49 protein-coding genes and 1 tRNA gene (2 of these 50 only partly in view) are annotated in these 57671 nt (G+C 67.2%); 32 read left to right on the top strand and 18 right to left on the bottom strand.

Annotation, left to right across the window (positions count from 1 at the left end):
• Together YM304_RS13490 and YM304_RS13485 are read left to right on the top strand one after the other, a co-directional pair.
• Window positions 1-822, top strand: the 3' end of a protein-coding gene (locus YM304_RS13490) for an ATP-dependent helicase (protein ID WP_083908371.1). Its footprint begins 2061 nt before the window's first position; the window shows 822 of its 2883 coding nt (coding positions 2062-2883); the start codon falls outside the window, past its left edge; its stop codon occupies window positions 820-822.
• 2 nt (window positions 823-824) lie between these two features.
• Window positions 825-1715, top strand: a complete 891-nt coding sequence (locus YM304_RS13485) for a hypothetical protein (RefSeq protein WP_015442252.1) — start codon at window positions 825-827, stop codon at window positions 1713-1715.
• Window positions 1716-1775: 60 nt separating this feature from the next.
• Here the strand turns inward: YM304_RS13485 and YM304_RS13480 are convergent, their stop codons facing one another.
• Window positions 1776-2795, bottom strand: coding sequence for a 2-oxoacid:ferredoxin oxidoreductase subunit beta (locus tag YM304_RS13480; RefSeq protein WP_015442251.1), 1020 nt, complete (start codon window positions 2793-2795; stop codon window positions 1776-1778).
• Window positions 2792-4729, bottom strand: coding sequence for a 2-oxoacid:acceptor oxidoreductase subunit alpha (locus tag YM304_RS13475; protein WP_015442250.1), 1938 nt, complete (start codon window positions 4727-4729; stop codon window positions 2792-2794). The genes YM304_RS13480 and YM304_RS13475 overlap by 4 nt, the downstream gene beginning before the upstream one ends.
• Before the next feature lie 220 nt (window positions 4730-4949).
• Between YM304_RS13475 and YM304_RS13470 the strand changes: the two genes are divergently transcribed.
• From YM304_RS13470 to YM304_RS13465, 3 genes are all read left to right on the top strand, one after another.
• Window positions 4950-6497 carry an ATP-dependent DNA ligase gene (locus YM304_RS13470; RefSeq protein ID WP_015442249.1) on the top strand — a complete coding sequence of 516 codons (1548 nt, stop codon included), beginning with the start codon at window positions 4950-4952 and terminating at the stop codon, window positions 6495-6497.
• 77 nt (window positions 6498-6574) lie between these two features.
• Window positions 6575-6706: a hypothetical protein gene (locus YM304_RS25680; protein ID WP_269448326.1), complete on the top strand. Its 132-nt coding sequence runs from the start codon at window positions 6575-6577 to the stop codon at window positions 6704-6706.
• A 9-nt stretch (window positions 6707-6715) separates the two neighbouring features.
• Window positions 6716-7315, top strand: coding sequence for a thymidine kinase (locus tag YM304_RS13465; protein WP_015442248.1), 600 nt, complete (start codon window positions 6716-6718; stop codon window positions 7313-7315).
• Window positions 7316-7355: 40 nt separating this feature from the next.
• Here YM304_RS13465 and YM304_RS13460 read toward each other — a convergent pair whose 3' ends face one another.
• The gene (locus YM304_RS13460; RefSeq protein ID WP_015442247.1) at window positions 7356-7862 is read right to left on the bottom strand and encodes a hypothetical protein; all 507 of its coding nucleotides are present in this window, start codon (window positions 7860-7862) and stop codon (window positions 7356-7358) included.
• Window positions 7849-9111, bottom strand: coding sequence for a cytochrome P450 (locus YM304_RS13455; RefSeq protein WP_015442246.1), 1263 nt, complete (start codon window positions 9109-9111; stop codon window positions 7849-7851). Before YM304_RS13455 ends, YM304_RS13460 begins: the two co-directional genes overlap by 14 nt.
• Before the next feature lie 29 nt (window positions 9112-9140).
• Here YM304_RS13455 and YM304_RS13450 point away from each other — a divergent pair, with 29 nt between their 5' ends.
• Together YM304_RS13450 and YM304_RS13445 are read left to right on the top strand one after the other, a co-directional pair.
• Window positions 9141-9866 (top strand): PIG-L deacetylase family protein, encoded by a 726-nt coding sequence (locus YM304_RS13450; protein ID WP_015442245.1) that lies wholly within the window; start codon window positions 9141-9143, stop codon window positions 9864-9866.
• A gap of 97 nt (window positions 9867-9963) precedes the next feature.
• Window positions 9964-10659 (top strand): GGDEF domain-containing protein, encoded by a 696-nt coding sequence (locus YM304_RS13445; RefSeq protein ID WP_015442244.1) that lies wholly within the window; start codon window positions 9964-9966, stop codon window positions 10657-10659.
• A gap of 53 nt (window positions 10660-10712) precedes the next feature.
• On the opposite strand, the gene YM304_RS13440 is transcribed toward YM304_RS13445, so the two are convergent.
• The 6 genes from YM304_RS13440 to YM304_RS13415 all read right to left on the bottom strand — a co-directional run bounded on the left by YM304_RS13440 (window position 10713) and on the right by YM304_RS13415 (window position 17935).
• Entirely contained in the window at window positions 10713-11663 is a 951-nt protein-coding gene (locus YM304_RS13440) for an alanine racemase (protein ID WP_231897591.1), read from the bottom strand.
• A 103-nt stretch (window positions 11664-11766) separates the two neighbouring features.
• On the bottom strand, window positions 11767-13965 hold the full coding sequence (locus YM304_RS13435) for a GAF domain-containing SpoIIE family protein phosphatase (protein ID WP_015442242.1): 2199 nt from the start codon (window positions 13963-13965) through the stop codon (window positions 11767-11769).
• A 96-nt stretch (window positions 13966-14061) separates the two neighbouring features.
• Window positions 14062-14514, bottom strand: a complete 453-nt coding sequence (locus YM304_RS13430; protein ID WP_015442241.1) for a hypothetical protein — start codon at window positions 14512-14514, stop codon at window positions 14062-14064.
• Entirely contained in the window at window positions 14514-15359 is an 846-nt protein-coding gene (locus YM304_RS13425; RefSeq protein ID WP_015442240.1) for a serine hydrolase domain-containing protein, read from the bottom strand. The genes YM304_RS13430 and YM304_RS13425 overlap by 1 nt, the downstream gene beginning before the upstream one ends.
• A gap of 27 nt (window positions 15360-15386) precedes the next feature.
• Window positions 15387-16742 carry a class II 3-deoxy-7-phosphoheptulonate synthase gene (locus tag YM304_RS13420; protein WP_015442239.1) on the bottom strand — a complete coding sequence of 452 codons (1356 nt, stop codon included), beginning with the start codon at window positions 16740-16742 and terminating at the stop codon, window positions 15387-15389.
• A 365-nt stretch (window positions 16743-17107) separates the two neighbouring features.
• Window positions 17108-17935, bottom strand: coding sequence for a sigma-70 family RNA polymerase sigma factor (locus YM304_RS13415; protein ID WP_015442238.1), 828 nt, complete (start codon window positions 17933-17935; stop codon window positions 17108-17110).
• A 376-nt stretch (window positions 17936-18311) separates the two neighbouring features.
• On the opposite strand from YM304_RS13415, the gene nadD reads away from it, so the two are divergent.
• The 4 genes from nadD (at window position 18312) to YM304_RS13395 (ending at window position 20864) form a co-directional block, all read left to right on the top strand.
• Window positions 18312-18911, top strand: a complete 600-nt coding sequence (nadD, locus tag YM304_RS13410) for a nicotinate-nucleotide adenylyltransferase (protein ID WP_015442237.1) — start codon at window positions 18312-18314, stop codon at window positions 18909-18911.
• Entirely contained in the window at window positions 18901-20316 is a 1416-nt protein-coding gene (locus tag YM304_RS13405) for a hypothetical protein (RefSeq protein WP_015442236.1), read from the top strand. Before nadD ends, YM304_RS13405 begins: the two co-directional genes overlap by 11 nt.
• Window positions 20309-20695: a ribosome silencing factor gene (rsfS, locus tag YM304_RS13400; RefSeq protein ID WP_154723452.1), complete on the top strand. Its 387-nt coding sequence runs from the start codon at window positions 20309-20311 to the stop codon at window positions 20693-20695. The genes YM304_RS13405 and rsfS overlap by 8 nt, the downstream gene beginning before the upstream one ends.
• Window positions 20696-20791: 96 nt before the next feature.
• A tRNA-Ala gene (locus tag YM304_RS13395) sits at window positions 20792-20864 on the top strand.
• 113 nt (window positions 20865-20977) lie between these two features.
• Here YM304_RS13395 and YM304_RS13390 read toward each other — a convergent pair.
• Both YM304_RS13390 and YM304_RS13385 read right to left on the bottom strand, forming a co-directional pair.
• Window positions 20978-22219 (bottom strand): L,D-transpeptidase family protein, encoded by a 1242-nt coding sequence (locus YM304_RS13390; RefSeq protein WP_015442234.1) that lies wholly within the window; start codon window positions 22217-22219, stop codon window positions 20978-20980.
• Between the two features lie 162 nt (window positions 22220-22381).
• On the bottom strand, window positions 22382-23245 hold the full coding sequence (locus YM304_RS13385; RefSeq protein WP_015442233.1) for an LLM class F420-dependent oxidoreductase: 864 nt from the start codon (window positions 23243-23245) through the stop codon (window positions 22382-22384).
• Between the two features lie 18 nt (window positions 23246-23263).
• Here YM304_RS13385 and YM304_RS13380 point away from each other — a divergent pair, with 18 nt between their 5' ends.
• Window positions 23264-24814, top strand: a complete 1551-nt coding sequence (locus YM304_RS13380; RefSeq protein ID WP_083908369.1) for a class I adenylate-forming enzyme family protein — start codon at window positions 23264-23266, stop codon at window positions 24812-24814.
• Window positions 24815-24847: 33 nt separating this feature from the next.
• Here the strand turns inward: YM304_RS13380 and YM304_RS25300 are convergent, their stop codons facing one another.
• Window positions 24848-26932 (bottom strand): type 1 glutamine amidotransferase family protein, encoded by a 2085-nt coding sequence (locus tag YM304_RS25300; RefSeq protein WP_015442231.1) that lies wholly within the window; start codon window positions 26930-26932, stop codon window positions 24848-24850.
• Window positions 26933-27385: 453 nt separating this feature from the next.
• Between YM304_RS25300 and YM304_RS13370 the strand changes: the two genes are divergently transcribed.
• The 7 genes from YM304_RS13370 to YM304_RS13340 all read left to right on the top strand — a co-directional run bounded on the left by YM304_RS13370 (window position 27386) and on the right by YM304_RS13340 (window position 35641).
• Entirely contained in the window at window positions 27386-28993 is a 1608-nt protein-coding gene (locus YM304_RS13370) for an ABC transporter substrate-binding protein (protein ID WP_041298303.1), read from the top strand.
• An 80-nt stretch (window positions 28994-29073) separates the two neighbouring features.
• Window positions 29074-30024 carry an ABC transporter permease gene (locus YM304_RS13365; RefSeq protein ID WP_015442229.1) on the top strand — a complete coding sequence of 317 codons (951 nt, stop codon included), beginning with the start codon at window positions 29074-29076 and terminating at the stop codon, window positions 30022-30024.
• Entirely contained in the window at window positions 30021-30941 is a 921-nt protein-coding gene (locus YM304_RS13360) for an ABC transporter permease (protein WP_015442228.1), read from the top strand. The genes YM304_RS13365 and YM304_RS13360 overlap by 4 nt, the downstream gene beginning before the upstream one ends.
• Window positions 30938-31999 (top strand): ABC transporter ATP-binding protein, encoded by a 1062-nt coding sequence (locus YM304_RS13355; RefSeq protein ID WP_015442227.1) that lies wholly within the window; start codon window positions 30938-30940, stop codon window positions 31997-31999. The genes YM304_RS13360 and YM304_RS13355 overlap by 4 nt, the downstream gene beginning before the upstream one ends.
• Window positions 31996-33102: an ABC transporter ATP-binding protein gene (locus YM304_RS13350; RefSeq protein WP_015442226.1), complete on the top strand. Its 1107-nt coding sequence runs from the start codon at window positions 31996-31998 to the stop codon at window positions 33100-33102. Before YM304_RS13355 ends, YM304_RS13350 begins: the two co-directional genes overlap by 4 nt.
• 126 nt (window positions 33103-33228) lie before the next feature.
• Window positions 33229-34461, top strand: coding sequence for an acyl-CoA dehydrogenase family protein (locus YM304_RS13345; RefSeq protein WP_015442225.1), 1233 nt, complete (start codon window positions 33229-33231; stop codon window positions 34459-34461).
• A 43-nt stretch (window positions 34462-34504) separates the two neighbouring features.
• Window positions 34505-35641 carry an acyl-CoA dehydrogenase family protein gene (locus YM304_RS13340; protein ID WP_015442224.1) on the top strand — a complete coding sequence of 379 codons (1137 nt, stop codon included), beginning with the start codon at window positions 34505-34507 and terminating at the stop codon, window positions 35639-35641.
• Window positions 35642-35688: 47 nt separating this feature from the next.
• Here YM304_RS13340 and YM304_RS13335 read toward each other — a convergent pair whose 3' ends face one another.
• Window positions 35689-36513 carry an enoyl-CoA hydratase/isomerase family protein gene (locus tag YM304_RS13335; RefSeq protein WP_015442223.1) on the bottom strand — a complete coding sequence of 275 codons (825 nt, stop codon included), beginning with the start codon at window positions 36511-36513 and terminating at the stop codon, window positions 35689-35691.
• A 117-nt stretch (window positions 36514-36630) separates the two neighbouring features.
• On the opposite strand from YM304_RS13335, the gene YM304_RS13330 reads away from it, so the two are divergent.
• From YM304_RS13330 to YM304_RS13320, 3 genes are all read left to right on the top strand, one after another.
• Window positions 36631-37668 carry a YHYH protein gene (locus YM304_RS13330; RefSeq protein WP_015442222.1) on the top strand — a complete coding sequence of 346 codons (1038 nt, stop codon included), beginning with the start codon at window positions 36631-36633 and terminating at the stop codon, window positions 37666-37668.
• A 33-nt stretch (window positions 37669-37701) separates the two neighbouring features.
• Window positions 37702-38376, top strand: a complete 675-nt coding sequence (locus tag YM304_RS13325) for a DUF305 domain-containing protein (protein WP_015442221.1) — start codon at window positions 37702-37704, stop codon at window positions 38374-38376.
• A gap of 103 nt (window positions 38377-38479) precedes the next feature.
• Window positions 38480-39043: an eCIS core domain-containing protein gene (locus tag YM304_RS13320; RefSeq protein ID WP_015442220.1), complete on the top strand. Its 564-nt coding sequence runs from the start codon at window positions 38480-38482 to the stop codon at window positions 39041-39043.
• A gap of 9 nt (window positions 39044-39052) precedes the next feature.
• On the opposite strand, the gene leuS is transcribed toward YM304_RS13320, so the two are convergent.
• Window positions 39053-41929 (bottom strand): leucine--tRNA ligase, encoded by a 2877-nt coding sequence (leuS, locus tag YM304_RS13315; RefSeq protein ID WP_015442219.1) that lies wholly within the window; start codon window positions 41927-41929, stop codon window positions 39053-39055.
• Between the two features lie 120 nt (window positions 41930-42049).
• Between leuS and YM304_RS13310 the strand changes: the two genes are divergently transcribed.
• Entirely contained in the window at window positions 42050-43246 is a 1197-nt protein-coding gene (locus YM304_RS13310; protein ID WP_015442218.1) for a serine hydrolase domain-containing protein, read from the top strand.
• A gap of 21 nt (window positions 43247-43267) precedes the next feature.
• Here YM304_RS13310 and YM304_RS13305 read toward each other — a convergent pair whose 3' ends face one another.
• Complete coding sequence (locus YM304_RS13305; protein ID WP_015442217.1) at window positions 43268-44536, bottom strand: cytochrome P450; 1269 nt, start codon at window positions 44534-44536, stop codon at window positions 43268-43270.
• A 105-nt stretch (window positions 44537-44641) separates the two neighbouring features.
• Here YM304_RS13305 and YM304_RS13300 point away from each other — a divergent pair, with 105 nt between their 5' ends.
• Window positions 44642-44962, top strand: a complete 321-nt coding sequence (locus YM304_RS13300; RefSeq protein ID WP_041298301.1) for a hypothetical protein — start codon at window positions 44642-44644, stop codon at window positions 44960-44962.
• Window positions 44963-45013: 51 nt separating this feature from the next.
• Here the strand turns inward: YM304_RS13300 and pdxR are convergent, their stop codons facing one another.
• Entirely contained in the window at window positions 45014-46396 is a 1383-nt protein-coding gene (pdxR, locus tag YM304_RS13295) for a MocR-like pyridoxine biosynthesis transcription factor PdxR (protein ID WP_015442215.1), read from the bottom strand.
• Between the two features lie 93 nt (window positions 46397-46489).
• On the opposite strand from pdxR, the gene YM304_RS25060 reads away from it, so the two are divergent.
• The 3 genes from YM304_RS25060 to YM304_RS13280 are packed head-to-tail and all read left to right on the top strand — an operon-like array spanning window position 46490 to window position 49581.
• A complete protein-coding gene (locus tag YM304_RS25060) occupies window positions 46490-46942 on the top strand; it encodes a hypothetical protein (RefSeq protein ID WP_015442214.1) in 453 nt (150 codons plus the stop codon).
• Window positions 46939-47832, top strand: coding sequence for an NAD-dependent epimerase/dehydratase family protein (locus YM304_RS24780; RefSeq protein WP_015442213.1), 894 nt, complete (start codon window positions 46939-46941; stop codon window positions 47830-47832). Before YM304_RS25060 ends, YM304_RS24780 begins: the two co-directional genes overlap by 4 nt.
• 54 nt (window positions 47833-47886) lie before the next feature.
• Window positions 47887-49581, top strand: coding sequence for an AMP-binding protein (locus YM304_RS13280; protein ID WP_015442212.1), 1695 nt, complete (start codon window positions 47887-47889; stop codon window positions 49579-49581).
• 69 nt (window positions 49582-49650) lie between these two features.
• Here YM304_RS13280 and YM304_RS13275 read toward each other — a convergent pair whose 3' ends face one another.
• On the bottom strand, window positions 49651-50634 hold the full coding sequence (locus tag YM304_RS13275; RefSeq protein ID WP_015442211.1) for an LLM class F420-dependent oxidoreductase: 984 nt from the start codon (window positions 50632-50634) through the stop codon (window positions 49651-49653).
• A 152-nt stretch (window positions 50635-50786) separates the two neighbouring features.
• Here YM304_RS13275 and YM304_RS13270 point away from each other — a divergent pair, with 152 nt between their 5' ends.
• From YM304_RS13270 to YM304_RS13250, 5 genes are all read left to right on the top strand, one after another.
• A complete protein-coding gene (locus tag YM304_RS13270; RefSeq protein ID WP_015442210.1) occupies window positions 50787-51422 on the top strand; it encodes a TetR/AcrR family transcriptional regulator in 636 nt (211 codons plus the stop codon).
• 442 nt (window positions 51423-51864) lie between these two features.
• Window positions 51865-53640 carry an ABC transporter substrate-binding protein gene (locus tag YM304_RS13265; protein WP_015442209.1) on the top strand — a complete coding sequence of 592 codons (1776 nt, stop codon included), beginning with the start codon at window positions 51865-51867 and terminating at the stop codon, window positions 53638-53640.
• A 116-nt stretch (window positions 53641-53756) separates the two neighbouring features.
• Window positions 53757-54722 carry an ABC transporter permease gene (locus tag YM304_RS13260; protein WP_015442208.1) on the top strand — a complete coding sequence of 322 codons (966 nt, stop codon included), beginning with the start codon at window positions 53757-53759 and terminating at the stop codon, window positions 54720-54722.
• On the top strand, window positions 54719-55672 hold the full coding sequence (locus YM304_RS13255; RefSeq protein ID WP_015442207.1) for an ABC transporter permease: 954 nt from the start codon (window positions 54719-54721) through the stop codon (window positions 55670-55672). Before YM304_RS13260 ends, YM304_RS13255 begins: the two co-directional genes overlap by 4 nt.
• Window positions 55669-57671 carry the 5' portion of an ABC transporter ATP-binding protein gene (locus YM304_RS13250; protein ID WP_015442206.1) on the top strand. 76 nt of this gene lie beyond the right edge of the window, so 2003 of the gene's 2079 nt are visible here — the first part of the coding sequence; the start codon lies at window positions 55669-55671; the stop codon falls past the right edge of the window. The genes YM304_RS13255 and YM304_RS13250 overlap by 4 nt, the downstream gene beginning before the upstream one ends.

Below are 57671 nucleotides of genomic sequence, written 5' to 3'. Positions count from 1 at the left end.
CTGAACAACGAACGCGACGCCGACCGCCTGATGGAGTTCGCGGCCGACATCCAGAAGATGCAGCAGGAAGCGAAACGAGGTGTGCCGACCTCCGACCTCGTCTTCACCCTCATCGACGAGATCGGGCTCGCCGGCTCGGTCGCCGGTCTCGACGCCAGTCGGCGCGGCATGAACCGCTCGGCGCAGGGCGACGACCTCACGGCCATCCAGCACCTCGCGGCGTTGCACGACGACACCGCGACGTTCGAACAGTGGCTTCGTGGCCGCCTCGCGGCAAAGCGCTCGACCGACGGTGTCGTGCTGTCGACCGTCCACCGGGTCAAGGGGCAGGAGTGGCCGCACGTCGTCGTCCATCACGTCGACGCGGAGCAGTATCCGCATCGCCTCGCCGACGACGTGGAGGAGGAGCGCCGCCTGTTCCACGTGGCGATCACCCGAGCGAGCCGCCACGCCACCATCGTCACCGGACCGAAGCCGAGCCCGTTCGTCGAAGAACTCACCACCGAACCGTCACCCGACCGGGTCATCTCGTCGCACCGACCGGAGCCGGCGCCCAAGTCTGCACCGTCGAAGAGCAAGGCGAATCCCGTCGACGATCTCGACCCGGTGGCTGCGGCTCGGTTCGAGCAGCTTCGTGCACTCCGCACCACGCTCGCGGCCGGCAAGCCGGCGTACGTGGTGTTCGACAACAAGACCTTGGCCGCGATCGCTCGTTCGGCACCCAGGTCGAAGCAAGAGCTCGCCCGCATCTCGGGCGTCGGCCCGGCCAAGCTCGACAAGTACGGCGACGACTTCGTCGCCCTGCTCGAGACGCTCGACTGACCGTGAACGACCGGCCGATGTTCGACCGGGTCGTGGTCGTCGACTGGAGTGCCAGCTCGACACCCACGTCCGGTCGTGACTCGGTCTGGATCGCGTCGTTCGATGCTGCGGAGGCTGACGGCGTCATCGCCAACCCGGCGACGCGGCATGCAGCGATACAGATGATCGAGCAACTGGCGTCCGACGGTCGGGTGCTGCTCGCGGTCGACTTCTCACTCGGGTACCCGCGGGGGTCCGCCGGCCTGCTGGGGCTCGACGGGCATCCGTGGAGTGCGATGTGGGAGATGCTCAGCGAGATGGTGATCGACGAGGTCGACAACACCAACAACCGATTCGAGGTGGCGGCGGCACTCAACGCTCGCCTCATCGAGTGCCCCGGCCCGTTCTGGGGGCGTCCAGCGACCCGCCCCGTCGACCGCCTCACCACCACCAAGGTGTCACCGACGCCGCTCCCCGAATGGCGGCGCGTCGAGCAGTCGCTGCGCGACCGAGGGCTCCGACCGTTCTCGTCGTGGCAGTTGCTCGGCGCCGGTGCGGTCGGCAGTCAGTCGATCCTCGGGATCGCCGCCCTCGCACGGTTACGTCGACGACTCGTGGAGTCGAGCGGCGTCGACGTCGAGGTGTGGCCGTTCACGTCCGGACTCGAGGCACCGCGCCTCGATGGCGGTGGCTGTGCGATCGCCGAGGTCTGGCCGTCGATGCTCGACATCCCGGTCGACGATCGGGTGCGAGACGAAGCGCAGGTTGCCACCGTCGGAGCGCACCTTTGGCGCGCGAACGTCGATGGCACACTGGCCCCGATCTTCACGCCCGACGTTCCCGTCGAGCACCGCAACCAGGTGCTCGACGAAGAAGGCTGGGTGCTCGACGTGTCGGCGATTGCTCCGGGCTGATCGGCCCGGCGCCACGGCCGAGTCGTCGGACCGGTGCGGGGGCCTCTCGCTCGGCGCTGCTCAGACGACCCAGGTGCCGTTGCTGCGCAGCAGGTCGTTCAGATCGCCCGGACCCTTCTGCTCACTCGCTGCCATGACCTGCTCGGCCACTCCGGTGGCGTACTCGGGGCGGTCGACGTTGCGGAACACGCCGAACGGCGTGGGTGAGTGGTCGTCGCTGTTGAGGCGTGCGAGGGCGAACGCGAGCGACGGGTGCGAGTTCGACTCGTCGTGCACGAGGATGCGGTCGAGGCCGACGTCGGCAACGTCGACCAACTTGAGGAAACCGTCGGACCCCTGCATCACGCCGCGTTGCCGTTCGGCGCCGAACAGGATCGGTTCGCCGTGGACCAGGTCGATCATCATCTCGTCACGGCTGGCCTTCTTGGTGACCCCGTCGAACTGTCCGTCGTTGAACACGTTGCAGTTCTGGTAGATCTCGACGAACGAGGCGCCCTTGTGCTCGTGCGCGGCGCGGAACGTCTCTTGCATGTGCTTGCGGTCGAGGTCGTGGGTGCGTGCCACGAACGAGGCCTCGGCCCCGAGCGCGACCGACAGCGGGTTGAACGGCGCGTCGATCGACCCCATCGGCGTCGACTTGGTGACCTTGCCGACCTCGGACGTGGGGGAGTACTGCCCCTTGGTGAGGCCGTAGATCCGGTTGTTGAACATCAAGATGTTGAGGTTGACGTTGCGACGGAGCGCGTGGATCAGGTGGTTGCCACCGATCGAGAGTCCGTCACCATCGCCGGTGATGACCCACACGTCGAGATCGGGACGAGCGGTGGCCACACCGGTGGCGATCGCCGGGGCTCGGCCGTGGATCGAGTGCATGCCGTAGGTGTTCATGTAGTACGGGAACCGGCTGGAGCAGCCGATGCCCGAGATGAACACCGTGTTCTCGGGCGACACGCCGAGGTCGGGCATGAGCTGCTGGACGGCGAGCAAAATGCCGTAGTCGCCGCAACCGGGGCACCAACGCACCTCTTGGTCGCTGGTCCAGTCCTTCTTCGTGGTGACGGCGACCTGTGCGGTGCTCATGATGCGGCTCCGTTCTGCTCGGCTTCGATACTGGAGATGGCGTCGTCGATGGCGTCTTCGATCTCGCTCGACTTGAACGGCAGACCCTGGACCTTCGACAGCGGCGTGACGTCGACGAGGTATTTGCCCCGCAGGTGATGGGCGAGCTGCCCGCGGTTGAGTTCGGGCAGGATGACCCGCTTGTAGCTGCGGAGCAGCCCTTCGAGATCGGGCGGCAGTGGGTTGAGGTGCATGATGTGCGCCTTGGCCACCTTGACGCCGGCGCGTCGCCGGCGTTGCACGGCTGCGTCGATCGCCGCCCAGGTGGAGCCCCAGCCGAGGACGAGCACGTCGGCGTCGGCGTCACCCTCGACGACCGTCGGCGGGATGTCTTGGGCGACCATGTCGACCTTGGCCTCGCGCAATTCGGTCATCCGCTCGTGGTTCTCGGGCGTGTAGTCGATGTTGCCCGTGCCGTCCTTCTTCTCGAGTCCGCCGACACGGTGCATGAGCCCCGGCGTGCCCGGGATGGCCCACGGTCGAGCGAGGTTCTCGTCTCGCAGGTACGGCCAGAACTCGGGGTTGCCCTCGAGGTCTTCGTGGTTCATCTCGGTGGCGAACGGCACCGAGATGTCGGGCAGCGTCGCGACGTCGGGCAGCTTCCACGGCTCGGAGCCATTGGCGAGGTAGCCGTCGGACAGGAGGATGACCGGCGTGCGGTACTTGAGAGCGATGCGTGCGGCTTCGATCGCAGCGTGGAAGCACTGCGCCGGGCTGTACGACGCGATGACGGGGAGCGGCGACTCGCCGTGGCGTCCATTGAGCGCCATGTTGAGATCGGACGCTTCGGTCTTGGTGGGCAGACCGGTCGACGGGCCGCCGCGTTGGATGTCGATGATCAGCATCGGGAGTTCGATCGCCACGCCGAGCGAGATGGTCTCGCTCTTCAGCGCGACGCCGGGACCACTCGTGGTGGTGATGCCGAGGTGCCCGGCGAACGCTGCGCCCAGCGCGACGCCCACCGCAGCGATCTCGTCTTCGGCCTGCACCGTTCGGATGCCGAAGTGCTTGTGCTTCGACAGCTCGTGGAGGATGTCGGACGCCGGCGTGATCGGGTACGAGCCGAGGGTGATTGGCAGCTTCGCCAACTGACCGGCGGCGACGAGGCCCCACGACAGGGCCGTGTTGCCGGTGATGCTGGTGTACTCGCCCGGCGGAAGGGTGGCCGGCCGGACCTCGTACCGGTGGCCGACGGCCTCGGTGGTCTCGCCGAAGTTGAAGCCGGCGTGGAACGCCGCCTTGTTGGCGGCGACGACCTGCTCGTTCTTCGCGAACTTCTGCTCGATCCATTCTTCGGTCGGCTGCGTCGGACGGGTGTACATCCACGACACGAGACCGAGGGCGAAGAAGTTCTTCGAGCGCTCGGCGTCGCGCGGCTTGACGCCGAGTGGCTCGCACACCTCTTTGGTGAGGCTGGTCATCGGAACCCTGAGCAGGCGGTACCCGTTGAGCGATCCGTCTTCGAGCGGGTTGACCGGTTCGCCGTTCGGTCCGGGGTCGGTCGTGTACCCGGCCTTGTCGAGGTCGCGCTCGCCGAAGGAGTCTTCGTTGACGATCAGCGTGCCGCCCGGTTGCAGACGGTGGAGGTCGGCCTTGAGCGCCGCCGGGTTCATCGCCACGAGTACGTTGGGTTCGTCGCCCGGCGTGGTGATCTCGTGGTCGGCGATGTTGACCTGGAACGCCGAGACGCCGTTGACGGTGCCGGCCGGTGCCCGGATCTCGGCTGGGAAGTCGGGAAACGTCGACAGGTCGTTGCCGAACGACGCGCTGACCGAGGTGAACCGGTCGCCGGTCAGTTGCATCCCGTCGCCCGAGTCGCCGGCGAACCGTACGACGAGGTGATCGAGCACCCGATCGTCGCCCGCGGTATCCGACCGTTCGATCATGTCGGTCATGTGTGATTCCCCCAAGGAATGTTTGGTGTTCCCGGTGCGGTTCCCCAACCGCATCGGACGCTCCAGCACCGTTGCCGGAGCTCGTACTCCAGACCGTAGCCAATGCGCCAGGGTCGGTGACGCCTCAGGGCCAACCTTTCGACCGCGACCCGCTCGGCACTGGGCGTGGACCGCCGAGCCGGGTCAGGTGCGGCGCTGCGACCGGTGGAAGACTGTGGCCGTGCTGTTCGACGAACTGGCCGCGGCCTCGCAGGCCGTCGCTGCCACCACGAAGCGGAACGACAAGGTCATGGCGCTGGCCGACGCGCTCCGACGGTGCGCGCCCGACGAGATCGTGCCGGCGGTCGCGTTTCTCACCGGCACGACGCCGCTCGGCCGCATCGGCGTCGGCTGGTCGACGCTCGCCGATGTATCGGCGACACCGGCGGCCGACGCGTCGTGGACGGTCGGGGACGTCGATCGCCGGCTCCGAGCGATCGAGTCGCTGCACGGTGATGGCGTCGGTGCCGCGCGTCGCGATGCGCTGGCCGAACTCCTCGACGCTGCGACCGAGCGAGAGCAGCGGCTGCTCCGCGGCATTCTGAGTGGCGAGCTTCGCCAGGGGGCGCTCGCCGGGGTGATGACCACGGCGGTGGCCAAGGCCGCCGACGTGCCGGTCGCCGCCGTCCGCCGTGCGTCGATGATGGCCGGAGATCTCGGCGCGGCGGCGCACGCCGCGTTGGTCGGTGGGATCGAGGCTCTCGACGCCGTGTCGTTGCAGCCGCTGCGTCCGGTGCAGCCGATGCTCGCGAGCGCCGGGAGCAGCGTGGCCGATGCGTTCTCCGGGGCCGACGCCGTCCAGGTCGATTGGAAGCTCGACGGGATCCGACTGCAGGCGCACCGACGTGGAAACGACGTCGGGTTGTTCACGCGCAACCTCAACGAGGTGACCGATCGCCTGCCCGGCGTGGTCGAGGTGGTGCGGTCGCTGCCGGGCGGCGACCTGGTGCTCGACGGCGAGGCGATGGGCCTGTTGGACGACGGTTCGCCCCGACGCTTCCAGGACACGATGGGTGACTTCGGAGCCGATCGCCCCGACGACGCTCGGCCGGGGGAGGGACGCGGCGACGCGATCGGTGCGTTCTTCTTCGACATCTTGCACGTCGACGGATCTCCCGTCCACGACGAGGCGCTGTCGACCCGTCGCGAGTTGCTCGCTGCCACGGTCCCCGACACGGCGCGCCTGCCGTCGATCATCACCGCTGAAGTCGCCGAGGCCGAGGCGTTCCTCGGCCGCGCGATCGCTGCTGGCCACGAGGGCGTGATGGTGAAAGACCTCGATCAACCGTACGAAGCCGGTCGACGCGGGAAGGGCTGGCGCAAGGTCAAGCCCGTCCACACGCTCGACCTCGTGGTGCTGGCCGTCGAGTGGGGGCACGGCCGGCGCCGAGGGATGCTCTCGAACATCCATCTCGGTGCCCGTGCCAGCGGCGAGTCGGCCAACGAGTTCGTCATGGTCGGCAAGACGTTCAAGGGCATGACCGACGAGATGCTGCGTTGGCAGACCGCCCGATTCAGCGATCTGAAGATCGGTGAAGGCACCGGTCGGGAACGTCACGTCGTGTACGTCGAGCCGGTGCAGGTCGTCGAGATCGCGGTCGACGGGGTGCAGGTGTCGACGACGTATCCGGGCGGTGTCGCTCTGCGATTCGCGCGCGTCAAGCAGTATCGCCACGACAAGTCGGCCGACACCGCCGACACCATCGATGCCGTCCGAGCCCTGCTCTGAACCAGCGGTCCGACTCCGATCGCCTCATCGGGTGGCGTCCGCGCGAAGCGGCGGCGCGCGTCGTAGATTCGCGACCGATGTCCCGTTTTGCCACGACCGTGCTGATCGCTTCGCTGCTGATGGCCTCGTGCTCGTCAGGCGGGAGCGACGACGACGAACGAATCACACGCATCGACGGCCCCGCCGTGATCGACGACGACGGGGAGTAGCGGCAGTTCATGGCACACCTGCGATTCAGCTTCGGCACGATGGGATCGGGCAAGAGCACCGTGGCCCTCCAGATCCACCACAACCTCGCCAACCGGCAGCTGTACGGTCTGCTCCTCACCACGCTCGACCGTGAAGGCCACCAGGTCACCAGCCGGCTCGGCGTCGCCGCACCGGCGATCGAGGTCACGCCCGACCTCGATCTCTTCGCCCTGGCGCGTGACAACTGGCCGATCCATTACATGATCTGCGACGAGGTGCAGTTCTACACACCGGCGCAGTGCGAGGAGCTGTCGCAGGTGGTCGACGACCTCGAAGTCGACGTGTACGCGTTCGGTCTGCTCACCGACTTCCGCGGCAAGCTCTTCGACGGCACGAAGCGCATGCTCGAACTCGCCGACGAACACAGCGCGCTGCAGGTCGAAGCACGGTGCTGGTGTGGAGCGCGAGCGACGCACAACGCTCGCGTGGTGAACGGTGCGGTCGTGTACGAGGGCGACACCGTGGTGGTGGGCGACACCGCCGACTCGGCGCAACCGCTCTTCGGCGACTCGGTTCGGTACGAACTGCTCTGCCGCAACCACTTCCGTCGCGGCGAACTCGGCACCTGATCCTCGTCGCTCGTCGCGCTCGACTCCTGAGGCGGCGCGGTCAGCCGCCCGGCGCTCGACGAGCGGCCACCCGGCAGAACTGCGACGTCGCGATCGCGAACATCAGCCCGGCGATTCGAATGGCGGCGTCGCCGGCCCGCGTCGGGCTCCCGTTGTCGGTCATGAGCGTCACCACTGCCGACGCGGCGGCGATGGCGCCCATCAGATTGATCGACCACGTGGTGAGTCGCAACAGGATCGCCAAGTCGAGCTCTTGAGCCTGCCCGGCGATCCACGTCGCTGCCGACGCGCACGCGGCAGCGGGCACGATGATCAAGATGTTGGGTGGCAACACGACGAAGCTGAGGACTTCGAGGCGCTGATCCCACAGGCCGGCGAAGCGTTGCGGGCTGACGCGGAACACACGCTCGACCTGGCGGAAGAAGAACAGCAGCCAGCCGACGTAGAAGACCATGCCCGCCGACGTGAGCGCCCGCGTCAGGTCGGCGAGGTCGCGTCCGGCGCCGGCTGGAGGGCCGGCGTCGCTGGGGTGCTCAATCCCATTCACACTGCATCCGCTTGATCCCGTTGATGAAGTTCGATTGCAGGTACTCGGGTTCACCGCTGATGCGCAGCGACGGCAGCTCGCGTCGGATTTCGTCGAACATCACCGTCATCTCGCGACGAGCCAGGTTGGCCCCGAGACAGAAGTGCGGCCCACCCGCGCCGAATCCGACCTGGGCCGGCTGAAGCGGGCGTGTCACATCGAATCGGTCGGGGTCGTCGAAGACGCGCTCGTCACGGTTGCCCGAGTTGTAGAACATCACGACCTTCTCGCCGGCCTTGATCGGGGTGCCGGCGATCTCGGTGTCGGCGGTGGCGGTGCGCCGGAAGTGGATGACCGGCGTCGCGTACCGCACGATCTCCTCCATGGCCGTCTTCGAATGCGCCTCGTAGTCGCCGAAGAGAAGTTCGCGCTGGTCGGGGTTGTCGGTGAGCGCCTTCAGGCCGTGGCTGATGGCGTTGCGCGTGGTCTCGTTGCCGGCGACCACGAGCAGGATGAAGAAGGAGCCGAACTCCTGCGCGGTGAGCTGCTCACCGTCGACCTCGGCCGCCATCATCACCGACGTGATGTCGTCTTGCGGGTTGGCCCGACGGTCTTCGCCGAGCGCCTGCGCGTAGGTGAACATCTCGAGAGAGTGGGTCATCAGGTCGTCGTACGAGGTGACGAACTCGGGGTCGCCGACGCCGAGGATCGTGTTGGTCCACCCGAAGATCTTCGAGTAGTCGTCGGCCGGAATGCCCATCATGTCGCAGATGATCTCCAGCGGCAGTGCGGCCGCGATGTGCTCGACGAAGTCACAGGTCTTGTCGGGGAACTCCGTCTGGATCCGCTCGATGATGACCTTGGCTTTGGCGACGACGAGTTCTTCGACCCGGTTCACCTCCTTGGGGGTGAATCCCTTCGACACGATCGAGCGGAGGCGGAAGTGCTTCGGGTCGTCCATGTTGATCATGGAGCCGAAGAACTCGTTCATCTCCTGCGGGAGATCGCCGATGTTGGAGCCCTGCCCCGAGCAGAACAGCGAGGCGTTGCGACTCACCGCCCAGATGTCTTCGTGCCGGGTGAGGGCGTAGTAGCCGGCGCCCGGTGGAAACGGCGAGTCCTCGATGACGCGTTCGTCGAAGTGCACGAGGCCCGGCGTGTCACGCAACGTCGCGAACGTGGCCTCGCGCACGTCGCGCGGTCCGGCCCAGAACTCGAGGTCGGACAGGTCGATCGAATCGAGCGGGACGGAAGCGGAGCTGGTCGTCATGTCGACGACTGTAGATACCTTGACCACTCATGTTGCAGACAAACGAGATCGAGCGAGCCCTCGTCGTCATGGCGCACCCCGACGACGTCGACTTCGGAGCGGCCGGAACCGTGGCCAATCTGACCGATGCCGGCGTCGACGTCACGTACTGCCTCGTGACCGACGGACAGGCAGGCGGCTTCGATCGATCGATTCCCCGTACCGAGATGGCGACGATCCGGCGAGCCGAACAGACCGAGGCCGCAGCCGAGGTCGGGGTCACCGATCTTCGATTCCTCGGCCACATGGACGGCACGGTCGTCGCCGACATGCAGTTGCGCCACGACATCAGTGTCGTGATCCGCCAGGTGCGTCCGCAGGTGGTGATCACGCAGAACCCGGTGCGCGATCTCTCCTCGACCTACGGATCGCACCCCGACCACCTCGCCACCGGCGAAGCGACCATGTGCGCGGTGTACCCCGACGCACGCAATCCGTTCGCGTTTCCGGAGTCGGCGTGTGCGGAGCTCGACGACTGGGCGGTGTCGGAGGTGTGGATTCCGTTCCGCAACTCCGACGACGGCAGTTGTGCAGTGGTCGACATCACAGCGAACCTCGAACGCAAGATCCGGGCGCTCATGTGCCACCGGAGCCAGCATCCCGACCCGGCCGCCACCGAGGAGCGGATGCGGATGTGGTGGCGGTCGTTGGCGGCCGACCGCGGGCTTCCCGCCGGGTCGAGCGCCGAGTCGTTCCAGGTGGTCGACACGCGATGATGCGCCTGGCGATCGAACCGACCGGCGTTCAGCCGACCTCTGGCACGAAACGTGAAGAATGTCTCAAGTGCCCCGGCGTTCGTGACGATGAATTGTCATGAGCTTCAGCTTTCGCCGATCGAAAAAGCAGGAAGACGTCATCGTCGACCGGGTGACCGGGGCGTTCAATCGCCGCCAGTTGGATGAAGACATCGCCGCCGGCATCGACACGAGTGGTCAGTCGACCGCGACGTTGATGATCGACGTCGACGAGTTCGACACCTACAACGGGAAGCGTGGCAACGCGAAGGGCGATCAGGTCCTCGAGCGCGTGGCGTGGGTCATCATGGCCACCGTCCGCACCACCGACGTGGTGTACCGGCACGAAGCATCGACGTTCTGCGTGTTGCTGCCGTCGACGTCCGACACCGACGCCGTTGCCGTCGCCGATCGCATCCAGATGAACGTGGCCAAGATGCCGCTGCTGAGCGAATGTGGCGTGACGATCAAGGTCGGCGTCGCATCCGGAGCCGCAGGTGACGTGAAAGACGCCGTCGACCGTGCCGTACGGGCGCTCGACGAGGCGGTCCGCACCGGACAGCCGCGGATTCTCAACGCCGAGGCTGCCCAGAGCACCCCCGACTCGTTGACCCCACCGCCCGCCATGCCCGATCCGGCGATGCGTCCTCCCGGGCCGATCGTCGAGTCCGCACCGGCGGCGCTCGCACCGCCCCCGCCCGAGGCACCGTTCGCGCCGCCCGTGGCCGCACCGCTCGACGCGATCAGCCCGCCGCCGCCTCCGTCGCTTCCCTGAATTCAAGGACGCGCCGGTCGTCGTTCTGACGGCGACGCGTCAGCGCGACGCGCTCACCAGTGACGTAGGTCGACCGCCCAGCGGTCGACGACGTCGTCGCCGTCGACCAGCCACATGGCCTCGTGCTTCGCGACCGTCGGATCGACGTGCGCCGGGAGCAACCTGATCCGATCGCCGACCGACCAGTCCGACAGCGTGTGCGGCTGGAGCGTGACGTGCTCGTCGGACATGATGAACACGTCGCCGTGCTCCCAGGTCGGATTGCCGTGATCCATCCCGTGCGACTTGAGCCCGGCATCGGCCACGATCCATCCCTTCGGACTCACCGAGATGACGGTGGCCAAGATGTTGAGTGAGATCTCGAACGGAAGCTGCTGCTTGGCGTAGTCGGTGTCGAGCAGCATGTAGCTGCCGGCCTGGATCTCGGTGCACCACGTGTTGGTGATGCACGTGCCCGTGCCGCCTCCCGACACGATGTCGCCACCCACTGCCTCAGCCGCCTGGAGCAGCGTCGCCATCGAGGCCTCCACCAGGGCCGCCTGCTTGGCGGTGTCGGTCACCATCATGAGGTGGCCCTCGTATCCCATCACGCCGCGCACCTCGAGCCCGCTCGCTCGCGCCTTGTCGGCGAGCCGACCGGCGTCGGCGACGTCGCAGCCGCAGCGGGGGAGGCCGACGTCGACATCGACGAGGATCGATCGAACGCCGCCGGCGATCGCCGCATCGAGGGTGATGTCGGAGTCGACCGCCACGGTGATCTGGGCATCGTCGCTGAGCGCTCCGAGGCGGGCAACGTCGAGCGACTCGTTGGCGAGCAGGAGGTCGTCGGTGAGGCCGGCGGCGACGAGTCCTTCGACCTCGCGCGGCGTGGCACAACAGAACCCGGTGTGGCCGTCGGCGTGCAGTCGCGCCGCGATGGACGTCGACTTGAACGCCTTGGCATGCGGCCGGAGACGAGGACCGGGCAGCATCGCGTCCATCGTCGCGAGGTTCGAATCGAACACGGATCGCTCGACGACCAGTGACGGGGTCGGCAAGTCGGCGAGTCGTGAAGGCGACGAGTCGGGCATCCTCACAGCCAAGCCGATCGGACCCCTCCTCCGCGAATCAGATCGTCACGGACTTGTGGCGCTCGATGACGAGCAGGCACCGGTCGTCGGTGTTGACCTCGCCGGCCAGTTCGGCGATGAGCGCGTCGGCGAACTCGTCCTTCGACAGTGCGTGGTGTTGCCGCACCGCCTGAAGCAGACGTTGGTATCCGGTGTCGAGGTTCTCGCCGCGGCGCTCGATGAGACCGTCGGTGAAGAAGAGCAGGCGTGCGCCCGGTGGGATCATGAGGTCGCACTCGACGCGCGGGCCACCGACGCCCAGGCCGATCACCCACGAGCCGCGATCCTCGATGATGCGCGCTTCGCCGTCGGGCAGTACCAGCACGGGCGGCACGTGGCCGGCTCGGCAGAACTCGAGTCGACCGGTGTGCTCGTCGAGTTCACCGTAGAGCAGCGTCGCGAACTGAGTTCCGCTGGCGTGGGCACAGAACTCGTCGAGCCGTTCGACGAGGTTCGTCGGCCCGGTGCTCACCTCGGCGAGGGCGCGGCACGCGCTTCGCAGTTGTCCGGCTGCCCCTGCGGCTTTGAGCCCGTGCCCGACGATGTCGCCGAGCGCGATCGCGAGACTTCCGCGCCGCAACGGGAAGGCGTCGAACCAGTCGCCTCCGACTTCGAGCCCGGCGTCGGCAGCGATGTAGCGGGCGATGATCTGATAATCGTCGCGGTGCGGCAGTTGCTCCGGAAGGAGGGAGCGCTGCAGCTCGTGGGTGATCTTTCGCTCTCGATCGAACAGCGAGGCGCGGTGGATCGCCCGGGCGAGCATGACGCTCACGAGTTGGGCTCGATTGCGTTCGTAGGGGCCGCAGTCGCGCTCGTCGAGATATGCCGCGGTGAGGAAACCGATCGTTTGCCCTTCGCTGACGATTGGTTGCGCCAGTACGGCCACCGCCCCGAGGAGTTCGCGTGTCGACAGCAGCGCGGGGTAGACCGTCCAGTCGTCACCAGGTGTCAGGAAGATCTGCGACATGGTGCGACCGGATGCCTTGACCTGGGCAGTGCGCCGCAGATCGACGGCTTCGAAGTGCGGTTCGGCTTGTGCCAAGCCGCTCGAAGTCACGCGTCGCAGCGTGTTGCCTTCGACGATGCCGAGGTGCACGGTGAACGCTCCGAGCAGATGGCGCACGGCGTCGGCGACGACACCGATCACGTTCTCGACCGATGGTGACGCCGAGAGTTGCGCTTCGATCGCTGCGAGTTGGCGGCCGGTCTCCTGGACGCGGAGTCGGCCAAGCGCCAGGCCGGCGATCCGGCCGACCTCCTCGAGGTCGGAGCGGTGCATCTCTCGGACGTCGAGTGGGAGCCGCCAGTGGCAGACGATCGCTCCAAGTGCCTTGCCTCCGGACACGATGGGCACGAACGCCCACGCGTGGTAGAGGCGATCGCCGAGCAGCCGACCGAAGCTCGGGTGGTCTTCGAGGAAGTCGGGGCGCGAGCCGTAGAACGTCGCCTTCGCCGTCGTGAGACACAGGCCCGCCGGACCTCGGTCGGCGACGTCGATCGCCGCGAGGTGTGCGGCGTCGCGGTCCGACAGCCCGTCGGAGGCGATCAACCGCACACGACTGTCGTGCAGTTCGACGATGGCGATGGCGTCGGGGCCGGCGATGCGGGACACCGCACGAGCCACGGTCGGACCGAACTCCTCGAGGCGCTCGATCGAAGCGAGGTCGGCGCCGAACTCGGCGAGCGCCGCCGTCGAGTTCTCGCGCTCCTCGATCAACGCGGTGGCGATCCGGAGTCGGGCATCGGCCTCGGCGATGCGAGTCGCCGAGCGCAGCAGGGTGAGCTCGGCCGTCGTCCAGGTGTGCTGCTCGGCGTTCGCGAGGTAGGCAGCAGCGATGGCGCTGCCATCGGGTGCGCGCAGCGGCACGATCAGCACGGAGCGTGCGATCTGTCGCGTCGGGTCGAACGCCTGCCGGGGCTCGGGGATCAGTTCGAGGTCGATGACTTTGTTCTCGTCGATCGCCTCTCGCAGGAGCGATTCGTGTACTGCCGGAAGGTCGTTGGAGCTGGTGGTGCGCGGACGGTGTGCGTGTGCAGCGGGCGCGTAGAAGCCGATCAGTTCGGTCAAGACATCGCCGACGAGTCGGTGGGCCTCGGTGACGATCTCCGCGATCGTCTCGGCGACGAGGTGCGGAGGGATCTCCCAGGGATTGATGCCGAGCAGGGGATCTCGCTCAGTGTGAACCTTCAATGACACTGCGTGAGACGATATCCGAGCTTGCGGCGAATGTGTCTCACTCTGCGCCGAAATGGTCCGTGAACTGGCACAACATGTGCCGCGCGTCTCGGCGTCTCAGCGTGTCGGCCGGTCGGCGCGAACGATCACGGCGTCGCTTCGCTCGGTGCATGCCGACGCCTTGAGCACGTAGTTCTCGTCGCACGCGTCGAGTTCGGCGAGTACGTAGGCATCGTTCGCGTGGCGGACGCCGGTGCCGATCATGCGCAGCGCCCCGATTTGCAGCCCAGCGTCTTCGGCTTCGGCCAGCCAGAGATTGACGAGGCCTTGGCGCAGCGACGGGTCTTCGAGCAGGTCGCGGCCGTCGAGTACGAGTGACACGGTGCCGATGTGCACCGGAGCGAGGGTCGCGACGTCGACCACGGCGCCGGCGAGTTCGCCGTCGAGCATCACCACGACGGGCCCGCCGTCGACCGCTTCGCCGCCGACGAAGCCGTAGCGGACGAACGGGAAACCATCGTCGTCGATGGTCTCGTACCGAATCCGGTCGCCGGGCCTGAACGTGGTCATCAGCGTGTTCCGGCGAACTCGTCGATCACTGCGTCGGACAGTCGGGGCCATTCGACGAGCGCGGCGTCGGCCCACTGATCGAACGGGAGATCGGTCAGCGCCACGAGCGACAGCCCGTCGAGCCGGGGGTCGGTCCAGGCCATGGTGCCCGCACCCCCGAAGTGGCCGTAGGTCGCGTCGGAGTTGCGCGTACCGGTCCAGTGAGGAGACTTGTCTCCCCGAATCTCGAACCCCAGGCCCCACGGGCAGTTGTCGAAACGCCCCACGCCGGGAACGATACCTGCGAGTCCCGGGAACTGCGGGCTCGTCGCTTCTGCGGCGCTGGCGGCGGTGACGAGCCGTGGAGTGGCGACTTCGGCGAGAAAGCGGCCGAGGTCGTCGACCGTCGACCAGATCGAGTCGGCGGGGGAGCCGCGGAGCTCGGTCGAGTCCATGTCGAGTTGGTCGAGCACGCCGGCCTTGAGGTACTCGGCGAACGGCATGCCAGCGGCGGCGGCGAGGTGCTCGGCTGCCACTTCGATGGCATGGTTGCCGTACATGCGGCGGCGTTCGGGTGCCGAGATCGAGTCGCCGGCGTTGAACCCGTAGCCGCTGGCGTGGGAGAGGAGGTGTCGGAGCGTCCGGTGGTGTCCGTCGTCGGGGCCGATGACGTCGTCGAGGCTGATGATGCCTTCCTCGGTCGCGATCAGGCAGGTCCAGGCGACGAGGGTCTTGCCGATCGACGCGAGCCGAAACTGGTGGTCGGTCGGGCCGATCGAGTCGAGGACCTCACCGTGTCGCGTGACCGCGGCGGCCACGGTCGGCACCGGCCAGTGCGAGGTGAGGTCGAGCGCTCGTGCGACCATCGTGCGACCTGTCGGAGCCTTCGTGGCCTAGGTGAAGTCGCGAATCAGCTCGGCGACCCGGAACGCCAGGTCGACGCTCTGTCGCCCGTTGAGGCGGGGGTCGCAGATCGTCTGGTAGCGATCGTCGAGTTGCGTGTCGTCGAGTTCTTCGGAGCCGCCGAGGCACTCGGTGACATCGTCGCCGGTGAGTTCGACGTGGATGCCGCCGGGCCAGGTGCCCTCGGCGCGGTGAGCGCGGACGAAGCCGCCGATCTCGCGGAGCACGTCGTCGAAGTGGCGGGTCTTGCGGCCGGACGGCGCCGTGAACGTGTTGCCGTGCATCGGGTCGCACGCCCACACGACGGGGTGACCGGAGTCGGTGACGGCACGGAGCAGCGGACGGAGGCCGTCTTCGATCTTGTCGGCGCCCATCCGGGTGATGAGGGTGAGGCGGCCGGGGATGCGTGACGGGTTGAGTGTCTCGCACAGTTCGATCAGGTACTCGGCGGTGGTCGTGGGGCCGACCTTGCAGCCGATCGGGTTGCCGACACCGCGCAGGAACTCGACGTGTGCGCCGTCGAGTTCACGGGTGCGTTCACCGATCCACAGCATGTGCGCCGAGCAGTCGTACCACTCGCCGGTGAGCGAGTCCTTGCGGGTGAGCGCTTCTTCGTAGCCGAGGATGAGCGCTTCGTGCGACGTGAACACGTCGACTTCGGAAAGGCTGGCGTTCTGCTCGGTCTCGATACCGCAGGCACGCATGAACGACAGCGCCCGTTCGATCTCGGAGGCGAGCTGCTCGTAGCGCTGACCCTGCGGGCTAGCGGCGACGAACTCCTGGGTCCAGGCGTGCACGCGGGAGAGGTCGGCGAAACCGCCCTTGGTGAACGCACGGAGCAGGTTGAGCGTGGACGCCGACTGGTTGTAGGCCTGGACGAGTCGCTCCGGGTCGGGCATGCGAGCGGCTTCGGTGGTGGTCGGGTCGTTGACGATGTGGCCGCGGAACGACGGGATCTCGAGGTCGCCGACCTTCTCGAAGTCGGACGAGCGGGGCTTGGCGAACTGCCCGGCCATGCGACCGACCTTCACGGTGGGGACGCCGACCGAGTAGGTGAGGATGATCGCCATCTGCAGGATGACGCGCAGCTTCTCGCGGATGTTGTCGGCCGAGAACTCTTCGAAGCTCTCGGCGCAGTCGCCCGCTTGGAGGAGGAAGGCGTTGCCGGCGGCGACCTGACCGAGATGGGTCTGCAGCGACCGGCACTCTTCGGCGAAGATCAGCGGCGGCATCTCGGCGATGGTCTTCAGCGACCCTTCGAGCGCTCCGGTGTCGGGCCAGTGGGGTTGTTGTCCGGCGCGACGCTCCTGCCAGGAGCTCGGCGACCAGGGTTCACGCGACGACATGCGAGCAAGGCTATCCGTCGTGATGGCCGACGGCAGGTGTGGGTTCTTCTCCCGACCACGTCGTCGTGTCGGGTCACCATCACTCGGGTCACCATCACTCGGGTCACCATCACTCGGGTCACCATCACTCGGGCTCCGCCAGGGACATCTGGCTGCACTCAGGTGAACGCACGGGAGATCGGGCACCGTCATGGATCGTTCCGATGGGCGTTCCATGCAACGTCGCTTCGCTCGTTGCGTCGCTCCTCAGCTCGCTCCGCTCGACCTGCCCGCCAGTCCCAGTCAAAAACGAAAGGAGCCCCCGAACCAACGTCCGAGGGCACCCATCAATTCTCTCTGTTCGGGGAACGCAGTCAGACGGAAGCTCAGACCGCCAGAATGCGTTCGGCGTCGTCGCGGAGGCCCGCAACGGCGCGGCTCACGAGGCGGCGGGCGGCTTCTGCCGTCACACCGAGCTGTTCGCCGACTTCACGGAAGCTCTTGCGCTCACCGTCGACGAGGCCGAAGCGGGCTTCGACGGCGAAGCGGGCACGAGCGTCGAGCGTGTCGAGGAGTTCGTCGAGCAGATCGCTCTCGACGAGTGCCATGACGGCGTCTTCGGGCGTGGTGTCGCCGTTGGCCATGAGGTCGCCGAGCGTGGCGTCGCCGTCGTCGCCGACGGTCTTGTCGAGGCTGACCGGCGTGGTGAGACGGTGCAGCTCGGCGTTCTGCTGGTCGAGGGTCTCGCCGTCGCCGCTGGCCTGACGCAGTGCCGCACGGAGGCTGGCCGAACGGTCGCCCGGGATGCGGATGAGGCTGGCCTTCTGGTCGAGCGCACGGCCGATGGCCTGGCGGATCCAGAACGTGGCGTAGGTGGAGAACTTGAAGCCACGGCGCCAGTCGAACTTGTCGACGGCGTGCTCGAGGCCGAGGTTGCCTTCCTGGATGAGGTCGAGGAGGTCCATGCCCTGGGGGAGCGGGTAGCGACGGGCGATGGAGACGACGAGTCGGAGGTTGGAGCGGATGAACCGATCCTTGGCCTTGGCGGCATCCCGCACGGCGCGCTTGAGAGCGACGCCCTTCTTGCCGGCCTCGAGGGCTTCGCGGGCGTCCCGTCCTGCTTCGATGACACGTGAGAGCTCGCGCTCGTCTTCGGCGGTGAGGAGGGGGACCTTGCCGATGTCGTTCAGGTAGAGACCGATGGAGTCATTCATGATGCTTCTAACAACCGTTCGTTGTGTTTCGTGATTCCGCGTGTCGTTGTGTCGTGGGGCACAACGAACGAGCTCGGGTGGATCGTGGACCGTTCTGGCGACGAGCCGTACACGGTGATCGGAGCGACGAGCGCTGATGTTGAGTCATGATTCCCTCATGGAACATGGCTCAAACGGAATCGGGGGGTTTTATTTGGGGGACAACTCACAGTAACAGGTGTGTCAACCCCCGTTCGGACCGGTAAGGGGGATTCTTCGAAAATCGACCGTACAGTGGCAGATCGTGTCGGATTCCGGGGTCGATCAGGCTCGCTCGAAGCCACAGCCCGGCATTTCTGGCCGTGACGCGAGCTCCGAGCCGAGCGAGATTCGGCGGGTGGGACTGTTCGGCGGAACCTTCGATCCTCCGCACGTCGGGCACCTCGTCACCGCGGTCAACGTGGCGTACGAGCTCGATCTCGACGTCGTCGTGATGATGGTCGCCAACATCCCGTGGCAGAAGCAGGGCACCCGTGACATCACCGGGGCCGAAGACCGTCTCGCGCTCGTGAGTGCTGCGGTCGCCGCAGTCGATCGGTTGCAGCCGGGTCGGCACGAGATCGATCTCGGGGGCAACAGTTACACCGCCGACACGCTTCGCTCGTTGGCCGCCGACTTTCCCGGGGCGGAGTTGTTCACCATCGTCGGCGACGACGCTGCGGCGGGGCTTCCGTCGTGGGAGCGGCACGAAGAAGTGGTGGCGCAGTCGCGCCTCGTCGTGGTCGACCGGCCGGGCGAACCCGTGGAGTTGCCGGGCGGTGTCGACTGGATTCGTGTGGAGGTTCCCCGTCTCGAGGTGTCGAGCACCGATCTGCGGGCTCGGTTCACCGATGGTCGGCCGCTCGACTACCTCGTGACCAACCCGGTCCTCGAAGAAATCCGGCGACGCGGTCTGTACGGCGTTCCGATCGGCCAGGCTGGTACCGATGACCGCTGACCCTCGCCGCCGCCGTCGCCAGACGCGCGTCGGTGCACTGGCCGCCGTCGTGCTCGTGCTGGTGGGTGCGGTCGCTGCGGTCGTCGGCGTCTCGACGCTGCGTACCTCCGAGGCGGGTTCGGCGCCGACGTCCGACACTCGCGTCGAGGTGGCCTTCCCGTCGACACCGACGATCGCGATCGGCGTGGTCGACGACGAGAACCGACTGGCCTCACTGGTGGTCGGTGTCGTGTCGCCCGCCGGTGCAGGAGGAAGCCTCGTCAGCGTGCCGGTCAACGTCGACACCACGATCGGTTTCGGCGACGAGCGGTCGACGTTGGGGAGCCGCCCGTACGTTCCCGGTGATGCCGAGAGTCTCGAGGCGCTCACGTTCGGTCTCGAGTCGACCCTGTCGATCACCGTCCAGCACGCGCTCGTGCTCGGGCCTGATGACGTGCTCGCGGTCGTCGAGCGCGTGGCGCCGTTCGAGGTCGACCTCCCCGACGACGTGATCGACGCCGATTCCGATCCCGACGAGGTAGCCGAGGCAGGCGTGGCGACGCTCGACGCGGCCACGATCGCCGCGGCCATGACGGCCATCGACATCGACGGCACGACCTACTCCCACCACGACCTCGACGTGGCGCTGTGGGCGGCGTTTGCCCGAGCTGCGTCGTCGTCGCCGCTCGATGTCGATGTCCCGCTCGACGGCGACGAGCGTCCCATCGACCCGACGGGTGTCGACGAGGCGTTCGAGCGTCTGCTGGCCGGCTCGGTGGCTCATCGCGATCTCGCCATCGACATCGACGCTGCCGCCGATGCCGTCAACCCCGACGAGGCCGACTTCGTCATCGTCGACCGCAGCGACGCGCTGCTGGTGTTCGGTGAGATCGCTCCCGGGCTGGTGTCGAAGCCCAACGAGAGCTTGTCGTTCCAGATCATCGCCCCGTTCAGCGACGAGCAGATCGCGGCGGCGGGCGATGGCGTGACCACGGTGGAGTTGATGCACGACCTCATCGGGGAGTTGCTGTTCGCCCAGGGCAACGTCGTGTCGGTGCAGACGTCACCGTCGGTCGACGGGGCAGGCGAGGTCACCCGTCTCGAGGTGTCGGACGAGGACTTCGTCGAAGCGGTCGCTGAAGTCGCTCCGCTCCTGTTCGGGGAGGTCGACGTGGTCGTGGCCTCTCGCCTGATCGAGGGTGTCGACGTGGTCGCGGTGCTCGGCACCGGATTCCTCGATCGGCGAGCCGAGATCGCAGCCGAGGCGGCCACCTCATCGACGACCGACCCGGCAACCGACAGCGAGACGGACGACGGTGAATCAGTCGACGGTGGATCAGCCGACAGCGAGACAGCCGACGGCGACGCAACTGCGGTGAACGACGAGAGTGACGCAACCTCCGATACCGTCGCGGCCGATGAATGACGCGCTTGGTGATCCGGTGACCGCCCCCGACGACGACGGGCGTGCACTGGCGATCCTCGCCGCACGCAAGGCCGACGATCGGCAGGCGTCCGACATCGTCGTGCTCGACGTGGGCGACGTGCTCTCGATCACCGGGTATTTCGTCATCGCCAGCGCCCCGAACGGGCGGCTGGTGCGCAACGTCGCCGACGAGATCGAGCTCACGATCAAAGAACAGCTCGGCCGTCCGCCGGTGCGAGTCGAGGGCCTGCGTGAGTCGCAGTGGACGCTCATCGACTACGGCGACGTGGTCGTACACGTGTTCCGTGACGACATGCGGGAGTTCTACGAGATCGAGCGGTTGTACGGCGACGTCCCCCGCGTCTCGTGGAACGCGTGATTCTTCGTCGTCAGTCGGGTTTTTCGTTGTCAACTTCCGAACGGCGACGGTAACGTTCAGCGCTCGTTCGCACAGCGTGTGAACGAACCCAGAAATGGGGCTATAGCTCAGTTGGTAGAGCGCTTCCATGGCATGGAAGAGGTCAGGAGTTCAATTCTCCTTAGCTCCACAAAGAAACCCCAGGTCGTACGACCTGGGGTTCTTTCGTTTTCGGGGACCCCGAGTTCTCCCGAGCGACGTCGACGAACTCGGTCGCCCTCGCGCAAGGCGCGGGCCGTCGGGTCACCTTTCGCCGGGTTCGGCGACCGAGGTGGTCGTGGTGGTCTTCGCGGTGGTGGTCGTCGTGGCCGGCACGGTGGTTGTGGACGCCGGCGCCGCCGTGGTGGTCGGTGCCTCGGTGCTCGGTGTGGTCGCCTCGGTGGTGGCTGGCGCGTCCGTGGTGGGCGGCACCGTCGTGGTCGTCGTCGTGGTGCTGGGCGTGGTGGTCGTGGTGGTGGCGTTGGGGTCGGGGTAGTCGAAGCGCATCTGCATCGCCTCCGCCGACTGGTTCCAGGGTTCGGTCACGCCGTCCCAGATCAGCACCTCGTCGCCGATCGCGATGAGCGACGGCAGCTTCTCGCCGAGCGTGCGCGACACACGGATGCAGCCGTGCGACGCCGGCTCCAGCGGAATCGAGTTGGCGCCGTGGATCGCGATGCCCTGATTGATGTAGATCGGGTCGTACATGCCGCCCAAGCGGCTCTCGCGTCGACCCTCGATCTTCTTGTACGCGGTGAAGACGCCGGGCGGCGTGTAGGAGCGGCCGCAGATCGCCTTCTCGATCGGCTCGTCGAGCGGTTCGCCACGGTCGTTGGTATCGATCGTGACCGTCTCGCAGTACTCGTCGGCCGTCTCGTACCACGGGGTGAACCCTGTGGCGCCGGCGGCGAGCTCGCCGCTCGAGATGTGCGCAACGAGCACCGCTTCGTCGGCGTGGAAGACGACCATCACCTGCTCGGGCAAGTAGATCTCGGTGTGACCGGCACTCGTGTTCGTCGGGCGCCGGGGAGCGATGCGGATGGGGTCCTGCATGCGGTCCCAGAGTGCAGCGGTGACCTTGCCGGTCGCCTCGGCCCGAGGCGTGCCCATCACGAGCTTCTCGAACGCCCACACGGCCTGCGTGGTCAGGCCGCCGAACGCTCCGTCGACGGGGCCTGGGTCGAAGCCGAGTTCGGCGAGACGCGACTGCACCATCTCGACCTCGCTGCCGGAGTTGCCACTGCTCAGCGTCTGCGACAGGGCGACCTTCTCGACGACGTCCTCGCTGTCGACGTCGGTCTCGACGGCCTCATAGGTGACGGTCGGCAACGGGGCCAGGGTGGTCGTCGAGAGGGAGTTCGTCGTGCCGACCTCACCGTCGGCCGGCTCGGAATCGCTCCGACCGCTGACGATGCCGATGCCGACGACGAGTGCGAGGAGCGCCGCCGCTCCGCCAACGGGCAGCCATCGCGCGAGGGGGTTCTGTGCGGTTCGGCGGGGACTCACGGCGGTGGAGGGTGCTCAGACGTCGGATGAGCAGCGGCACCAGCGTACGGACCGTCGCCGCCGGTTGTCGACGTTCGATCGGTGCGATTCCGTCACACGTGGCCGGGGTGGCCTTCCGCTGTGGCCGTTGAATCGGGCGGCGGGCTGGCGGGCCCGGGGCGGTCAGAGTTGGTCGGGGAGGGCGGCCCATTCGTCGAGGTGGCGGAGGACGTCGTCGCGGTCGTGGCTCGGGAGGGTGAGCACGGCGCGGTGGATGCCCTCGTCGAACAGGTTCGACAGGCCGGCCGGGTCGGTGGTGGCGCCGAACACGCTCACGTCGATCTCGCTCCGGTCGCGTCCGACCTCGGCGCACGCCTCGTCGAGGCGGGCCAAACGGCTTGCGAGCGACGGGCGAGCGCTGATCGGCATCCAGCCATCGGCCCACCTGGCCACGTTGCCGAGCAGTCGGGGCCCGGCGCCGCCGCCGATGTGGACTCGCGGACCGGTCGGCTGGGCTGGCTTCGGCCACGCCCACGACGGGGCGATGTCGACGTGGTCGCCGTGGAACTCGGCGACATCATCACGCCAGATCGAGCGGATCGCCTCGACGGTTTCGTGCGTGCGGTCCCAACGCGACGGGAAGTCGGTGCCGTGGTTCTCGAACTCCTCACGGTTCCAGCCGAACCCGACGCCGAACTCCACCCGGCCGCCGCTGAGCGCGTCGAGCGTCGCGAACTCCTTCGCCGTCCAGAGCGGGTCGCGGGCAGCGAGCAGCAACACGCTCGTGCCGAGACGAATGCGCGACGTGACCGCCGCCGCCATCGACAGCGACACCGTCAGGTCGTACAGGCGTGAGTAGACCTCGGGCAGTGGCTCGCCGGTCAACGAGCCGGGCCACGGCGTCTGCCGACTCGTGGGGATGTGGCTGTGTTCGGGAAGCCAGAGCGACTCGAAGCCACGCTCCTCGACCGCGGTCGCGAGTTCGACGGGGGAGATGCCGTGATCGCCCGCCATCAGAGTGATGCCGATCCGAGCCGTTGTCGTCATTGGTCGGACCGTACTGTGATGAGTTCCGACCCATCGAGACAGAACATCGAAGGAGACCCCATGCATCTCGCCGACATCGGCCGCTACTGGGCAGCGAACCGCGCCGAGTCCGTCGGCCTGCGCTTCGAAGGCCGCTCGTACACCTGGCGTGAGATCGACCGCCGGACCGACGAACTCGCCGCCGGTCTCGCAGCGATCGGCGTCGAACCCGGTGACCGAGTCGGCATTCTCATGGGGAACCGGCCGGAATGGTGCGAGACGGCGATGGCAACCCTCAAGCTCGACGCGATCGTCGTGCCGATGAACGTGCGCTTCACCGCATCCGAGGTGGCATACGTCGCCGACGATGCCGACTGTCGGCTGGTGGTGAGCGACGACGAGTTCGCCGCAGCGCTCGAACAGCTCGGCGACCGACGGGTGCTGCTCGCCGACGAACTCGAAGGTCATCATCGCAGCGGCGAGGCCCCGGCGCGACGCCTCGCCGGCGAACGGTCGGGCGGCACGGCGCCGGCGTTCGTCTGCTACACGTCGGGCACCACGGGCGATCCGAAGGGGGCGATCCTCACCCACGAGTCGTGGTACGCCGGGTCGCAGGGCTGGGCGCAGGCGGTGGGCCTCGGTGCCGACGATCGCGTGCTGCTTCCGTTCCCGCTCGCCTTCACCGGCGGGCTCGCCGTGTGGCTGTTCACCTATTGGGCCGGCGGTTGCGTCGTGCTCGAACGCGGCTTCGAGCCCGGCCGTGGCTTGGAGTTGATCGAGCAGGAACGCATCACCGGATTGTTCGCCGTTCCCGTCATCTACCAGTCGATGATCGAGCATCCGAACTGGGCGAGTACCGACCTGTCGTCGTGGCGCGTCGCCTCGTCGGGCGGTGCAGCGGTGCCCGAATCGCTGATCCGAGCCGTGCAGGATCGCGGGGTGCCGATGGCGCAGGGTTACAGCCTCACCGAGGCCTCGGCCGCCGGTACCGTGCTGGGCCCCGACGACGCGCTGCGCAAGCTCGGTTCGGCCGGGCTCCCGGTGATGCACGGCGAGATCGTGATCGGTGCTGCCGACGGCCGGATCCTTCCCGTCGGGGAGGTCGGTGAGATCCTCGTCAGAGGTCCGCAGATCATGGCGGGCTACTGGAACCGACCGGAGGAGAGCGCCGCGGCACTCGCCGACGGCTGGCTGCACACCGGTGACCTCGGCCGCCTCGACGACGACGGCTACCTCTACGTGGTCGACCGGCTGAAAGACATGCTGATCTCGGGTGGGCTGAACGTGTACCCGGCCGAGATCGAGCGACTGCTCGGCGACCTCCCCGGCGTGACGGAGTTGGCGGTCGTCGGCGTGCGCGACGAGCGATGGGGCGAGACGCCAGCCGTGATCGTCGTCGGCGACGCCGAACTGGTCGATGCGCCGTCGGTCCTCGGGGCCTGCGACGGCACGCTCGCCGACTTCAAGGTTCCCCGCTACCTGGTGGTTCGCGACGAACCGCTGCCTCGCAACATGTCGGGCAAGATCCTCAAGCGTGAGTTGCAGGTCGAATACGCCGACCTCGCTGCCACCGCCGACCCCATCCGCTGACACTCCCGTCGAGCACCGGTCGGCGGAGCGTTGTCAGGCGTCGCCGTCGGCTGCCCAGGCGACCGCATTGCGGAACATCTGGCCGAGCGGACTCGTCGGCTCGTAGCTCGAACGAGTTTCGCCGGGCTGCACGTAGGCGAGTCGCCCGACCGTGTCGTCGCCCGACGGATCGAACCGCTTGGCGAAACCAGCGGTGAGTGTCTGATCGGGGGAGAACGCCGCCGCGTCGTTGGCCAGGAACGTGTCGATCTGGCCGACGCCCGACCCGAAGTCGGGGCTGCCGAGGTACGTCGTGTTCGCGTAGATCTCCTCGTGGAGCTCGACGAACGGCAGACCATTCGCGTTGGGGTTCACCACCGACGACTGCGACGGGTGGCCCGGCATCGAGGCCGGGAAGCCGTCGCCGAACGGCGGCTCGATCATCGTCGACTCGTGGCCGATGCCGTGGGTGGCGATGAAGTGGCCGTAGCCGGTCGCGAGGAAGCCGTACGGCCCGGCACCGGGTCTCGGATCGGTCGAACCACCCCAGTCGGAGAGGTTCGACTCGGCACCGAACGCCGCAGCGAGCAGATCGATGTTGCCGCCTTGGTTGTAGAGACCGTGATGAAACGCGACGAGACCTCCGCCGTCGTCGGCGAATCCGATCAGATCGCTTTGGATCTCGTCGGTGGTGCCGTGACCCCAGTGCTCGAAGTAGACGACGACGTCGATCGACTGCGCGTCGAGGTGCGCGCGCAGCTCACCGGGTGCGTCGGGGTCGAACGGCAGCGCACCGGGCTCGGTCAGATCGAGGTCGCTCACGGTGAAGTCGAAGTCGTCGGCGGGGGAGTCGGCGGCGAGCAGCGCTTCGAGGTGGGTGACGTCGGCAGGCAGATCGGCTGGACCCCAGTTGCAGGGCACGTCGTTGCTCTGGTTCGACGCCTGGCAGTCACTCGGGTCGATCGCACCGCCGTGGAGCACCAGCACGTTCCTCGGGGCGGCGAGCTCGACGTCGGCGGGGTAGGTGCGCATGATGCCGTACAGCGTCGACGCTCCGTGGAGCACCGTCTGCGGCGCCCAGTCGCGCGTCGTCACGATGCGGGACGTGGCGGCATGCGAGCCGCCGACCAGAGCGGGGTCGGGGCCGTCGACGACGACAGACCGATCGGGGAGATACGTGACGCCCAGCGAGGCCAACCGGGCGGCGGTGTCGCCGTCGCCGAGGTGGTAGCCGGTGGCGGAGCGGCCTTCCAGCACGCTCGTGCCGAGGTCGCCGGGCCCGCCGGTGGTGCCATCGATCCGTGCGTAGGACACCAAGGCGGCGCCGTGGCACTGAGCGATGACCGGCACACCGCGTTCGATCGCGTCGTTGACGAGTTCGTCGATCGCGATCGCCGCCTCCTCGACGGCGGCAGCGTCGCTGACATGGCCCGGGTCACCACCGTGGTCACTGGTGTTCGCCTCATAGGTGCCGTCGTACAGGTAGTCGATCGCACCGGTGCCTCCCACCAGCACGAACGCCTCGTATGCGTCGAGCGACGCGACATCTTGGATCAGCCCGTCGATCGGGATCGGTGCCGGGTCGTTCCACGTGGAGTTCCACGCCTCACCGGTGCGTTCTTCGAATGCGTCGACGAAGCCGGCGTGCGTGCCGCCGCTCGTCGGGTGATCGGACCATTCGTCGAGCGTGAGCCCGAGTTGGTAGGTGCTCGCACTCCCGCCGGCGCTGCTGCGCACGTCGACGTCGTAGCCGAGCGCGTCGAGCGTCTCGTACATCACCTTGTACTCCGACCACCACACGTCGTTGTACGCGACGAACATCAACACCCGGTCGCCCTCGGACGACGGCGGAAGCGTCGACGTCGTGGATGTGGTCGTGGACGAAGTCGTGGTGGGGGCTGTCGTGGTGGATGTCGTCGTGCTCGGGGGCGGCGCAACGGTCGTACTGGTCGGCGTCGTGGTTGCGGGGGCCGTCGTGTCCCCTGCGGTCGCGCCCGTCCATCGCACGGCCTGTTCGCCCGCCGACGCCAACCCCTCGATCGAACTCGGGCCACCGCCCGAACCCAGGAGGAGGCCGGCCGGTAGCCCGAGGGTGGTGACGGCGAGCAGACCGACGAGCCATCGGCGTTGCCTGGTCATCGGTGTCGCTCCCCACGTCGTCGTCGCCCGCGGATCGCAGGCGTTCACACGAACCTAGGGGAGTGGACGACGGCGTTTCTTCCAATAATCGAGTCGCCGAGATTTGCCTCGATCGCCGCGCTGCGCTCACAACCCCGACGATGTCGCCGCACCGCAGCTCGACAGACGGGCGACATTCGTCACACGGCACCACGGACTCGGACGATCGCCGCGCGAAGCGACCGTGAGATAACCCCTGCTAGAGCGCGCTCCGGCCGCTCGGCCTCGTCCGCCGGCCGGCCTCGATTGGTCTCCTCACCGGACCATTTCCGAATTGGTCGTCAGAAACCCCCAGGGCTACGTTCGCCGCTGATCCAGCCGCAGGTGACTTCGAGCTCGCTCGGCCGGCATGTGTTCGTACCTATCAAAGGAATGGTGATGCAAGGAACCTCAACAGCAACACGTTGGAAACGGGTGGCGGCCGCAACCGTCTCGCTCGCAGTGATCGTCGGCGCATGTGGCGGTTCGGACTCGGATGATTCCGATGCAGAACCGGCCGCGACGCAGCCGGAAAGCGAAGAAAGCACCGAGGCACCAGCCGAAGAATCGTCGGAATCCGAGACAGAAGCGGGTGAGCGAGATCCGAATGGCATCCTTCGCTACGCCGGCATCAACGCACCCAGCCGCCTCGACCCGCACCGCTCGACGCTGAGCCAGGACAACGACAAGCTGTTCCTCGCCCTCGACCGTCTGGTCCACCAGGCGCCCAACGGTGACCCGGTCGCCGGACTCGCCACCGAGTGGGAGTTCATCGACGACGGAGCGACCCTGCGATTCACACTGCGCGAAGGCGTGACCTTCCACGACGGCGAGCCGTTCAACGCCGAGGCGGTCAAGGCCAACATCGAGCGCGCCCAGACCATCGAGGGTGGCACGCAGACCGGCGACCTCGCCGTCATCACCGAGGTGACCGTCGTCGACGACTACACGGTCGACTTCAGCCTCGACGGGCCAGCGGCAGCGCTGCCCCTCATCCTGTCCGACCGCGCCGGCGCCATGCTCAGCCCTGCGTCGTTCGACAACCCCGACATCGACGAGAAGCCCGTCGGTGCCGGCATGTACGAGGTCGTCGAGCACAACGTCGGCAGCCTCATCGTCTACGAGGCGTACGACGGCTACTGGGACAAGGACGCACAGGGTCTCGCCGGCGTCGAGTACCACGTGATGTCGGATTCCGGCACGCGTTCCAACGCCATCCAGTCCGGCGCCGTCGATTGGACGATCGTCGACAACGAGGCATACGACCGCCTCGCCGAGACCGATGGTCTCGAGGTGGGGCTGTTCGACGACGTCGCGTACCCCAACCAGCCGCTGAACAAGTCTCGCGAGGCGCTGGCCATCGTCGAGGTCCGTCAGGCGATCAACCACGCGATCGACCGTGAAGCACTCGCGAACGTGTTGGCGAGCGGCTACGCCGTCCCGTGTTCGCAGCCGTGGCCCGAGGGCTACGTCGCGTTCAACGAAGAGATCGGTTGCGACTACTACGACTACGACCCGGAGAAGGCTCGCGAGCTCCTCGCCGAGGCCGGCTACCCGGACGGCTTCGAGCTCGAACTGCTCGACACGCCGCCGTCGGCGACGCAGCGCACCGAGGCCATCACGGCCATGCTCGAAGCGATCGGGATCGACGTGACCGTGCGTGAACTCGCACCCGGCACCGCCGGTGACGTGTGGTTGGCACAGGCGCAGGGCGACATGCTCTCCGGCGTCTGGGGTGGCCGCCCCGATCCGGGTCAGATGCTGGCACTGCAGTACGGCGAGAACGGCTTCCTCAACCCGGGCAAGCACCGCTCCGACGCACTCGAGGCGCAGCTCCTGCTCGTCAACGACCAGAACCTCTCCGCTGAGGAACGGGCCGCTGCACTGCAGGAAGCGACACGCATCTCGGTCGAAGAAGCACTCGACGTGCCCCTCTACTTCCCGCTGCTCGCCAACGTGTGGAGCGACGACGTCGTCGGCGCCGAGGCGTACCTCTCGGGCAAGCAGGAGTTCCGCGGCGTGTACATCGCCGCCGCGAGCTGACCCGTCCACCCCATCCCACAGTCACCCGCCCGGACCGCCACCGCGGTCCGGGCGGTTGACGAACCTCCGCAAGGACCACGGTGTTTCTCTATCTCGTCAGACGCATTCTGATCATGGTGCCGCTTCTGTTCGTGGTGTGCTTCACGGTGTTTCTGTTGCTCTTCTTCGTGCCCGGTGACCCGGCGATCACGCTGGCGGGCGACAACGCCAGCGCCGAGCAGATCGAAGCGATCCGAGAGAATCTCGGACTCAACGATCCGTTCTTCACGCAGTTCTGGAACTGGATCTCCGACGTCCTCGTCGGCGACCTCGGCACGTCGCTCTACTCCAACCGTTCGGTCGCCGATGCGATCGGCGAACGACTGCCGGTGTCGGTCGCGTTGACGGCGGCGTCGATGGTCGTGGCGCTGGCCATCGCCATTCCCGCCGGTCTGCTGGCGGCGGCTCGTCGAGGCAGTCGCTTCGACCGAGTGGCGATGCTCTTCGCCGGCCTCGGTGTGGCCATCCCGAACTTCTGGCTCGGCACGCTCCTCATCCTGGTGTTCGCACTCCACTGGAACCTGTTCCCGGCGGTCGGCTACTCACCGCCCTCCGACGGTCTGGTCGAGTGGGTCAAGTCCCTGGTCCTGCCGGCCATCACGCTGGGGAGTTCGGCGGCGGCCGAGACGACCCGGCAACTCCGAGGTTCGATGATCACCACGCTCGAGAACGACTACGTCCGCACCGCACGATCGGTCGGCGTGCGCGACCGCACCATCCTGATCAAGCACGCGTTGAAGAACGCATCGATCCCGGCGATCACCGTCATCGGTTTCCAGGTGGCCTTTCTGCTCGGCGGGTCGGCGGTCGTCGAACGAGTCTTCGCGCTGCCCGGCATCGGCGACCTCGCGATCAACGCCGTCATCCAACGCGACTTCCCGATGGTCCAGGGGATCGTCATCGTGACGGCCCTCATCATCTTGACGGTCAACCTCGTGGTCGATCTGCTCTACGCGTGGCTCGACCCGCGAGTGAGGCGGGCGACGACATGAGCGACCAGATCGATCGACCCGTGGACGCACCGACCGTTGAGGTCGCGAACGACGTCGAGACCACGACGCCGATGTTTCTCGGGCTCCGGCGGTTCGCCCGTCGCTTTTATCAGCAAAAACCGGCTGTTGTGGCCGCAATATTTCTCATTCTGATCATCGGAAGCGCGGTCTTTGCACCACTCCTGGCCACGCACGATCCGTATCTTCAGGATTTGAGCTCGTATCTGCAGAGCCCGTCGAAGAGCAATTGGTTCGGAACCGACGACCTCGGACGAGATCTCTACAGCCGCATGCTCTTCGCCGGTCGTGTGTCACTTCTCGCAGCGCTTCAGTCAGTGGTGGTGGCACTAGTGCTCGGCGTGATACCAGGAATTGTCGCCGGATACTCAGGCGGTTGGATCGACGCGATCATCATGCGAATCACCGACGCGATCATGGCGTTCCCTCCGCTGATCCTGGCCATCTCGATCGTCGCCGTGCTCGGCCCGGGCCTGCGCAACGCGATGTTCGCGATCGGCATCATCTTCGCCCCTCGATTCCTCCGTCTGGGGCGAGGAGCCACGCTGGCCGTTCGGCAGGAGACGTACATCGAGGCAGCGCGCTCGATCGGCACGCCGCGCCGCACGATCATCCGGCGCCACGTGCTGCCCAACGTGGCGGCACCGCTGATCGTGCAGGCCTCCCTGTTGATGGGCGTGGCCATGCTCGCCGAAGCGGCGCTGAGCTTCATCGCACTCGGCGTGCAGGCCCCGGAGGCGAGCTGGGGCTCGCTGCTCCAGCGCGGCTTCCGTCTCACCCAGAGCGCACCGTGGCTGACGATCTTCCCCGGCATCCCCATCGCACTCACCGTGCTGTCGCTCAACGTGCTCGGCGACGGTCTACGCGACTCGCTCGGCAAGGAAGTGAGGAAATCATGACCGCCGAGACCGTGGCGCAGGCGCCCCTCGGCTCGACCGGGGCGGCCGAGGTGATCCGGGTCGAGAACCTCGAAGTGTCGTTCTACACCGGAGCCGGACTCCAACCGGTGGTGCAGGACGTGTCGTTCTCGGTCAACGCCGGCGAGATCGTCGGCCTCGTGGGCGAGTCGGGTTCGGGCAAGACCGTCACGAGTCTGTCGATGCTCGGCCTCATCCCGAGTCCTCCCGGAGTCGTCACCAACGGCTCGATCCACATCGACGGTCACGACCTGCTCGCCGCGTCGCCCAAACAGCTCTCACAGCTCCGAGGTGGCGTCATCTCGATGGTGTTCCAGGAGCCGATGACGAGCCTCAACCCGGTGTTCCGCATCGGCGACCAACTCGCCGAGGCCTACCGGCTGCACCGCAACGTGTCACGCAAGCAAGCGTGGGAGCGCGCGGTCGAGATGCTCGACCGCGTCCAGATTCCGAGTGCCCGCACCCGAGCCAAGGCATACCCGCACGAACTCTCCGGCGGCATGCGCCAGCGCGTGATGATCGCGCTCGCGCTGATCTGCGACCCGAAGGTGGTGATCGCCGACGAGCCGACGACCGCACTCGACGTCACCATCCAGGCCCAGGTGCTCGAGCTGCTCGCCGAGTTGCAGCAGGACCTCGGCATGGCCATCGTGCTCGTCACCCACGACCTCGCCGTCGTGGCCGAGTTCTGCGAACGCGTCCTGGTCATGTACTCGGGACAGGTCGTGGAAGGGGCTTCGATCGAGTCGATCTTCGAGCGGCCTCGGCACCCGTACACGGCGGCGCTCCTCGACGCGATCCCGGTCGTCGGCCAGCGTCGTAGCGGCGTGCTGCCGTTCATCCCCGGATCGGTGGCGCTTCCTGGTTCGTACCCGAGCGGTTGCCGGTTCGGGCCGCGGTGTGCGCACTTCGTCGAGTCGTGCGCGGTTCCGGAGCCGGGCGACCCCGCCGGCACGATCGAACTCCGCGACCTCGGTGCGGGCCATTCGTCTCGATGCCGGCGCGAGAGCGAACTCGACCTGAAGGGAAGTGCCAAGTGACCCCTCCCGACCGCACGCACGACACGGTGGAAGGCGCCGGCAATCGGTCGGCGACGCAGCCGCTACTCGAGGTGACCGACCTCAACGTCACCTTCCAGATCAAGACCGGGATGTTCGGACGGCGACCGTTGCGAGCCGTCCGCGACGTCAGCTTCAGTGTGGGCGCCGGTGAATCGCTCGGCATCATCGGCGAGTCGGGATCGGGCAAGTCGTCGACCGGCCGCGCGGTGCTGCGCCTCATCGAGCCGTCGTCGGGATCGATCAGACTCGACGGTCAGGAGATCGTCGGGCTCCCGCAGCGCGAGCTGCGCGGACTCCGTTCGAAGATGCAGATGGTCTTCCAGGACCCGAGTTCGTCGCTCAACCCGTCGATGACGGTGGGCGAGAGCATCGCCGAACCGCTCAGCGTCCACACCGACAAGTCGAAGCACGAGCGACGCGAAGAGGCCGCACGTCTGCTCGAGCTGGTCCGGCTGTCGAAGCGACAGCTCGACAGGTATCCGTACGAGTTCTCGGGCGGACAACGACAGCGCATCTCGATCGCCCGTGCGATCGCACTGCAACCGAAGCTGATCATCCTCGACGAGGCGGTCAGCGCGCTCGACGTCTCGACCCAGAACGAGATCGTCAACCTGCTCAACGAGTTCCAGGCCGAACTCGGGCTGTCGTACCTCTTCATCGCCCACGACCTCGCCGTCGTCGAGCACATCGCGCCGCGCGTCGGCGTGATGTACCTCGGCGAGCTCGTCGAGACCGGGCCGACCGAGACCGTCTTCGCCGAGCCACGTCACCCGTACACGCAGTCGCTGCTCTCGTCGGTGCCGTCGCCGACCGTGAGCGACCGTGCGACGAAGAAGCGCATCCCGCTGCTCGGTGAGACACCCGACCCGATCAACGCGCCACCCGGGTGCAGTTTCCACACCCGCTGCTCGTACGCGCTCGACATCTGTCGCACCGAGCACCCACCGACCGTCACCTACGGAGCGGACTCGGCCGTGCAGTGCCACCTGCACACGACCGGACCGAAGCTCGCCGGTCGCCCGCTGGCCGACATGCCCGCCGCATCGACAGCCGGCGTGTCGCCCGGCCGCTCGACCGCCTGATGCCGCCGCAGCGGCGACGACCGGCCAGCGGCGACGGCCGACCAGCGACGACGAGCGCTCGGCCGATGCGACACCCGCACCCCGTACACGAAATGATGTCTCCCACGCTCACAGAGGAGTTGCGCAATGGATCTGACGGCTGACACCGATCAGGAAACGTTCCGAACCGAGGTCAGGTCGTTCCTGACCACACACCTGCCCGACGATTGGCAGGGTTACGGCGCGCTGTCGGAGGCCGAACGCCAGGAGTTCGCACCTCGCTGGCGCGAAACACTGCTCGGCAACGGCTACCTCGCCGTCGCCTGGCCCAAGGAGTACGGCGGCGCCGGACTCGGGCTCATGCAACAGGTGATCGTCCAGGAGGAGTTCGTTCGCGCCGGCGCACCGCTGCTGCCGATCCCGTCCGATTCGTTCGGCTTCAGCCTGATCGGCCCGACGATCCTGCATGCCGGCACCGACGACCAGCGCGCCCGCTTCCTGCCGAAGATCGTGTCGGGCGAGCACCGCTGGTGTCAGGGCTACTCCGAGCCCGAAGCGGGCAGCGACCTCTTCGGCTTGAAGACGCGAGCCGTCCGTGACGGCGACAACTGGATCGTCAACGGGCAGAAGGTGTGGCAGACCGCCGGCCTCCACGCCAACTGGATCTTCGCCCTCGCCCGTACCGACCCCGACGCTCCCAAGGCGAAGGGGCTCTCGATGCTCCTGCTGCCGATGGACCAGCCGGGCGTCGAAGTGCGACCGATCCGGACGATGACCGGCCGCGAGGAGTTCTGCGAGGTGTTCTTCACCGACGCCGTCACCCACGTCGACAACATGGTCGGCGAGGTCAACGACGGCGCTCGGATGACGATGACGCTGCTCGGTTTCGAGCGCGGCGCATCGTCGGGCGCTGCCTACCTCCTGCACCGACAGGAACTCGAGCGCCTCTGCGACCTCGTGCAGGAGCAGGGGCGGGCCGACGACCCGTGGATCCGCCAGGAGTTGGCCTGGTGCTTCTCGAAGGTCGAGATCTTCAAGTACCTCGGGCTGCGCACGCTCACGCGAGCGGCGAGCGGCAAGTCGCCCGGCCCGGAGTCGTCGATGTCGAAGCTGTACACGAGCGAGTACCACAAGCGCGTCGCCCGCCTGTCGATGGATGTTCTCGGACTGCGGTCGACCTACGCCGGGGGAGCGGAAGCGGTCGCCGACCTCGGACCCGAGCCGCTCGGCTCGCCCAACTCTCCCGCAGCCTGGCAGCGGGTCTACATGACCTCGCTGGCCGCGACCATCTACGGCGGATCGAGCCAGATCCAGCGCAACACGCTCGGTGAGCGGGTGCTCGGTCTGCCCCGCGAACCTCGGCCCACCACGACCGGCTGACGCACCCCACTCTGCGAACCGACTTCATCGAAACGAGATCGACGTGAACTTCTCCCTGACCGACGAACAAGAACAACTGCAGGATGTCGTCCGCGGCATGCTCGCCGACCGGGCGCCGTTGACCTCGGTGCGCAAGGTGACCGCCGACGAGGCCGGATTCGACCGATCGCTGTGGAGCACCATGGCCACCGACGTCGGGCTGCACGGCCTCGCCATCCCAGAGATGTACGGCGGATCGGGCTACTCGTTCGTCGAACTCGCGATCGTGCTGAAGGAGATGGGTCGTGTCCTGCTCCCCGGACCGTTCTTCTCCTCGGCGGTCCTGGCGGCGCAGGTGCTGCTCGCCTGCGACGACGAGGCAGCCAAACGCGATGTGCTGACGACCATCGCCTCGGGCGAGCAGATCGCGACGGTCGCCTACCTCGAATCGGAGTCGGAGTGGTCGACGTCGGCAGCGGCCGCGACCGCGAGGCTCGACGGCGACGACCACCGAATCACGGGGTCGAAGCAGGTCGTCACCGACGCACACCACGCCGACGTGCTGCTCGTGACTGCCACGACCGACGACGGCGTGACGATCTTCGCCGTCGACGCGCAGGCCGACGGCGTGTCGGTCCGCCTCGACGAGCCGATGGATCCGACGCGACCCGTGAGCGCGGTCGAGTTCGCCGACAGTCCGGGGCGGCCGATGTGCTCCCTCGGCAGCGGAGGCGACGCACTCGCTGCAGCACTCCACGTCGTTGCCGCCGGCTTGGCCTGCGAGCAGGCGGGAGCCGCGCAGGCGGCACTCGAGATGGCGACCGAGTACGCCAAGAACCGCAAGCAGTTCGATCGGGCCATCGGCTCGTTCCAGGCGATCAAGCACATGCTCGCCGACGTGCTGCTCGACAACGAGTCGGCCGACGCCGCCGCCTTCTATGCGGCCGCTGCGGTGGGCGACCTCCCCGACGAGGTGGCGGTGACCTCATCCCTGGCGCTCGCGTTCGCGAGCGACGCGCTGCTGTCGGCTGCCGAGACGAACGTGCAGGTCCACGGTGGAATCGGGTTCACCTGGGAACACGACGCTCACTACCTCATCCGTCGTGCGCTCACGTCGAGGCAACTGCTGGGTTCGGCACAGCAACACCGAGAATCGCTCGCCCAGCACCTCCTCGACCGCGACGGCACCCGAGCCTCCTGACCACCGCCCGTCATCCGGTGTCAGACACCCGATGACGGGTTTGCGGGCTACAGGCCCTGCCAGTTCGGGGGGCGCTTCTCGACGAACGCCGCGCGCGCCTCGGCGATGTCGCCGTTCGCGCTGCACATGATCTGAGTGCGGTTCTCGATGTCGAGGGCATGACGCAGCGACGGCGCATCGACCGTCTGCCACATCGTCTCCTTGGTCATCCACGTCGCGAAGGGAGCGTTGCCGCGGATCAGCTGTGCGGTCTCGAGCGCCCGGTCGACCACGGCGCCGTCGTCAACCACGTCGATCACCAGCCCCATCGACTCGGCTTCGTCGGCTCCGAAGATCCGAGCGGTGAGCATCAGTTCGGCCGAGCGCGACGCGCCGACGAGCCGTGGCAGGAAATAGCTCGTTCCCATGTCGCAGTTCGACACTCCGACCTTCAAGAACACGGCACCGAACGTCGCCGACGACGCAGCGAACCGGATGTCGCACGCCAGGCTCATGGCGAACCCACCGCCGACGCACGGGCCGTTGACCGCCGCGATCCACGGCTTGCGCGACCGGTGGATCTTCTCGTGGAGTGTGGCGAGATGGTCCTGCCACATGAATCCGCTCACGGTCGGCGACACGTCGTCGGCGCCCGGTGCGGCGCCCTGGCTCTGGAGGTCGAGACCAGCGCTGAACCCTCTGCCGGCGCCGGTGACGATCACCGCACGCACCGAGGGGTCGAGGTCGACGGCGGCGACCACGCGCTCCAGCTCGGAGATCATCGTCGACGTGATCGCGTTGAGCCGATCCGGTCGGTTCAAGGTGACGAGAACGATGTCGTCGTCGGGTGCGCTGACGTCGATCGTCGAGAGGTCGGAAATCGCAAAGCTCATCCAACGAGTATGGGCGAGACGACCGACCCTCGGTGGGGTCGAGCGGCCCGTGGATCTTTGTCGTTTCTTTACCGAACCCGACGGGTTCACACGGAATCACCGGACAGGCTGCCCTCCGTGAACAAGACACTCATCCTCCTGGCGACCGGCACGCTCGCCCTCGCCGCATGCGGGTCGTCCGACGACGCCGCCTCCGACATCCCCGAGACCGCGGTCGTCGGCGACACGGCTGCTCCAGCGACCGACACGCAAGCCGACACGGGCGAAGGTACCGACGACGACCCCGGTGAGACCGACCTCGGCGACGAGAACACGACCGAGGAGACGTCAGGCGACGAATCGGTCGACGCCACCGATGCCGTCGACCCGGAGACGACCGGTTCGTCGGCATCGAGCACCACCTGCGAAGAGACCGCAGCGTTGTTCGCCACCGGGCCGTCGGTCAACCCGGACCTCGCCGATCCCGAGTCGAGCGCGACCTGCACCGGCGAGTCGATCGTCATCACCTCCAACGGCATCCCCGACTACACCTACATCCAGACCTCGCCCGGCGATCCCGACGCCGCCGACCTCGAGTTCGTCATCACGGCAACCCCCGAGCACGCCGACGAGACCACCGCCATCCCGCTCCTCGGATCGGCAGCGGTGTCGCTGACCGGCGTGCCGATCTACGGGCCGACCGAAGGCACCGGGGGTGACGTGCTCTCGCTCGTCGGGGCACTGAGCGAATGCGGCAGCCACAACGGCCCGACCGGCTTCCACATCCACCTCCTCGGTACGAGCGAGAACACCGACTGCCTGTTCACGCCCGACGAGGTCGCCGAGGCGCCGCAACTGGTCGGCTACGCCTTCGACGGCTACCCGATCTACACCGGCAACGACCAGTACACGTCGTCGTGGCAACTCACCGACGAGTCGTTGTTCGCCACCGACACCTGGGCAGCGCACAGCTACGTCGAAGGTTCGGGTGACCTCGACGAATGCAACGGGCTCACCGACGCCGACGGCAACTACGCCTACTACACCACCGACACGTTCCCGTATGTGCTCGGTTGCTACTCGGGCGTCGTCGATCTCGACACCGTGGGGTCGGCTGGTGGCGGAAACGGAGGCGGACCCGGCGACGGTCAGGGCTCGCCTCCCGGCGACGGCTGACCACCCGACCGAATCGATGGAGCGCAACGACCCATGACACCACTCTCCCGACGACGCCTCCTCGTGGCTGCCGCAGCCGGGTCGGCCGGCGCCGCCATCGGCTACGGAGCGCGGACGGCGACCGCCGCCTCCACCGATGGCGGTGACCCCAGCGCCGCCGACATCGGATTCTGTACCGACATGGCAGCCCACCACGTCCAGGCCCTCGCGATCTGTCAGCGGGTGATCGGCCGCGACACCGGCGACGCCGTCCAGGCAGCGGCCGCCGAGGTGCTGCAGAACCAGGCGATCGAGGTCGGGATGATGCGAGCGTGGCTCACGGATTGGGGCGAGTCGACGAGTACGCCCGAACTGGTGATGGGCTGGATGGGCGCGGGCGATGGCGACGGCGTGCCGATCGACCGAATGCAGGGCTACGCATCCGACGACGCGCTCCGTGAACTCGCACAACTCGACGGCCTCGAGCAGGGACGCATGTTCCTCGAGATGATGCGCGAACACCACGTGGGCGGTGTCGCCATGGCCGAGCACGCGGCCGCGGTGGTGAGCACCGAGAAGGTGCGGCGACTGGCAACGACGCAGGCGCAGGTGCAGACCTTCGAGATCAGCCAGTACGACCTGCTGATCGCCGGCACCTACGATCTCGACGGCTGGGTGACGCCTGCACGTCTCGAGACCTCGCCCTGGATCTGCGAGATCGAGTACTGACGCCGGTAGGTCGTCGGCTCCGCGCTCCCGGCACTCGAGCAGGCCGGGTTCGCGGCGATTCGTGCGGCGAACCCGCGCGCTGGGCTACGGTCGCCGCAAGTCAATGATCGAACACAGCAACGAATCGCAACACGATGTGGCCGAACCCGTGCGTGCCGCCGAGGCCGCTCCGGCACCCGACTCGGTGCAGCGCGCCCCAGCGCCCGTCGACACCGCCATCGCCGCTGCCGTCGGCACGAACTTCTCGGTGCCGCCGTCGACGCCTCGCGTACAGCGCATGGCGGCGCGTCCCGCCGGCGCGAGCGACGCACCTGCGATTCGTCGAGCACCGACCGACGTCATCCGGCGCAAGGGCGACAACGACACCGGCCTGCCCGACAGCCTGAAGGCCGGGATCGAACGGTTGAGCGGGTTCGCCATGGACGACGTGAAGGTGCACTTCAATTCGTCGAAGCCCGCACAGGTCGGTGCGCACGCGTACGCCCTCGGCACCGACATTCACGTCGCCTCCGGCCAGGAGCGGCACCTCCCGCACGAGGCGTGGCACGTCGTGCAACAGAAGCAGGGACGCGTCAAGCCGACGACCCAGATCTCGACCCCGGTCGAGCGTGACGACGCGCTCGAAGCCGAAGCCACGAAGATGGGCGATCAGGCGCTCAACGGATAGCGCCCGAGGTCAGACGACGACGTTGATCATGCGCCCGGGGACGACGATCAGCTTCTTCGGTTCGCCACCAGCGAGCGCCTCGACGACCTTCGCATCGGCGAGCGCCGCCGCTTCCACGTCGTCGTTGCCGGCGTCGGCCGCGACTTCGATCTTGCTGCGGACCTTGCCGTTGATCTGAATCGGCATCTCGATGGTGTCGTCGACCAGCATCGCCGGATCGGCGACCGGGAACTCGACATAGGTGACGGTGCCGTCGGAGTCGGCCGAGCGTCCGAGACGCTTCCACAACTCCTCGGCGATGTGCGGCACCAACGGAGCGAGCATCGTCACCATCGGCTCGGCGATCTCTCGCGGCATCGAGTCGAGCTTGGTGACCGCATTGTTCAGTTCGATCAGCTTGGCGATCGCGGTGTTGAACCGGAGCGCGTCCATCTCGGTGCGCACGGTGTCGATCGTGCGATGCAACAGCTTGAGCGTGTCGGTGTCGGCCGGCTCGTCGGTGACGATGCACTCGCCGCTCTCCTCGTCGACCATGTTGCGCCACAGGCGCTGCAGGAAGCGGTACATGCCCACGACATCGCGGGTCTCCCACGGACGCGAGGCGTCGAGCGGGCCCATCGCCATCTCGTAGAGGCGCAGCGTGTCGGCGCCGTACGCCTCGTACATCTCGTCGGGTGACACGGCGTTCTTCAGGCTTTTGCCCATCTTGCCCCACTCACGCGTGACGGGTTCGCCGTGGTAGGTGAAGCCCGAGTCGGCGTCGCCTTCGACCTCGGTGGCCTCGACGTAGATCTCGCGCTCGTCCTTGAACGCGGCGGCCTGGATGTAGCCCTGGTTGAACAGTCGGGCGTACGGCTCGACCGACGACACGTGGCCGAGGTCGAACAGCACCTTGTGCCAGAAGCGCGCGTAGAGGAGGTGGAGCACGGCGTGCTCGACGCCACCGACGTACAGGTCGATGCCACCGGGATGATCGGGACGCACGTCGGTGCGCGGCCCCATCCAGTACTCCTCGTTCTCACGGGCGCAGAAACGCTCGTCGTTGGTCGGGTCGATGTAGCGCAGTTGGTACCAGCACGAACCGGCCCACTGGGGCATGACGTTGGTGTCACGCCGGTACGTCTGCACGCCACGGCCGTCACCCAGATCGAGTTCGATGTTCACCCAGTCCTGCAGGCGGTCGAGCGGGCTCTCCGGGTTCGACATCGCGTCGTCGGGCTCGAACGTTCGCGGTGAGAACTGGTCGGTCTCGGGCAACTCGACGGGCAGCAGTTCGTCGGGAATCGTGTGCGGGCGACCTTCGTCGTCGTACACGATCGGGAACGGCTCGCCCCAGTAGCGCTGCCGGCTGAACAGCCAGTCGCGCAGCTTGTAGTTGATGGTGGCCTCGCCCGCACCCTTCGCTTCGAGCCACGCGTTCATCTTCTCGATGCCCTCGGCCTTGTTGTCGATGCCGTTCAGGTCGAGTTCGTCGTTGGCCGACTGCACGTAGGGGGCGTCGCCGATGTAGGCCGTGGGCCAGACGGAGGTGTCGAGCGTCGGCTCGATGCCGTGTTCTTCGAACCACGCTGCGGGCGGCTGCTGGATGGCCGGGATCGGCAGATCGAACTTGCGGGCGAACTCGAAGTCACGCTCGTCGCCGCTCGGCACTGCCATGATCGCGCCGGTGCCATAGCCCATGAGCACGTAGTCGGCGATCCAGATCGGGATCTGTTCGCCGTTGACCGGGTTGGTCGCGTAGGCCCCGGTGAACACGCCGGTCTTCTCGCGCGTGTCGTCCTGGCGCTCGAAGTCCTTCTTGGCGGCGGCTTGCCCGCGGTAGGCGGCGATGGCGTCGGTCTGGCCGGCATCGGCCAGTTCGTCGACGAACGGATGCTCGGGCGACAGCACCATGAACGACGCGCCGAACAACGTGTCGGGGCGGGTGGTGAAGACCGTGATGTCGCCGGCAGGGGAGGCGAAGTCGACTTTCGCTCCCTGGCTCCGGCCGATCCAGTTGCGCTGCATCGCCTTGATCGCGTCGGTCCAGTCGAGCAGTTCGAGGTCGTCGATGAGGCGATCGGCGTACTTGGTGATGCGCATCATCCACTGGCGCATGTTGCGCTTGAACACGGGGAAGTTGCCGCGGTCGGAGCGGCCGTCGGCGGTGACTTCCTCGTTGGCCACCACGGTGCCCAACCCCGGGCACCAGTTGACGGGAGCGTCGCTCACGTAGGCGAGGCGATGATCGTCGACGATCTGGTGCTGTTCGGCGACCGGGATGTCGGCCCACGCCCGGCCGTCGGGTGTGGCGCGCTCACCGGACTCGAACTCGGCGATCAGTTCGTCGATCGGGCGGGCGGTTGCGCGTTCGTCGTCGTACCAGGCGTTGAAGATCTGGCTGAAGATCCACTGTGTCCAGCGGTAGTAGTCGGGATCGGTGGTGGAGATCGAGCGACGGACGTCGTGGCTCAAGCCCAAGCGACGAAGCTGACGCCGCATGTTGGCGATGTTCGCATCGGTGGTGATCGCCGGGTGCGTACCGGTCTGCACTGCGAACTGCTCGGCGGGCAGACCGAAGGCGTCGAATCCCATCGTGTAGAGGACGTTGTGGCCGGTCATCCGCTTGTAGCGGGAGAACACGTCGGTGCCGATGAAGCCCAGCGGGTGGCCCACATGCAGGCCGACGCCCGACGGATACGGGAACATGTCTTGTACGAACAGCTTCTCGCCGCGCGCCGCGACCTCGTCCGGGTCGGCGAGCGGACCGACCGGGTTGGGGGTCTCGAACGTGCCGTGCTCGTCCCACCAATCCTGCCACCCGACCTCGATGCTCTGGGCGAGCTCGGCGTTGTACCGATGCACGGGAGTGTCGGGCGTTGCGGAGGTGGGGGATTCGTCGCTCATAGCAGCGGCCAAGCCTACGGCCGCGTGACCCCGAGGCCAGGTACCGATTCGTCTCCGGTCGGCGAGCAACCCCTCGAGCGCAGCGCTCAGGCATGTCCTGTCGGCGGCCGAAGAGGCTTCGTGGCAGAGAACCCGGAGTCGTTGATCTACGGTCTGCGCATGGTCGTGATCAACGGAACAGTCGCCGACGGATTCGGAAAGGTCGCCGACGCGTTCGCGCAGAACTTCGCCGACTTCCCCGAGCTGGGCGCCGGCTTCGCGCTCGTCGCCGACGGCGAACTCAAGGTCGACATCTCGGCGGGCGTCGCCGACAAGGCATCGGGACGGCCGTGGGATGCCGACACGCTGCAACTCGTGTTCTCGACCACGAAGGGCGCCGCCGCGATCTGCGTGGCACGGCTCGTCGAAGCCGGGAAACTGTCGTACAGCGACACCGTGGCCACCCACTGGCCCGAGTTCGCTGCCAACGGCAAGGGCGAGGTCACGGTCGCCCAGATGATGAGCCACCAGGCCGGGCTCCCGTACGTCGACGCACCGCTCACCATCGACCAGATCCTCGAGGTCGGTCCGGTCGTCGAGGCGCTCGCCGCGCAGACGCCGATCTGGGAGCCCGGCACGGCGCACGGCTACCACGCCGTCACCTACGGGTGGCTCGCCGGCGAACTCGTCCGTCGAGTCGACGGTCGCTCCATCGGCACCTACTTCGCCGACGAGGTGGCCGGACCGCTCGGACTCGACTTCTGGATCGGCCTCCCGGAGTCGGAAGAACCCCGGGTGAGCACGCTCGAGGCGTCGGCACCGCCGTCCGACCCCGCCGAACTCGCGCTCATGCTGCAGGTCATGGGCCCAGGAACCATCGGGTTCAAAGCGCTGACCATGAACGGGTCGCTGATGGCGTTCGGCGCCGAGAACCCGTTCAACACCCGAGCGCTCCACGCCACCGAGATGCCGGCCGCGAACGGCATCACCAACGCATCGAGCCTGGCACGCATGTATGCCGCCACGGTCGGTGAGGTCGACGGCGTGCGACTGGTCGGCGCCGACACGATGCGAGCCATGTCGACCGAAGCGGTCAACGGGCCCGACGAAGCGCTCGTCGCCGAGACCCGCTTCGGCATGGGCTTCATGCTGAACAACGAGCTCGTTCCGTTGCTCAGCCCGACGTCGTTCGGTCATGCCGGAGCCGGCGGCTCGCTCGGCCAGGCCGATCCCGAATCGGGGGTGGGCTACGGCTACGTGATGAACCAGATGATGAGCGGCATCGCCGGTGACCCACGCACCGTTCGTCTCAACGACGCCGTTCGGGCCTGCCTCTGACGACGCTCGGCCCGCCGAACCTCAGACGCTGAACTCGCACGGCATCCGTTTGATGCCGTTGATGAAGCCCGACACGAGGCGGTCCGGTTCGCCGGTGATCTCGAGATCGGGCAGCTGGCGGAAGATCTCGTCGTACATGACCTGGATCTCGCGACGCGCCAGGTTGGCGCCCAGACAGAAGTGCGGGCCGCCGGCGCCGTACCCCTCCATGTCCTTCGTGTTCGGACGGGTGATGTCGAAGCGGTGACCGTCGGGATACACCGCCTCATCGCGGTTCCCCGACCAGTACCACATCACCACCTTCTCACCGGCTGCGATCGCGGTGTTGCCGATCTCGACGTCGTGGTTGGCGACTCGGCGCATGTGGATGACCGGCGACGCCCAGCGCACGATCTCGTCGGCGGCGGTGAGCGACATCTCGTCGAAGTTGTTGCGCAGCAGTTCTCGTTGGTCGGGGTTGTGCGTGAGCTGGTGCATTCCCCAACTGATCGCATTGCGAGTCGTCTCGTTGCCGGCGACGGCGAGCAGGATGAAGAACGAACCGAACTCCTCCGGCGTGAGCCGCTGACCGTCGACCTCGGCGTGCATGAGGATCGATGCGATGTCGTCGGTCGGCTTGCTGAGCCGACTCTCGCCGAGCTGTTGCGCGTAGTCGAACATGCCGGCCGCACCGAGGATGAGGCCGTCGAGATCGAGTGTGAAGTCGGGGTCGCCGGCGCCGAGGATGATGTTGGTCCAGTCGAAGATCTGCTGTTCGTCTTCTGGTGGAACGCCGAGCATGTCGCAGATGATCTGCAAGGGGAGTGGCGCCGCGAACGACTCGACGAAGTCGATCGGGGCGCCGGTCGCCGCCTTCTCCTTCGCCGCCTCGACGAGCGACTTCGCCCGCACTCTGACCGACTCCTCGATCGCCGCCACGGTCTTCGGCGTGAAGCCCTTCTGCACCAGCATTCGGAACTTGGCGTGGCGCGGGTTGTCCATCACGATCATCGATCCGAAGAACTCGAGCGTCTCCGGAGGTTGCTCGCCCAGCGTGATACCTGACGCCGACGAGAACACGTCGGCCTTGCGGTTGACCTCCTTGATGTCGTCGTAGGTCACCGCCGACCAGAACCCGGGCCCGGTGACTCCGCCCTCGATCGTCGAGATCTCCTCGTGGAAGCACATGCCGTCACCGTGTTTCGATTCGTGCCGCATCGCGGCGAACGCCTCGTCGCGTTCGTCGAGCGACTTCATCCAGAACTCGTTGTCTCCCAGATGGGCATCCAGCACGGTGCGGTACTCAGGCATGTGTGCATGTTGTCACAGCCGATCGGAGTGGCGCCCGGCCGGCACCTGAACCGATCGAACGCCTCCGGGCCATCCGATGCGCCGGGTGACACCTACCATTCACGCATGGCGTTGGAGATCATCTGCCCACGGTGCGAGTCGGATGCGCATCTGTCGGGCGTGCCGCTCGGTGACGGGAACATCGAGTTGACGTGCGCCGAGTGCAAGATCTCGTGGCAGCGCGACCCGCGTCCGAAGTGCCCGACGTGCGGCGGCGACGACCTCTATCACAAGCCGCAGGTCATCTTGGAGAAGTCGCGTGGCACGCAGATGTCGGTGCAGGGCATCCACATCGAGTACGGCTGCTGGGACTGCGAGCCTCCCGAGGTGAAGGTGCGCGGCGGACGAACTCACCACCTCCCCGATCGCCTCGGCGGCAGTCAGTAGCGCCGGCCCGTGTCTCCTCCGATCCAGGTCCGAGGGAGAGACGGGGGCGGGTCACAGGGCGGCGAGTACGCCGGCGAGCCGTTCGAGCGCGGTGGGGAAGTGGTGCTCGCTCGGACGGCTGAAACCGATCGAGAAGCCGGGCCCCGCAGCGGTCGATCGATGGTGGGTCATCAGGCCGAAGAGTCCGACCGATGCGGCATCGCTCGCGGTGAGAATCGTGGTTTCGTCGAGACGGTCGGTGGCGATCCTCGCCATGACGTGGAGGCCAGCGGCACCGTCGCCGAGCGCGAGCCAGGGCGCGACCTCGGCCAGGGTCGACCGGAGTGCGTCGCTGCGCCGCCGATAGCGCACCCGCATCTGGCGGACGTGCCGGTCGAAGTCGCCTCGCTCGATGAAGTCGGTCAATGCGAGCTGATCGATCGTCGACACCATCGAGCGGAGGTTGGTCACGCGCATCAGATCGGCACGCAACGGTTCGGGCACGACCATCCAGCCCAGGCGCACCGCAGGTGTCAGCGACTTGCTGGCGGTTCCGACGTAGATCACCCGATCGGGTCCGAGTCCTTGCAGCGCCCCGACCGGGCGCCGGTCGTAGCGGTATTCACCGTCGTAGTCGTCTTCGATGATCCACGCGTTGCGCTCGCGAGCCCAGTCGACGAGTGCGGTGCGACGCTCCGATCCGAGCGTCGCGCCCGTCGGGTACTGGTGTGCCGGCGTGACGACCACGGCGCCGACGTCGCTCGCCCGCAACCGGTCGACGTCGATGCCACCCTCGTCGACCGCGACCGGAACCGTCCGAAGCCCGGCGGCTCGCAGCAACTGCACGTGCATCGGCAGCGTGGGATCCTCCACGCCGATGCGCTCGACGCCACGATGGCGCAGCATCTCGGCCACGAAACCCAGCGCGGCGGCGTATCCACCGACGACCCGGATGGCGCCTTGGTCGGCTTCGACCGATCTGGTCCGGCCGAGGTACCCGGCGAGGATGGATCGAAACTCGGCGACGCCGCGCGGGTCGGGATAGCCGAACGCCGAGTCGGGAGCGCCGTTGGTCACCCGCTTGACCGACCGCAGCCAGCGCGTTCGCGGAAACGAGCTCGCATCCGGTTCGCCCGGACGGAAGTCGTGGAGCGGTGCCGGTCCGAACGGGTCGGGTTCGTCGTCGACCGTCGGCGGCGCGCGAAAGCGAGCCACCCGAGTCGCGCTGCCGTGCTCGGCGCGCAGGTATCCCTCGGCGTTCAGCTGTTCGTAGGCGGCGACGACCGTCGACCGTGAGAGGCCGAGGTCGACCGCCATCGCTCGTGACGACGGGAGCGCCGTGCCCTCGGCCAGTCGTCCGGAGCGAATGGCCGACCGGATGGCCACCTCGAGTGCCGTCCTCCGGGGGCCGTCGGCAGCGAGCTCGAGTTGGATGTCGAGCTGCGTGTCGGCCACCACGTCATCGTAGGCGCTGGCGCCGAAGTGGTCTGCCTCGATTGCTGCAAACTGGTCTTCCTGCGCCGACCACTCGTCGGTACCGTCGCCGACGTGACGCTGCAACGATGGAAACGAATCGCACTGGGCTATCTCGCGGTGGTGACCGGGCAGATCGGCCTGTGGGCACTGCTCGCACCGCGGTCGTTCTACGACGACTTCCCCGGACTCGGCCGAGCCTGGGTGTCGGTCGACGGGCCGTACAACGAACACCTCGTCCGAGACGTCGGCGCGCTGAACCTCGCCATCCTGGCCGTGTTCGTCATCGCCTGGTTGCGCCTCGACCGCAACTCGGTCACCCTCGCCGGAGTGGTCGCACTCGTGTGGGGCGTGCCGCACGCGAGCTACCACGTCGTCAACACCGATGGCCTAGGGAGCGGCGACCTCGTGGCGAGTCTGCTCGGCCTCGGCCTCTTCGCACTGCTCGGCGCCGGCTTGCTCTGGGCGGCCCGCCGCAGCGACGAACCGACCGCAGATGCGGTCGCGGCGACGACGGTGGCGTCGTGAGCTCCCGGATCTTCGTCGCCGGTGCCACCGGCGTGCTGGGCAGACGGGCGGTGCCCGCCCTCGTCGACGCCGGACACCTGGTGACGGCGAACGTTCGCAGCGACGATGCCCGCCGACTGGTGGAGTCGTACGGAGCCGCCGCGACGACGGTCGATCTCTTCGACCCGGAAGCGACCCGGCGCCTCGGCGACGATCACGACACGATCGTCAACATCGCCACGGCGATCCCGACCGGAGCGTCGGCGGCGCGACGTTCGGGCTGGGCCGTCAACGACCGGCTGCGCACCGAAGCCGCCGACAACCTCGCCGCCGCAGTCGCCCGGCCCGGCGGACGCTACGTGGGCGAGTCGATCACCTTTCCGTACGTCGATCGTGGCGACGACTGGATCGACGAGCGTGTCGCGACGTCGTACTTCTGGGGAAACGAGAGCTCCCGTCACGCCGAAGCCGCGGCCGCATCGGTCACGGCCGCGGGCGGTGTGGGGACCGCGCTCCGGTTCGCGATGTTCTTCGCCGACGACAGCGCACACGTCGCCACCTTCCGCACCGTGGCCAAGGGAGGCGTGCTGTCGCTCCCCGGCGCGGCGGATGGCTACTTCTCGTGGGTGCACGTCGACGACGCCGCCGCGGCGGTCGTGGCGGCGGTCGAGGGGCCGGCGGGGCTGTTCAACGTGGCCGAGCCAGAACCCGCTCGGCGCGCCGACCATGCCGCGGCACTCGCAGCAGCGCTCGGGCGGCGTTCGCTCCGCCTGATCCCGTCTCCGGTCGCCCGCGCCGCCGGCGCAGGACTCACCTCGCTCGCCCGTTCGCAACGGATCTCGTCCGACGCGTTCGCCTCGGCCACCGGGTGGGAACCGCGCCGTCGTGTGGTCGACGCGTGGGGCGGGTGAAACGAGACGCTGCGTCCTGAATGGAGCGGGTGGGTGGCGGCTAACGTCGCGCCGATGTTGCTCGATTCGACCATCTCCCGACTCGAAGCCGCTGCCGACTCCGGAACCGGCGTCCGCTTCGTCGGCAACTCGGTGATGCCCGACGGCGAGCCCGTGTACGTCGGCTGGAACCAGATCCACGACGAGGCCCGCGTCGTCGGCGCCGCCTTGCAGGCACGCGGACTCGTCCCGGGCGACCACGTCGCCGTGCTCGGCCCGACCAGCCGCGAGCTCATCACGATCGTGCGCGGCTGCTGGCTCGCCGGTGTCGCGTCGATGGTGCTGCCGCTGCCGATGCGGATGGGATCGCTCGATGCGTTCATCGAGTCGACCCGAGCCCGCATTCGGCACGGCGACGCGAAGCTCGTTCTGATCGACCCGCTCCTCGCCGACTTCTACACGGCGGCGGAGGGCGACCCACCCATCGAGTCGATGGCGTCGGTCATGCCTGGCTCGTCGACGGCGCCAGGCGCCGAGGCGCTCGAGAGCCCGCCGCACGATCCCGAGCGGCTCGTGATCCTGCAGTACTCCAGCGGGTCGACGGGGGAGCCGAAGGGCGTGATGATCCCCGACCGCGTGTTGTCGGCGAACCTCGACGCGGCATGCGAGGCCGCCGTCCTCGGCACCGGTGAGGTCATGGTCTCGTGGCTGCCGCTCTATCACGACATGGGCCTCGTCGGGTTTCTCGCCCTGCCGATGACGAAGGGTGTCGACCTCGTCCAGGCCGCGCCCCAGGACTTCCTCGGCCATCCCGGCAACTGGATGCAGTGGATCTCCGACCACCGCGGCTCGGCGACCGCCGGCCCGAACTTCTCGTGGGTGTTGGCCACCCGCGCGCTCAAGCGCATGAAAGAACTCGATCTGTCGTCGCTCACGCTCGCCCTGTCGGGCGCCGAACCGGTCGACCCGAGCGCCGTCGAAGCGTTCGTCGACGAGGCGGCGAGGTTCGGCTTCACCCCGGGTGGCGTCTTCCCCGCCTTCGGCATGGCCGAAGTGGCGATCGCCGGAGCGTTCCCCGAGCGGGGCCGCGGCCTGCAGACCGACACCGTCGACCGTGTGGTGCTCGAGACGCAGCGGGTGGCCAAGCCGATCGATGCCGATGATCTCGAGGTCAGTGCACGACGACTCCCACTGCTCGGCAAGGCCGTGCCCGGCATGGAGATGAAGGTCGTCGACCCCGACAGCCGGGAGGAACTGCCCGAGCGTCACGTGGGGGAGTTGCTGCTGCGCGGCACCTCCGTCACCCCCGGCTACTACAAGCGTGACGACGCCACCGCGGCGCTGTTCCGTGACGGGTGGCTGTGCACCGGCGACCTCGCCTACCTCCTCGATGGCGAACTCGTCATGTGCGGTCGCATCAAAGACGTCATCATCGTCGGCGGACGCAACGTGTTCCCCGAAGACATCGAACGAGCGGTCGGCCCGCTCGACGGTGTGCGCGCCGGCAACGTCATCGCCTTCGGCATGGAGGGGTACAAGGGCAAGGAATCGGTCGTCGTCGTCGCCGAAGTGCGCGTCAGCGACACGTCGGGTGGCCTCGACGAGATCCGAGCCCGCATCCACGAGCGCACGCTCGACGTGTGCGGCCTGCCACCGCGCGACGTGATGCTGGTGCAACCAAGCACCCTGCCGAAGACCTCGAGTGGCAAGCTCCAGCGCGGAAAGTGCCGCGACGAATACCTCGCCGAAGAACTCGCGCTCGTCGACTGACGAGGCGAGCCATCACGACCATCCCGTGGCCGGGTCGGCTCGCCCCGTCGTGTCGAGCGCGTCGCCGGGTCAGGCGAAGAGCGGCGACAGCGTGTTGCCCAGCAGTTCGACGCGGCCCTCGATGAACCCGTTCGGGATCATGTTGATCGTGAACCCGTCGAGGCCGTCGTGCTGGGCGAGGAGGCCGGCGAAGTGCTCGCCGACCTCGTCGGGATCGCCCCAGGTGATGAGGTCGAGCCACGGAGCGAGTTCGTCGGCACTCATGTTCGCGGCGTCGAAGCCCCGACGCGTCAGGTAGGCGAGCATGTCGGCGTAGGCCTCGTCGTGTGTGGGCGCGATGCACACGTTCTTCTGCTTCGACACCACGATCTCGGAGCGGTCTCGCCCGAGCTGCTCGCAGTGCCCGGCGAGCACGTCGAGCTTGCGGGCGATGTCGCCGTCGTCGCAGATCAGGTTCGATTCGTCGGCGTACTGCGCGACCATGCGCAGCGTCTTCTTCTCGCCGCTCCCGCCGATCATCACCGGCACCTTCGACACGGGCGGCGGCTGGTTCATCGCGTCCGATGCCTGGTACCACGCTCCGTCGAGGCTGGCCGTCTCGCCGCGCAGCATCGGGATCACGATCTGCAGCGACTCCTCCAGCTTCTCGAAGCGTTCGGTGAACGTGCCGAACTCGATACCGAAGGCGTCGTGCTCCATCTCGAACCAACCGGCACCGATACCGAGCATGCCGCGGCCCTGCGACACGATGTCGAGTGTCGTGACCGTCTTCGCCAGCACAGCCGGGTTGCGGTACGTGTTGCCGGTGACGAGCGACGACAACATGACGTTCTGGGTCTCGCGCGCCAGGGCCGAGAGCAGCGAGTAGCACTCGAGCATGTAGTCGTCGGGATCGCCGATCATCGGAAGCTGATAGAAATGGTCCATCACCAACACGGTGTCGAAGCCCGACCGGTCGGCCTCGCGAGCCTGCTGTGCGATCACGTCGAAGAGCTCTGCCGGTCCGACGCCGGGGTAGGTGAAGTTGGGAATCTGATAGCCGAGGCGTGTCATGGTCAACGATTAGAACACTGTTCCAATCGTCTGTCAAGCGTGCGGGTCCTGCGTCTCGCTGCTCGGCCGTGCCGTTCGATGTGGCGGTCGTCGTGACCGATGTGGTCGGTCGGTGTCGGTGGGGGAGGTTCGGGGTCGTAAGATCGCCCGGCATGAGCGACGGATGGGTTCGACGGCAGGAACGCACACGGCGTGATGTCCTCGATGCGGCCGGAGCGGTCATCGCCGAGGCGGGAGTCGACGGCTTGACCATGCGCAAGCTCGCCGAACGCGCCGGCGTCGCCGTCGCCACGCTCTACAACCAGTTCGGCGACCGTGACGGCGTGCTCGTGGCGTTCGTGAGCAGCGGCCTCGACCAGCTCGAAATCGATCTCGACGCGCAACCGCCCGTGGGTCCGGTCGAGACCACGAGGTGCCTCCTCGAAGCGTTCGACGAGTCGTTCTCCGCCGAGCCCGAAGTGTGGCGGCCGATCTTCGCCTCGCTGAAGTCGGGCCCGGGGCCGCTCGGCATGGGGGAAGTGGGCGATCGCGTCGTCCAGTACATCGAGAACGACCTCGCCAAGGGCGCTGCCGACGGGATGTTCGCGATCGAGCTCGACGTCGAGCGTCTGGCGCGCCACATCTTCAACACGCGAATGGCGCGCCTCGAGAAGTGGGCGCAGGGAGCCATCGACTGGGAGACGTATCGCGCCTCCTCGCGGCTCGGCCTCGAGCTCAGCCTGGCGGCGGTGCTCGTCGACGGGTTGCGGTCCGAGGCGCTCAGCCGGTCGGGCATCGGAATCGTCTGATTCTCGTCGAAGGCGACCACCCTCGGTGGTCGTCTTCGGTCTCGCGGTGCGCTGCGTCAACGGTTCTGCGGCGGTTTCGTCACCATGTTCGTCGTCGTCATCTGCTCGGTTTTCGGCGCCCTCTCGGCCACGTGTCGGGTCGCCGGGGGTGGGGTGCCGCACGTCGCTCGCGGCGTGGTCGAGGAGGGGGTCGCCGGCCCACCGATGGGGCCGTTCGGGCGGTGAATTTCTGGCGACGATCGTGCCCAAATCGTCCGGATTCAGGTAACTGTGACGGATGTCATACCCACGATGTGGGACAGTGTTACATTGTGAAACAGCCGAACGGAGTGCCTCTGCCGCGAGGGGGATGGTTTGGGTCCGAACATGTCGATGGTTATGGTCGCTGTGTCGAGGGACTCTTGATCTCGCGGCGTGAACTCACACCCATAGGGGGAAACACATGGACTGGAAGCGTATTGACTGGGCCCGACGTCAGGGCGGGCCGATCGAGGCCGACCTGATCGAGGCCTACGCAAAAGGAAAGATCAATCGCCGCGCGTTCGTGAAGCGCGGCAGCATCATCGGACTCTCGATGCCGCTCATGGGCGCCGTGATCGCCTCGTGTGGCAGCGACGACGGAGAAAGTGCTCCGGCCACCGACGGTGACAGCGCACCCGCCACCGACGGCGATGCCGCACCGACGACCGAAGGCGAGAGCGCTCCGGCCGCAGCAGGCGGCGACGTCATCGCCGGTATCCAGACCGGCGACGCCAACTCGGGTCTCGACCCGGTCAACATGCTCGACCTCGGCACCTACGCCGTGCTCTCGCAGAGCTTCGAGTACCTCGTCGGCCTCGGCGACGACGAGAACATCGGCGCAACCGCACTCGCCACCGAGTGGGCGCCGAACGACGACGGCTCGCAGTGGACCTTCAAGCTCCGCGAAGGCGTCGAGTGGATGGACGGCAGCGGCATGCTCACGTCCGCCGACGTCGCCGCCACGATCGACCGCATGGTCGCCGTCGGTGCCGGCCTCGCCGGTGTCGTGAGCGAAGGCGCCACCGAGACGCCCGACGACAACACCGTCGTCATCAACCTCGATTCGCCCAACGGCAACCTGCCGGTCCTGCTGTCGCTGTTCAACCCGCAGTCGCTCATCACCCCGGTCGACTACGAGAGCGGCACCGTGCTCAACGACCGCACGACGGGCACCGGTGCCTGGATGCTCGACGACTTCGACGCCACGTCGTTCCGTGCCAAGTTCGTCCCGAACCCGAACTGGTGGGGCTCGGCCGTCAAGCTCGACAGCATCACGCTCCAGGGCTTCGAGAGCGGTGGCACCAAGGTCGCCGCCTTCGCCGCCGGCGAGATCGACGTCATCCAGGACTTCTCGATCTCCGACGGCGCCACGCTGCTCGATGATTCGAGCGTCAAGGTGCTCAAGCCGCCGTCAGCGAACCACCGCCAGGTCTGGTTCAACACGCAGCTGCCCGAAGGTGGCCCGTTCACCGACCCGCGCGTCCGTCAGGCCGTCTGCTACGCGATCAACCGCCAGCAGCTCGTCGACACGATCTACGAAGGTCAGGCGCAGATCGCCAACGACCACCCGATCTTCCCGACGCTCCCGTTCTTCGACGAGACGCAGGAACAGCGCCCGTACGACCCCGAGATGGCCAAGCAGCTGCTCGCCGACGCCGGGTACCCCGACGGCTTCTCCTCGACGCTGCAGGTCGGCGACCTCGGCGAGATCCCGGCCATCGCCGCGATCGTCGAGCAGAACCTCGCCGCCGTGGGCATCACCACGCCGGTCAGCGTCACGCCGAACTCCGACTTCTACGGCGAGTACTGGTGCACCGGCGCCGACTACGGCACGCAGCCCGAAACGGGTGGCCCCGGCCGTCCGTGCGGCGCCTCGGCCGACATCGGCATCGTCGACTACGGCCACCGCCCGACCCCCGACATCTTCTTCGGTCGTGCACTGGCAACCGACGGTGACTGGAACTCGTCGAACTACGCCTCGGCAGAGTTCGACGGTCTGTTCGCCGACTACCAGAGCGCCGTCGACGTCGAGGGCCAGAAGGAAGCCGTGGGCCAGATCCAGCGTCTCCTCCATGAGGATGCGCCGGCCTGCTACCCGTTCTTCTTCAACTACCTCTCGGCGACCAGCGACAAGATCTCTGGTTTCCAGACCACCGCACTGGGGCACCTGTTGTTCCAGAACGCAACGAAGAGCTGACCGAGCCTCCAACTCGTCAACCAAGTAGATCAGTGATGGCGGGGGGAGTGGTCGATCCACTCCCCCCGCTTTCGCGTATCCCATCAGTTCGATCAAGAACCCACACGGAGTAACACGTGATCCGATTCATCATCCGACGACTATTGCTGGCACTGGTCACGCTGGCGATCCTGCTCGTCGTCATCACCCTCATCCCGAACATCGCGCCGGGAGACCCGGCACGAAAGATCGCCGGCGGCACCGCGTCGCCCGAACGGCTGATCGAGGTGAGCGAATCGCTCGGACTCCGAGACTCCGTCCTCACGCAACTCTCGAAACTCGCCAAATCGGTGTTCACGCTCGACTTCGGCGAATCGTTCTCGGTCGCCACGGGCGAGCCCGTCATCAGCGTCGTCATGGAAGCCGTCGGCAACTCGGCCAAGCTCGTCGTGTTCGCGCTGATCGTCATGGTCCCGCTCTCCGTGCTCGGCGGACTGGTCGCGGCGTACAAGAAAGACACCTGGATCGACCGCACGATCGTCAACACCGGGCTCGCCTTCTCGGCGATTCCCGACTTCGTCGCCGGCGTGTTCCTCCTGGCCTTCCTGGCCGTTCCGTTCGACTTCTTCAAGGTGCAGGGCAACCCACCGCCCGATTCCAGCATCCTGACCCAGATGCAGCACCTGCTGTTGCCCGTTCTCGCGGTGCTGATGGTCTATTTCGGCTACATCGCCCGCATCACACGAGCCGGCACGATCACGGCGCTCGAGTCCGACTACGCCCGCACGGCGTTCATGCGTGGGCTCACCACCCGAGACGTGTTCCGCAAGCACATCGCCCGCAACGCGCTGCAGCCGACCGTCGCGGTGCTGGGTACCCAACTCGGGTACCTGTTCGGCGGCATGGTCGCGCTCGAGAAGGTCTTCAGCTATCCCGGAGTCGGCAACCTCGTGTTGCGAGCCGTCGACAAGGCCGACTATCCGGTGCTGCGCGCCGGTGTGCTCGCCGTCGCCATCATCTACATGTTCGCAACGCTCTGCGCTGACCTGCTCGTTGCCTACATGAACCCGAGAGCACGCGTCAGCATGGGGGACAACTCATGAGCGGAACGAGCGAAACGACGCCGACCGGCGGCGCCGAGCCGAACGACGGCCTCGTCGACGCGGCGAACGCACCGATCGTCGACGACGAAGACGGCCCGATGGTCGCCACGCGGGCGCAGGTCCGCCGCGAGCAGCGAGCGGTGTTGTTCAAGAGTCCCGGGTTCATCATCGGCGTCGTCATCGTCGGATTCTGGGTGCTCGCCGCACTGTTCCCCGGCTTGCTGAGCTCGGTCGAACCGAAGGAGTTCCCCGAGATCGGCGCCCGAGCCAATCCGTTCCAAGGTGACGCCTGGCTCGGCACCGACGGACGGGGGTTCGACGTGTACGCCCGAATCATCTACGGCGCACGTCCGATCCTGATCGTGGCTCCGATCGCCACGGCCGTCGCCATCATCGTCGGCACGTTCCTCGGCCTGATCATGGGCTACTACCGAGGCTGGGTCGACGAGGTGTTCAGCCGAGTGATCGAGGCGATCCTGTCGATCCCGGTCATCCTGATGGCGATCCTCGTCGTGTTCACCTTCGGGCGCTCCCGAGTGGTCATCATCGGCACGATCGCCCTGCTGTTCGTCCCGGCCATCACCCGCACCATCCGGTCTGCAGCCGTCACCGAGTCCGAACTCGACTACGTGACCTCGGCGAAGATGCGCGGTGAATCGAGCGTCTTCATCGTCGGACGCGAGATCTTGCCCAACGTGACCGGTCTCGTCGTGGTCGAACTCACGGTTCGCCTCGGCTACGCCGTGTTCACCTACGCCACGCTGGCGTTCCTCGGGTTCGTGGGCACCAATGTCACCGACGCCGACTGGGGGATCGACGTCAGCGAGAACTACGAGCAGATCATCCGAGACATCTGGTGGCCGTCGATCTTCCCGGCGCTCGCCATCGCCAGCCTCGTCGTTGGCGTCAACCTGATCACCGACTCGATCGACAAGGCCCTCAAGTCATGACCTCCGCTGAAACCACTCCTGCTTCGACCATCACCGACGCGTCGACCGCGGCGCTCGCGGTCGACGACCTCCACCTGTCGTACATCGTGCGCGGGACCCCTCGTGCGGTGCTGCGCGGTGTGACGTTCGAGGTCCGACCTGGCGAGGCCTACGGCCTGGTCGGGGAGTCGGGCTGCGGCAAGTCGACGAGCGCCTATGCCGCGCTCCGATACCTCCCCGGCAACGGACGCATCGACGAAGGCCGAGTCATGTCGAACGGCAAAGAGCTCACGGCCATGTCGGCGCGCGAGCTCCGCGAGTTCCGTGCTCGCGAGGCGTCGATGGTGTTCCAAGACCCGGTGCAGGCCGTCAACCCCGTGCTGAAGATCGGTCGGCAGGTGGCCGAAGCGTTCGAGGTGATGGGCCAGTCGAAGAGCGAGGCCCGTGTCTCGGCGCTCGCCGCGCTCGAGCGCGTGCGGATCGCATCGCCCGAGAGCGTCATGGAGCGGTACCCGTATCAGCTGTCGGGCGGCATGCTGCAGCGCGTCGTGATCGCCATGGCGTTGGCCTGTGATCCGAAGCTGCTCGTGCTCGACGAGCCCACGACGGGGCTCGACGCCACGGTCGAAGCCGAAGTGCTCGACCTCGTTCGCGATCTGCGCTCCGAGCTGAACTCGGCCATTCTCCTCATCGCTCACAACCTCGGTGTCATCCGCACCATGTGTGACCGCGTCGGCGTCATGTACGCCGGACGCATCGTCGAAGAGGGCACGGTCGAGGAGGTCTTCGACAACCCGAGCCATCCGTACACGATCGGCCTGCTCAACTCGATTCCGCGCAAGGGCCTGCAGAAGGACGACCGCGAGCTCTTCACCATCCCGGGCAACCTGCCGCAGATCGGTGACCCGCTGCCCACGTGCGTGTACGTCGATCGCTGCCCCATCGCCACCGATCTGTGTCGCACCGAGGTGCCGCCGATCGTGCCGCGGAGCGATGGTCACTGGACTCGGTGTCACCATCCCGATCGACTCGACGACATCCCGGAGCCGGTCGAGATCTCCGAGACGGTGCCCGTCGGCACCGAGGAGATCATCGGTGTGCACGGCATCTCCAAGACCTTCACCCAGCGCGGGCACGAGGTGCCGGCGCTGGTCAGCGTCGACCTCGGCTTCGCAGAGGGCGAGACGTTGGGACTCGTCGGTGAATCGGGCTCCGGCAAGTCGACGCTCGCCAAGACCATGCTCGGCGTGCACGAAGCCGATGACGACGGCGGTGCGATCACCCTGCGCGGCCGCAAGATGGCCGGCAAGGCGACCCAGCGCGTCGAAGAGTCGATTCGTTCGATCCAGATGGTGTTCCAGAACCCCGACTCGGCCCTCAACCGGGCGTGGACCGTGCGGCGCATCCTCACTCGCTCGATCACCCGCCTGACCGGGCTCAAGGGCGCCGAGGCCGACGCCCGGGCCGTCGAGATCGCGAAGGCGATGCGGCTGTCCGAACGGCACCTCGACATGCGGCCGAGGCAGTTGTCGGGTGGTCTCAAGCAGCGTGTGGCGATCGCCCGGGCCTTCGCCGGCGATCCGAACGTCGTCGTGTGCGACGAACCGACGTCAGCGCTCGACGTGTCGGTGCAAGCGGCCATCCTCAACCTGCTGGCCGGACTGCAGCGTGACGAGCGCACCAGCTATCTGTTCATCAGTCACGACATCAGTGTCGTGCGGTACCTGGCCGACCGGATCGCTGTGATGTACGTGGGTCGCATCATGGAGATGGGACCGGTCGACGCGATCTTCGCCGGGGTCAATCATCCGTACACCGAGGCACTGCTGTCGGCGGTGCCGAGCGTCGACGGCCAGGCCGAGAACCGGATCCCGCTCACCGGCGAGATCCCGTCACCGGCGAACCCGCCGTCGGGCTGCGTCTTCCACACTCGATGCCATCGTGTGGTCGAGGGCCTCTGTGACGTGACCGAACCGGAGATGCGCGAGCTGTCGCCAGGGCACAGCATCAAGTGCCATCT

The organism is Ilumatobacter coccineus YM16-304 (assembly GCF_000348785.1).
Taxonomy (GTDB): Bacteria; Actinomycetota; Acidimicrobiia; order Acidimicrobiales; family Ilumatobacteraceae; genus Ilumatobacter_A; species Ilumatobacter_A coccineus.
Note: the sequence above shows the minus strand (reverse complement) of the source record. Positions and strands in the feature narration are given on the sequence as shown.

What these genes read in the sequence shown, in the direction of transcription:
- YM304_RS13465 (WP_015442248.1), top strand. Translation starts at nt 6,716, where the DNA reads ATGGCACACCTGCGATTCAGCTTCGGCACGATGGGATCGGGCAAGAGC.
- YM304_RS13430 (WP_015442241.1), bottom strand. Translation starts at nt 14,514, where the DNA reads ATGACCACGTTCAGGCCCGGCGACCGGATTCGGTACGAGACCATCGAC.
- YM304_RS25300 (WP_015442231.1), bottom strand. Translation starts at nt 26,932, where the DNA reads ATGACCAGGCAACGCCGATGGCTCGTCGGTCTGCTCGCCGTCACCACC.
- YM304_RS13415 (WP_015442238.1), bottom strand. Translation starts at nt 17,935, where the DNA reads ATGAATGACTCCATCGGTCTCTACCTGAACGACATCGGCAAGGTCCCC.
- YM304_RS13270 (WP_015442210.1), top strand. Translation starts at nt 50,787, where the DNA reads ATGAGCGACGGATGGGTTCGACGGCAGGAACGCACACGGCGTGATGTC.
- YM304_RS13345 (WP_015442225.1), top strand. Translation starts at nt 33,229, where the DNA reads ATGGATCTGACGGCTGACACCGATCAGGAAACGTTCCGAACCGAGGTC.
- YM304_RS13335 (WP_015442223.1), bottom strand. Translation starts at nt 36,513, where the DNA reads ATGAGCTTTGCGATTTCCGACCTCTCGACGATCGACGTCAGCGCACCC.
- YM304_RS13425 (WP_015442240.1), bottom strand. Translation starts at nt 15,359, where the DNA reads ATGGTCGCACGAGCGCTCGACCTCACCTCGCACTGGCCGGTGCCGACC.
- YM304_RS13455 (WP_015442246.1), bottom strand. Translation starts at nt 9,111, where the DNA reads ATGACGACCAGCTCCGCTTCCGTCCCGCTCGATTCGATCGACCTGTCC.
- leuS (WP_015442219.1), bottom strand. Translation starts at nt 41,929, where the DNA reads ATGAGCGACGAATCCCCCACCTCCGCAACGCCCGACACTCCCGTGCAT.
- YM304_RS13380 (WP_083908369.1), top strand. Translation starts at nt 23,264, where the DNA reads ATGAGTTCCGACCCATCGAGACAGAACATCGAAGGAGACCCCATGCAT.
- YM304_RS13275 (WP_015442211.1), bottom strand. Translation starts at nt 50,634, where the DNA reads ATGACACGCCTCGGCTATCAGATTCCCAACTTCACCTACCCCGGCGTC.
- YM304_RS13325 (WP_015442221.1), top strand. Translation starts at nt 37,702, where the DNA reads ATGACACCACTCTCCCGACGACGCCTCCTCGTGGCTGCCGCAGCCGGG.
- YM304_RS13320 (WP_015442220.1), top strand. Translation starts at nt 38,480, where the DNA reads ATGATCGAACACAGCAACGAATCGCAACACGATGTGGCCGAACCCGTG.
- YM304_RS13305 (WP_015442217.1), bottom strand. Translation starts at nt 44,536, where the DNA reads ATGCCTGAGTACCGCACCGTGCTGGATGCCCATCTGGGAGACAACGAG.
- YM304_RS13385 (WP_015442233.1), bottom strand. Translation starts at nt 23,245, where the DNA reads ATGACGACAACGGCTCGGATCGGCATCACTCTGATGGCGGGCGATCAC.
- YM304_RS13360 (WP_015442228.1), top strand. Translation starts at nt 30,021, where the DNA reads ATGAGCGACCAGATCGATCGACCCGTGGACGCACCGACCGTTGAGGTC.
- rsfS (WP_154723452.1), top strand. Translation starts at nt 20,309, where the DNA reads ATGAATGACGCGCTTGGTGATCCGGTGACCGCCCCCGACGACGACGGG.
- YM304_RS25680 (WP_269448326.1), top strand. Translation starts at nt 6,575, where the DNA reads ATGTCCCGTTTTGCCACGACCGTGCTGATCGCTTCGCTGCTGATGGCC.
- YM304_RS13480 (WP_015442251.1), bottom strand. Translation starts at nt 2,795, where the DNA reads ATGAGCACCGCACAGGTCGCCGTCACCACGAAGAAGGACTGGACCAGC.
- YM304_RS13300 (WP_041298301.1), top strand. Translation starts at nt 44,642, where the DNA reads ATGGCGTTGGAGATCATCTGCCCACGGTGCGAGTCGGATGCGCATCTG.
- YM304_RS13405 (WP_015442236.1), top strand. Translation starts at nt 18,901, where the DNA reads ATGACCGCTGACCCTCGCCGCCGCCGTCGCCAGACGCGCGTCGGTGCA.
- YM304_RS13445 (WP_015442244.1), top strand. Translation starts at nt 9,964, where the DNA reads ATGAGCTTCAGCTTTCGCCGATCGAAAAAGCAGGAAGACGTCATCGTC.
- YM304_RS13420 (WP_015442239.1), bottom strand. Translation starts at nt 16,742, where the DNA reads ATGTCGTCGCGTGAACCCTGGTCGCCGAGCTCCTGGCAGGAGCGTCGC.
- YM304_RS13475 (WP_015442250.1), bottom strand. Translation starts at nt 4,729, where the DNA reads ATGACCGACATGATCGAACGGTCGGATACCGCGGGCGACGATCGGGTG.
- YM304_RS13255 (WP_015442207.1), top strand. Translation starts at nt 54,719, where the DNA reads ATGAGCGGAACGAGCGAAACGACGCCGACCGGCGGCGCCGAGCCGAAC.
- YM304_RS13280 (WP_015442212.1), top strand. Translation starts at nt 47,887, where the DNA reads ATGTTGCTCGATTCGACCATCTCCCGACTCGAAGCCGCTGCCGACTCC.
- YM304_RS13450 (WP_015442245.1), top strand. Translation starts at nt 9,141, where the DNA reads ATGTTGCAGACAAACGAGATCGAGCGAGCCCTCGTCGTCATGGCGCAC.
- YM304_RS13355 (WP_015442227.1), top strand. Translation starts at nt 30,938, where the DNA reads ATGACCGCCGAGACCGTGGCGCAGGCGCCCCTCGGCTCGACCGGGGCG.
- YM304_RS13265 (WP_015442209.1), top strand. Translation starts at nt 51,865, where the DNA reads ATGGACTGGAAGCGTATTGACTGGGCCCGACGTCAGGGCGGGCCGATC.